This is a genomic window from Streptomyces sp. NPDC047049, assembly GCF_040643995.1.
Classification (GTDB): domain Bacteria; phylum Actinomycetota; class Actinomycetes; order Streptomycetales; family Streptomycetaceae; genus Streptomyces; species Streptomyces mooreae.
The window spans coordinates 1-57,319 of sequence record NZ_JBEYVM010000022.1; the positions used below are offsets into that span (position 1 = coordinate 1).

Sequence of the window (57,319 nt, forward strand, 5' to 3'; positions counted from 1 at the left end):
ATCCTGCTCACCATGTACGACGGCCGCACCCGGCTGGCCTCCCAGGTCGCCGACACCCGCGCAGGCCCGTCACCGCAACCCAACAGCCCCGCGCAGCGGACCCCGCCCGCCGCCAGGCGAAACGGCGGGAAAGACAAAAACGGTGCAGAGACAAAGCGCAGCGGAACGGCGAGAAAGCCGAAACCGTGCGGCTCACCCCGCGGGAACCCCCGCCTCCAGGTGAAGCGGACACCCCCGCTCCCGGGCGCGCAGCGCCCACCGCAGGCGGTTCCACCGCACCGGCGGCAGCATCTTCTCGGCCTCGGCTTCGGTGGCGAAACGCCAGTCGCGCAATTCCGCGCCGGGCAGCAGCAGTTTGCTGATCCGGTCGTCGGTCAGGGTGCCGCCGTCGTAGAGCAGCCGCAGACCGCCGAAGCCGGGTGGTTTGGGAGCTTCCCAGTCCAGCACCAGCAGCCGGAGTGCGCGGGGCAGTTCGATGCCCAGTTCCTCGGCGACCTCCCGTACGCCGGCACGGGCGGGTGCCTCGCCGCGTTCCACGACGCCGCCGGGGAATTCCCAGCCGGCCTTGTAGGTCGGGTCGACGAGCAGCACCCGGTCCTGGTCGTCGAAGAGCAGTACGCCCGCGGCGAGCGTTTCGGCGGTCGGTTCGGGGGTCTGCACGATGTCGCAGGCGCCGGCGCCGGTGCGGACGGCCTCGGCGACCCGCTCGGCGGTCTGCCGGGGGGTGAGCCGGCTGGTGTCGACGACATGGGCGTCGCCTTGGAGCCAGGGCAGTGCGTCGGCGTACGGGCCCAGGTGTTCCAGGCTCCACCGGCGCGTCGACGCGGCGGCTCCGGAGTCCCCGGGGGTGTCCTGCCGCTCCGCTATCCGGGCTCGCAGGATCGTTTCGTCGGCGTGCAGCAGGACATGCCGTACGGGTATCCGGCGGGCGGCGAGGGCGCCGAAGATCTCGTCGCGGTACTCCTGGCGCAGCAGCGTCATCGGTGTCACCAGCGGGCCCGGCACCTCGGTGAGCAGTGCCGCGGCGGTGTCGACGACCATCCGCCGCCAGGCCGGAAGGTCCTGGTAGTCGTCGATCTCCTCGAACCGCTTGGCCGGCAGCATCATGCGCAGTCCGCTGCCGAGGAGTTCGGGGTCGTAGAGCGTGCTTCCGGGAAGCAGGTCGAGCAATTCATGAGCCGTAGTGGTCTTGCCCGCACCGAACGTGCCGTTCAGCCAGACGATCACGGTTTCCCCTCTTCCCTAGACCCAGGTGAGTTGCCCGCCACACCCTGCCACGGAAACGCTCGGGGTCACGGGCCGCGCGCACGAACCGGGAACGTTGCGCATTCGACCATCGGCGTGGCCAGGGAGGTTTCCGCCCCCGTGGACACGCCGGTCGCGAAATGCCTCGCGCGAAGGATGCCGGTCACTGCATCCGCCGCCGCGAGTCCCCGGCAAACAAGCGCTCCCCCGCCCCTCCAGTACCGAAACCCTCACCCGCATACCGAGTTTCCGGGCCGCCACCGGCCCGGGGACACCGCATATGACGGCGGCCCACCATGCGGCGGCCTGCGGCGTGTTCCACGCGGCCGGCCCGTTCCCCCTTGCCCGCGCGCCAAGAGTCAGTCCGGCATGGAAGTGATGGCGAAGTGACGGGGAATGTCTCGCCGTCGGAGAGAAAGACGGGCCCCGCAGGAAGTCGTCGTACCGCCCGATGAATTGCCCAGTTCCCGGGCGGCGGGCGCGGGCCGGCGGGGCCAGGAAAGGGGTGAGCAGGCCGCCGAGGACGGTGACGAGGAGCGATGAACAAGTGGAGAATGTGGGGAAAGTTGAGAAAGTTGCGAGAGCCGATAAGACAGCTGCTCCTCCCGGATTCGATAAAGGCCTGGTGGCAGGAGGCGAAGGAGAGGGGCGCGGGAGGGGAAGCAGCCGTATACCGCGGTCTCTTCGTCAGGGCTGTTGCGGTCGTGGACGAGGCCTTGAAGGCCTGGGCGAAGGCATTCTTCGATACGGCGTCCGAAGTATTCGGCCCCTCCGTGACGCCGTTCGGGCCGCTGCCGCACTCGGCCGGCAGGGACGGGAAGGCCACGTCCCCGCGCCGAGCGCCGCGCTCGCGCTCATCGGAACACCGCCCGGCGGGACATCCGACGTCCTGCCGCTCCCCGTTCGTACCCGAGCCGCTGCCCGTGGACCGGAAGCATGTCCCACCTCCTCAGGGCCGGAAACAAACAGAACCGAACGCACTTGGCGGAATCTCGCTCCGAACCGTAGGGCCGGTCCTGGGTCTTGGCGGGCGATACCGGAACCGCTACCGCTCCTCTTCCAACAGACTCCAACAAGCCCTACCGTAAACACTCGCATGCGACCGGTGCACGACCCCACCAACGCCTCTCGCGAAGACGGAGGACGCGAACCATGCGCGTTCAGATCCGCACCACCCACCGGCGAGGTCACCGAAGAATCGTCGGAGCGCTGTCCGCGGCGCTGCTGTGTACGGCAGGGGTGACCGCCCTGCCGGCCGCGGCCCGTACACCCGACGCCCCGGCAGCCGGCCCTTCCCGCACCGCCCCCGGTCCCCGGCTCCCCGGCGGGCTCGCCATGACGCCGCCGATGGGTTTCAACAACTGGAACTCCACCCACTGCCGGGCCGAGTTCAACGAAGAGATGGTCAAGGGCATCGCCGATCTCTTCGTCTCCAAGGGCCTCAAGGACGCCGGTTATCAGTACGTCAATCTCGACGACTGCTGGGCGCTGCCCACCCGCGACGGGAACGGCAAGCTCGTGCCGGATCCGCAGCGCTTCCCCCACGGCATCAAGGCGGTGGCCGACTACGTCCACGCCAAAGGCCTGAAATTCGGCATCTACACGAGTGCCGGTATCAAAACCTGCAACCCGGCCGGATTCCCCGGCGGCCTGGGCCATGAGAAGTCCGACGCCCAGCAGTTCGCCGACTGGGGCGTGGACTACCTCAAGTACGACAACTGCAATAACCTCGGTGTGGACGCCCAACAGCGGTACCGCACGATGCGGGACGCGCTCAAGGCCACCGGGCGGCCCATCGTCTACAGCATCTGCGAATGGGGCGAGAACAAGCCCTGGGAGTGGGCGTCGGACGTAGGGCATCTGTGGCGCACCACCGGCGACATCAGTGACTCGTGGTCCAGCATGCTCGACATCGTGAAGCAGAATCTGCCGCTCGCCCCGCACGCCGGGCCGGGCCACTGGAACGACCCGGACATGCTGGAGGTCGGCAACGGCGGCATGACCGACACCGAGTACCGCAGCCACTTCTCCCTGTGGTCGATGATGGCCGCCCCGCTGCTGATCGGCTCCGATCTGCGCAAGGCCGGCCCTGAGACGTTCGAGATCCTGGCCAACAAGGACCTCATCGCCGTCGACCAGGACCGGCTGGGCAAGCAGGCCACGGTGGTGAAGTCGGAGTCCGGCCGCTGGACGCTGGTGCGGCAACTGGCCGACGGCTCCCGTGCGGTGGCACTGTTCAACGAGACCGGTGGGCCGCAGCGGATCACCACCACGGCCAGGGAACTGGGCCTCCCGCGGGCCGACGGCTACCGGCTGCGCGACCTGTGGCGGCACCAGGACACCCACACCACGGGCACCCTCTCGGCGACCGTCCCGGCGCACGGCACCACCGTCTACCGCATATCCGCCGACAAGCGCTGGGCCACCTACCCACCGGCCGTCGAGACCGGCACCGACCGTACGCCGCTGGCCGAGGCCGGCTCCCCCGCCGCGCTCCGCTCCACCGTCCGCAACCTGGGCGGCACCCCCGCCCGGTACGTCTCCGTCACGCTGAAGGCCCCGCAGGGGTGGCGGGTGCGGGCCACCTCCCCGGCCACGGCCCGCGCGCTGCCCGGCGGCCGGACGCTCACCACCGGCTGGCAGATCACCGCACCGGCCGGCACCGCACCCGGTGCCTACGATCTGCCGCTCGCCGCCGACTACCGCTCCCCCCGCGGCGACCGGATCACCGCCACCCTGCCCGGCACCGCCCATGTCGTGGTGCCACCGCCGTCCGGGACCGCGTACGCCGCCGAACTTCCCTGGCTCACCGCCGCCAACGGCTGGGGACCGGTCGAGAAGAACACCAGCGTCGGGGAACGCGACGCCGGGGACGGCCGGCCGATCAGCATCGGTGGCACCGGCTTTGCGAAGGGCCTCGGGGTGCATGCGCCCAGCGAGGTGAGTTTCTACACCGGCGGGCGGTGCTCGGCGTTCACCGCCCAGGTCGGCATCGACGACGAGTCCGGTGACCGGGGGTCGGTGGGCTTCGAGGTGTGGGCCGACGGCAAACAGGTCGCCGCGAGCCCCACGGTGACCGGGGCGGATGCCGCCAAGACCGTCAGCGCCCCGGTCACCGGAGCGCAGACCGTCCGGCTCGTCGTGACCGATGGCGGGGACGGTATCGACTACGACCACGCCGACTGGGCGGACGCCAAGTTCCGGTGCTGAGGGTCATCCTCCGCTCATGCGGGCGGAGTTGATGCCGCCGGGCGGGCCCTCGGTCCGCCCGGTCCGGCCGGGCGCGGGGGCCCGTCGCGGGTGTCAGGGCGTGGGGACGAAGGCATCGGGACGGGCCCGTTGCCCGGCGGCTGCGGCCGCGCCCACCACCCCGGCGTCCGTCCCCATTTGGGCCGGCACGACCGCCAGGTCCGACACGAACGACAGCGTCGCGTACTCCCGCAGGGCCGCGCGCAAGGGGGCGAAGAGCACGTCACCCGCGCCCGCGACGCCCCCGCCGATCACCGCGATGTCTATCTCCACGAGCGTGGCGGTGGCGGCGATCCCGGCGGCCAGCGCACGGGCGGCCCGCTCGAAGGAGCGCAGGGCGACCGGGTCACCGGCGTGCGCCGCGGCGGCCACCGCCGCCGCGCTGGTGTCACCGTCGGGGCCGGGCTGCCAGCCGTTGGCCAGCGCCCGGCGGGCGATGTTGGGGCCGCTGGCGATCCGTTCGACACAGCCGCGGGACCCGCACGGGCAGGGGTCCCCGTCGACCTCGACGCTGATGTGACCGATGTGTCCGGCGTTCCCCGTGGGGCCCGGGTGGAGACGCCCGTTGAGGACGAGTCCGCCGCCGACGCCGGTGGAGACCACCATGCACAGCGCATTGGCGTGCCCGCGCGCGGCCCCCTGCCAGTGTTCGGCCGCGGTCATCGCGACACCGTCGCCGACCAGCACGACCGGGCGCTCCCCGACGAGCGCCCGGACCCCGGCGACCAGCGGGAAGTCGCGCCAGCCGGGGATGTTGACCGGGCTGACGGTGCCGGACGAGGCGTCGACCGGGCCCGCGCTGCCGATGCCGACGGCCGCCACCCGCACCCAGTCGGGCCCCGCGGCCAGCTCGGCGACCACCTCGGCCACCGCACGCATCACCGTGGCCCCGTCCTTGTCGGCGGGAGTGGGCCGGGCGGCCCGTTCGACGAGTCTGCCGCGGGCATCCACCAGAGCGCCGGCGATCTTGGTGCCGCCAATGTCCAACGCTGCGCTGAGGTCGGTCTGCATCGGTGTGGATTCTCCTGGTGGGCCCGGGGGCCGAGCGTACCGGCCCGGCGTGAGAACGCCAGTCTCGCCTCGATTGACAACGTTGTCTAGAGGCTATGCTCGACGCCACACCTGACGCCGACAGAATCAGGACCGCACACCGTGACCGACACCGCGCGGGGCACCTCCCGCCGCTATGGCACCCGGCCCACGATGAAGGATGTCGCGGCGCGCGCCGGGGTCGGCCTCAAAACGGTCTCCCGCGTGGTCAACGGCGAACCGGGTGTCACCCCGGACACCGAACGACGCGTCCAGGAAGCGATCACGGCCCTGGGGTTCCGCCGCAACGACTCGGCCCGGATCCTGCGCAAGGGGCGTACCGCCAGCATCGGCCTGGTGCTGGAGGATCTGGCGGACCCGTTCTACGGCCCGCTCAACCGCACCGTCGAGGAGGTCGCCCGCGGTCACGGCGCACTGCTGATCAACGGCTCCAGCGCCGAGGACCCGGCGCGCGAACAGGAGTTGGTGCTGGCGCTGTGCGCACGGCGGGTCGACGGACTGGTCATCATCCCGGCCGCCGACGACCACCGCTATCTGGAACCCGAGATCGCGGCCGGGATAGCCACCGTGTTCGTGGACCGCCCGCCCGGCCGGATCGATGCCGATGTGGTGGTCTCCGACAACTTCGGCGGCGCCCAGGAGGCGGTGGCCCATCTCATCGCGCACGGCCACCGCAGGATCGGCTTCATCGGTGACCAGCCGCGGATTCACACCGCGCGGGAACGCCTGCGTGGCTACCGCACCGCAATGGCCGCGGCAGGTCTGCCCGTTGACGACTCCTGGGTGTCGCTGGGCTCCACCGCGCCCGAGTCCGTACGCGCCGCCGCGACCACGATGCTGGACGCCCCCGAGCCGGTCACCGCCCTCTTCGCGGGCAACAACCGGGTCACCGTCACCGCCGTACGCGTCCTCGGCGAACGCCCGCGCCCCGTCGCGCTGGTGGGCTTCGACGACTTCGAACTGGCCGATCTCGTCCGGCCCGCGATCACGGTCGTCGCCCAGGACCCCGCACGTATGGGCCGCACGGCCGCCGGTCTGCTCTTCCGGCGCCTGGAGGGCATCGAGGACCCGCCGCAGCGCAGGGAGATCCCCACCCGCCTGATCGCCCGCGGCTCGGGCGAGATCCCGCCTTCGGAGAGCTGAACTCCCGGGCAGCCGCGGGCCGGACGCCCCGCGTCGCGCCATGAGAGAGGGCGGCTCCGAGACGCCCCCACCGTCGCCCCCGGGCGGCCGATCACCGCTCGTCGCGGTGCGACCGCTCGTCATGGTGCGACCGCTCGTCGCGGTGCGGCCCCCCTCCACGCCCCACCCGCCTCCAGATCAGCACCATCCCCAGCCCGAGCACGATCAGCGCGACGAGCACGATAACGCCCTTCATCGCGGCGTCGGCCACCAGGTGAGCGAGGAGACCGGAGCCTTCGTCACCCCCGTCCCGGGCGAGGGCGGGTGACGCGAGGCCGTCACCGGCCACCCCGCCGACGCCGGTCATCGGACCTCATCCCGTCCCGGCTCCCGCTGCCCGCGCCCGTCCTCGTCCAGGCGCCGGGCCGCCGCCCGCACCACCGCGCCGGCCACCGACCCGCCGCCGCGGGACGTCCCGCCCCGGCCCCGGACGGCGCCCCGGTCGTCCAGATAGCGACTGACGGCATGCGCGGCGGGTGCCGCGTACCGCCGCGCGGCACCGAGTTTCCCCCGGCGTTTCAGGACGAGCGCCACGGCGAAGACGAGCAGGCCCAGCGCCACCAGGCCGCCCGCGATCAGGCCGAACCGGATGAGAAGAAGGTTCAGAATCCGCTCCACGGCCATCCCTCCATTCTTTGTATCACAGGTGTGATAGAAAACAATTTATCACAGCCGTGATACAAAGGGCCCATGCCCAAGCAGGTGGACCGAGAAGCCCGGCGCCGCGACGTCGTCGACGCCCTCTTCCGCGTCGTCGTACGCGACGGCATCCAACGCGCCTCACTGCGCACGGTCGCCGACGAGGCGCAGCTCAACATCGGTTCGGTGCGGCACTACTTCGCCGGCCAGGAGGAGCTGATGCGCTTCGCGATGCGGTCGATGCTCGACCGGGTCGGCGCCCGGCTCCAGCGCCGCGTCGACGCGTTGGGCGATCTGAGCGGGCTGCCCGCGGCGCGGATCCGCGACTGCGCGGTGGAGCTGCTGTCCGAACTGCTGCCGCTGGACGACAGCCGGCGCGCCGAGGTCACCGTCCTCGTCGACTTCTCCACCGCCGCCCGGAACCGTCCCGCCCTCGACGACCTCGCCCGGGAGACCGCCACCGGCACCCGGTCCCTCGTCCGCCGCATCCTCACCCGCCTCGACACGGCAGGCGGCCTGCGCGCGGGGCTCGCCCTCGACACCGAGACCGAGCGGCTGACGTCCCTCCTGGACGGCCTCGCCTTCACCGCCGTCCTGCGGCCCGACGTGCTGGACGCGGCGACCTGCGCCAGGGTCCTGCGCGCCCATGTCGACGACCTCGGACGGGCCACGGCCTGAACGCGGACGGCCCCCGCCGTGAGGGCGGGGGCCTCGTGGTGTCTGCCGGACGGCGGGGCGCCGTCGCGTCGTCAGGCGGTGGCGGCCGGGCGGCCCGCGAGGGCGTCCAGGTCGGCGCGGGTCAGTCCGGTCAGCCGGGCCACCTCGGCGGTGTCCACGGCGCCGCAGTCCAGACCGCGCAGCAGATAGCCGCTGAGCGCCTTGGCGGTGGCGGGCTCGTCCATGACATCGCCGCCGGCCTTGGCGACGTAGGCCGCGAGCCGGGCCGCGGCCTGCTCCAGGCCCTCGCGGTAGAAGGCGTAGACCGCCGCGTAACGGGTGGGCAGATGGGCCGGGTGCATGTCCCAGCCCTGGTAGTACGCACGGGCCAGCGAGCGGCGCACCAGACCGTGGTGCAGGCGCCAGGCGGCGTGCACCTGCTCCGTCGGGCCGACCGGCAGGACGTTGGTGGATCCGTCGGAGAGACGGACGCCGGTGCCCGCGGCGGCGACCTGCATCACGGCCTTGGCGTGGTCGGCCACCGGGTGGTCGAGGGACTGGTGGGCAGCGCTGACGCCGCAGGAGGCGCTGTAGTCGAAGGTGCCGTAGTGCAGGGAGGTGGCACGGCCCTCGGCGGCCTCGATCATGCGGGCGACGGTGGCGCGGCCGTCGGCACCCAGGATGGACTGGGTGGTCTCGATCTGGATCTCGAAACCGATCCGGCCGGCCTCCAGCCCGTGCGCCCTCTCGAAGGCCTCCAGCAGCCGGACCATGGCGGTGACCTGCTCGGCGTAGGTCACCTTCGGGAGCGTCAGCACCAGGCCGTCGGGCAGGCCGCCGGCCGCCATGAGACCGGTGAGGAAGATGTCGAGGGTGCGGATGCCGCGGTCGCGGACGGCGGCCTCCATGCACTTCATCCGGATGCCCATGTAGGGGGCGGCGGTGCCCTCCCGGCAGGCGGCGGCCACCAGGGCGGCGGCGCGGGCCGCGGCCTCGTCCTCCTCGGCGTCCGGGCGGGGGCCATAGCCGTCCTCGAAGTCGATGCGCAGGTCCTCGATCGGCTCACGGGTCAGCTTGGCGCGGACGCGGTCGTGGACGTCCATGGCGAGTGCGTCGGGGATGCCGAGGACGGCGGCGAGCGCACCGGCGTCGGGGGCGTGCGCGTCGAGAGCGGCGAGCGCCTGGTCTCCCCAGGAGCGCAGGGTGCCGGCGGCGAAGACGTCGCCGGGGACGTAGACCGTGTGGACCGGCTGGCGGGTGCCGGGGTCGCCCGGGTAGCGCCGCGCCAGATCCGCGTCCACCTGGGCGAGGGCGGCTCCGATGCCCTCGCGTACGGTGTCCGCGAGGCTCGTCGCCACGGTCTCCTGCTGCCCCATTCGATACCCTCCCGGTGCGCACGCCCGCCGATCGAGCGATTTCCGCTGAACGGAATCAACAATCCGTATAGCGAAGTTAACTGGGTCGGTTTGCCGAGGTCAACACCCTCCCGTGGGGCGGCGCAGGTCATGGGCGTACGACCGAGCCCGGAAACTCCCTGGCGGGCTCGCCGCCCCGCCGCCAGAATCGCCGTCATGACGTGGATCGCACCCCCCATCGAACGCAGGGAACTCCCCACCACGGCCGGTGAACGGGAGATGCTGCAAGGCTGGCTCGACCACCACCGCGACACCCTGCTCACCAAGTGCGCGGGCCTGACGTCCGACCAGCTCGTCGAGGCGAGCGCCGCACCCTCCGCCCTCACGCTGCTCGGCCTGGTGCGCCATATGGCATATGTCGAACGCACCTGGTTCCGGGTGCGCTTCCTCGGCCGGCGGATCGCCGATCTCTACTGCACCGAGGATGATCCGGACGCCGACTTCCACGCCGCGGACCCGGCCGCCGCCGAGCGTGATATCGCCGTCTTCCGCGCCGAGATCGAGGCCTGCGACACGGCGGTGGCGGACCGCGGGCTGGACGAGACCTTCTCCCCGCGCCCGGGGCGCACCCTGAACCTGCGCTGGATCTACGTCCACATGATCGAGGAGTACGCCCGGCACAACGGCCACGCGGACCTGCTGCGCGAGCGGATCGACGGGGTCACGGGCAGCTGACGGCGCGCCACCCGGCCGACGGCGCGGCCCGGCTGACGGCACCATCACAGCACGAGGCCCCGTACGCACCGCGCGTACGGGGCCTCGTGCGAGGTCCGAAGCCGGGCTCCGGCCAGACGGTGATCAGCCCTTGCGGGTCTTGACCTCGTCGGTGAGGGCCGGGACGACGTCGAAGAGGTCGCCGACCACGCCGTAGTCGACCAGCTCGAAGATCGGCGCCTCTTCGTCCTTGTTGATGGCGACGATCGTCTTCGAGGTCTGCATACCGGCGCGGTGCTGGATCGCGCCGGAGATGCCCGCCGCGATGTACAGCTGCGGCGAGACCGACTTACCGGTCTGGCCGACCTGGTTGGTGTGCGGGTACCAGCCGGCGTCCACCGCGGCGCGCGAGGCGCCGACGGCCGCACCGAGCGAGTCGGCAAGCGCCTCGATGACCGGGAAGTTCTCGGCGCCGTTGACGCCGCGGCCACCGGAGACCACGATCGCGGCCTCGGTCAGGTCCGGGCGGCCGGTCGACTCGCGCGGGGTGCGCGAGACGATCTTGGTGCCCTTGGAGGAGTCGGCGACGGTCACCGCAAGCTGCTCGACGGTGCCGGCGGCCGGAGCGGCCTCCGGGGCGGCGGAGTTGGGCTTGACGGTGATGACCGGGGTGCCCTTGGTGATGCGGGACTTGGTGGTGTACGAGGCCGCGAAGACGGACTGCGTGGCCACCGGGCCCTCGTCGCCGGCCTCGACGTCGACGGCGTCGGTGATGATGCCGGAGCCGATGCGCAGCGCGAGGCGGGCCGCGATCTCCTTGCCCTCGGCGGAGGAAGGCAGCAGCACGGCCGCCGGCGAGACCGCGTCATAGGCGGCCTGCAGCGCGTCGACCTTGGGGGCGACGAGGTAGTCGGCGAACTCGGGCGCGTCGGCGGCCAGCACCTTCACGGCGCCGTGCTCACCGAGGATCTTCGCGGCGTCCTCGGCCTTCGCACCGAGGTGCACGGCTACCGGCTCGCCGATGCGGCGGGCGAGGGTGAGCAGTTCGAGGGTGGGCTTGCGGACGGCGCCGTCCACGTGGTCGACGTAGACAAGGACTTCAGCCATGGGATTGCTCTCCTGCGGGAAGAATGAGGGCGGTGGGAAGGACTGCGGCTCAGATGAACTTCTGGCCCGCGAGGAACTCGGCGAGCTGCTTGCCGCCCTCGCCCTCGTCCTTGACGATCGTGCCCGCGGTGCGGGCCGGACGCTCGGTGGCGCCGTCGACCTTGGTCCAGGCGCCCTCGAGGCCGACCTCGTCCGCCTCGATCTCCAGGTCCTCCAGGTCCAGGGACTCCACCGGCTTCTTCTTGGCGGCCATGATGCCCTTGAAGGAGGGGTAACGCGCCTCGCCCGACTGGTCGGTGACGGACACGACGGCCGGCAGCGCGGCCTCCAGCTGCTCGGTGGCGGTGTCGCCGTCACGGCGGCCGGTGACCTTGCCACCGTCGACGGACACCTCGGAGAGCTGGGTGACCTGAGGAACGTTCAGACGCTCGGCGAGCAGCGCGGGCAGCACACCCATCGTGCCGTCGGTGGACGCCATACCGCAGACGACCAGGTCGTAACCGGTCTTCTCGATGGCCTTGGCCAGCACCAGCGAGGTACCGAGGGCGTCGGTGCCGTGCAGGTCGTCGTCCTCGACGTGGACGGCCTTGTCGGCACCCATCGACAGTGCCTTGCGCAGCGCGTCGTTGGCGTCCTCGGGGCCGACCGTGAGAACCGTGATCTCCGCGTCGTCGGCGGCTTCCTTGATCTGCAGGGCCTGCTCGACGGCGTACTCGTCGAGCTCCGAGAGCAGACCGTCCACATCGTCACGGTCGACGGTCAGGTCCTCGGCGAAGTGCCGGTCGCCGGTGGCGTCGGGCACGTACTTCACACAGACAACGATCCTCAGGCTCACGCCGGCTCTCCTACCTGCTTCGTCTCTTCAGAACTGCCTTGTGCTGGCAGCATAGGCGCCTGTCGGGGCGGCTCCCGGTCGGTTGCGGTTCCCCACGCCGACCGTCATATTACTCGTCAGTACATCGACTCTCGTGCCCCGAAGCAAGGCCGTCGAAATGTGACCTTGCCAACGGACCCGGCCGGCGGACGAAGCAGCGGAACGGGAACCCGTCAGTCCCGCAGCGCGTTGAAGCGTCCCTGGTGATAGAGCAGGGGACGGCCGGGCCCCGCGGGGTCGCCGACGACGGGCCGGGCGAGCACGATGCGGTGGTCACCGGCGGGCACCCGCGCCACGACCTGGCACACCATCCAGGCCAGTACGCCGTCCAGGAGGGGCACTCCCTCGGGGCCGGTGCGCCAGGAGGTGGCGGGACCGAAGCGGTCGGCGCCGCTGCGCGCGAAGGTGGCGGCCAGTTCCTGCTGGTGCTCGCCGAGTATGTGAACGCCGATGTGCTCGGCCTCCGAGACGGCCGGCCAGCTGGAGGCGCCGGTGCCGATGCCGAACGAGAGCAGCGGCGGGTCGGCGGCGACGGAAGTGAGGGACGTGGCGGTGAAGCCGACCGGGCGGGAGCCGTACGCGGTGATCACCGCGACGCCGGCGGCGTGCTGCCGGAAGACCGAGCGCAGCAGCTCGGGGGAGGCGGTGCGAGGCGTACCGAGGCCGGGCGAGGCCGTCATGGAATTGTCCTTCTGCTGTGGTGTACGAGCCCGGGAGGAGCCGCCGACGGCTGAGCAGCGGTCGGCGGCAGTGGTGTCGTCGCTGCTCACACGCCCGGACAGCGGGCGCTGGCGGTCCGCAGAAGATCGACGTGGGCGCGTCCGTACAGAAGAGTTCCTGGCCGCATCACGTCAGAGTGACGATGTGTGACCCACAGCGTCAAGGGGCGCCCGCCATCTGGGAGATCAATCACGGACGGCCGCGCCCAGTGCCGCGATGACATCGGCCTTCCGGGGCTGCCCGGAGGCACGGCGCACGATCGCGCCGTCCGCGTCGAGCACCAGCACCGTGGGGGTGCGCAGCACGTTCAGGTGGCGTACGAGGTCCAGATGGTCCTCCGCGTCGATCTCGACATGGGCCACCCCCTCGACCATGCCGGCGACCTCGGCCAGGGTGCGCCGGGTGGCCCGGCAGGGCTGGCAGAAGGCGCTGGAGAACTGCAGCAGGGTGGCCCGCTCCCCCAGCTCCGCGCCGATCCCGGCGGCATCGAGCCGCGCCCCGTCGTCCCGCTTGTGCACCATCGGCCTCCCCTTACGGCGTTGGTGCCACATGCCGAAGGCGCTCGCCGCCGCGAGCACCGCGATGCACACACCATGAGTCCAGTCATCGACGGGTGCAGCGTTCACGGGACCGCAAAGATTCCCCGGCCCCGTGCGGCCCGGTCTGCAGGAGGGTGGGGAACCGGCTGTGCGCTCGCGGCGGCCTTCCTCCACCCCGCCTTCGGGTACTGCCCGGGGTGCGAGATGTATCTTCTGCTGCGGAGAGCGGCCGGCTGAGCGGGTCTCCACGTGACAAGAATCTCCCGGCCCTGGCGGCCGACGCGCTGGCCGCCACGGCCGACATCGGGCACGATCTCCCGAAAGTCGCAGTTACGGCTGCGTAGGTTTCCGCCGGGAGAACCCTCCCCAGGCGTGGAAAAGGGGTCCTCCGGACAATGGCAGAGCTCGTCTATCCGCCGGTGATCGGCGCCGCCCGCACTCTCTTCAAGGCGCTCGATCTGAAATTCGACATCGCCGGGACGGACCACATTCCGCGCCGGGGCGGGGCGGTTCTGGTGAGCAATCACATCGGGTACCTGGACTTCGTCTTCGCCGGACTGACGGCGCGGCCCGCCAAGCGGCTGGTGCGCTTCATGGCGAAGGAGTCGGTGTTCCGGCACAAGGTGTCCGGCCCGCTGATGCGCGCGATGAAGCACATCCCCGTGGACCGTGCGCAGGGGATGCACGCCTACAAGCACGCGCTGTCCGCCCTGCGTTCGGGCGAAATCATCGGGGTGTTCCCCGAGGCGACGATCTCCGAGTCCTTCACCCTGAAGACCTTCAAGTCGGGCGCGGTGCGGCTGGCCCAGGAGGCCGGGGTGCCGCTGCTGCCGGTGGCGCTGTGGGGCACCCAGCGGCTGTGGACCAAGGGCCACAAGCGCGATCTGGGCCGGAACCACCTGCCGATAACGATCCGGGTGGGCGAGCCGATGGAGGCCGATCCGGCCGAGCAGGCCGAGAAGATCACCGACCGGCTGCGGGCCCGGGTGCAGGACCTGCTGGAGGCGGCGCAGCGCGCCTACCCCGTACGTCCCAAGGACGCCGAGGACACCTGGTGGATGCCGGCCCACCTCGGCGGCACGGCACCCGCCGCGCCCGGGACCGCCGGATAGCGGACCCGCTCAGGGGGTCCAGATCTCGCCGATCTCGATGCGGGCGCCGGGGCAGGCCTTCTGCAGCCTCTCGGCCAGTTCGGCGCCCGCGGCGCTGAGCGCGTCAAGGGTCATGGGGGCCATCCGCTCCAGCAGGAAGAGGGCGCTGACCGAGTCCTCGGTCAGGCGGGTGCGTACCCCCTGCCGCCAGTTCCAGCGGCGGCAGGTGACGCCCTCGTCGTCACACCAGACCACCTCGCCCGCATCGGGGTGCTCGACGGCCTCGGCGCCGCCGGCCGCGGTCACGAAGGGCTCGTCGCCGGTGGCCCGCACGAGCCGCATACCGCCCTGGATGCGGTCCAGGTCCTCGCCGCCCACGGGGATGAGGTGGGCGACGCTGAGGGCGTTGTAGAGGTCGACGAGGCGGTTGATGCGGGGCAGACCACCGTCCGCGAGCGCCCGTCTGGCCAGCGCCTCGGCGGAGTTGCGGGTGCGCGACGGCTTGCTGCCGAAGGCGGTGTACGCGGCGCGCCAGGCGGCCAGGTGCGGATCGTCCTGCGGGGCGCGGCCGTCCAGACGCCCGGCGAGGCGGCGGGTGGCCTCGTCCAGGAGCGCCGCGCCGGCCTCGTCACTGGGCCCGTTGGTCAGACCGTGGGCCTCGACGGCGAGGTAGCCGAAACCGGGTGCCAGGTCCCGCACCTCGTCGGAAACATGCAGGCGACGGGTCGTGCCGGAGACGTGCGAAGAGCTGGGCATCGGGGCCGTTCCTCAGAGATCGGTGGGGAGCATCTGCCAGAGGTGAGGCCGGTCGACGGCCTCCTGGAGGCATTGCAGCACGGCCGGGCGTGGTTCAGCAAATAGCACTGGGTAGTCCACTTCGTTGCACTCCGGGCGCACGGGGAAGGCCAGCTGCTCACGGTCGAGGCGGAACTGCGCGTCGACGCCCGGCTTGTTGCCCCGTGGATCCTGGGCGTTCTGGATCAGCTCCATACCCGGGGAACGTAGCGATGGGGAACGTAGCGATGCGCCCGGCCGAGAGTCAATGACTTTTCGACCGGGCGCATAGCTATGCGAAGTAAAACGACCCGGAGCTAGCGGCCCATCTCCTCGCGGAGTGCGGCGAGGAAGCCGTCGACGTCCTCCTCGGCGGTGTCGAACGCGCACATCCAGCGCACCACACCAGCCGCTTCGTTCCAGAAGTAGAAGCGGTAGCGCTTCTGCAGCCGCTCGCTCACATCGTGCGGCAGCCGGGCGAATACGCCGTTGGACTGCACGGGGTAAAGGATCTCCACCCCGTCGATCCCCCGCACCCCGGCCGCCAGCCGCTGCGCCATGGTGTTGGCGTGCCGCGCGTTGCGCAGCCACAGGTCCTTGGCGAGCAGCGCCTCCAACTGGACGGAGACGAAGCGCATCTTGGAGGCCAGCTGCATGGACAGCTTGCGCAGGTGCTTCATGGCGCGCACCCGGTCGGGGTTGAGCACGACCACGGCCTCACCGAAGACGGCGCCGTTCTTCGTGCCGCCGAAGGAGAGGATGTCGACGCCGACGGCGTTGGTGAACGCCCGCATCGGGACATCCAGCGTCGCCGCGGCATTGGCGATCCGCGAGCCGTCGAGGTGCACCACCATGTTGCGCTCATGCGCGTGTTCACAGATCGCCCGGATCTCGTCGGGCGTGTAGACCGTGCCGAGCTCCGTGCTCTGGGTGATCGAGACGACCTGCGGCATGGCGCGGTGCTCGTCGTCCCAGCCGTACGCCTCGCGGTCGATCAGCTCGGGGGTGAGCTTGCCGTCCTCGGTGGGCACGGTCAGCAGCTTGAGCCCGCCGATCCGCTCGGGTGCGCCGCACTCGTCGACATGGATGTGCGCGGACTCGGCGGCGATCACCGCACCCCAGCGGTCGGTCACGGCCTGCAGGGCGACGACATTGGCGCCGGTGCCGTTGAACACCGGGAACGCCTCGGCGCGCTGCCCGAAGTGGCTGCGGAAGACGCGCTGCAGGTGCTCGGTGTACTCGTCCTCGCCGTAGGCGACCTGATGGCCGCCGTTGGCAAGGGCGAGCGCGGCCAGCACCTCGGGGTGCGCGCCGGCGTAGTTGTCGCTGGCGAAGCCACGTATCTCGGGGTCGTGATGCCGCCGGGCGTCGGTCTTCGCTCCGGTCACCGCTCGGGGGTCAGCCACAGACGCTGTCCATTCACTTCCTGGGCGGGCCGGCTCCAGACGCCGGCGATGGCCTCGGCCAGCTCCGTGACATCCGTGAAGCCCGCGAACTTGGCGTTCGGTCGCTCGGCGCGCATCTGGTCGTTGACGAGCGCCTTCACGATCAGGATCGCAGCCGCGGCGCGCGGTCCCGTCTCGCCCCCCGACTTGCGGAAGCCGTCCGCCATGGCGAGCGTCCAGGCCTCGGCGGCGGCCTTGGAGGCGGCGTAGGCGGCGTTGCCCCCGGTGGGCTTGCTGGCGCCGGCCGCGCTGGTGAGGAGGAAGCGGCCGTTGCCGCTGCGTTCGAGGGCCTCGTGGAAGGCGAGCGAGGTGTGCTGGACGGTACGGATCAGCAGCTTGTGCAGCATGTCCCAGTCCGCGAGGTCGGTCTCCGCGAAGGTGGCGGAGCCGCGCCAGCCGCCGACGAGGTGCACCAGGCCGTCGATCCGGCCGAATTCCTTCTCCGTACGAGCCGCCCATTCGCGGGTCTGGTCGAGGTCGAGGAGGTCCACGGTGTCTCCGATCACCGTGGCGCCGCCGTGGGCGTAGCGGGCCGCGTCCACGGCCTCCGCCAGCCGCTCGGGGTTCGAGTCCGAGCCGACCACCACCGCACCCGCTTCGGCCAGTCGCAGCAGGGTCGCCCGGCCGGCCGGTCCGGCCGCTCCCGCCACCGCGATGACCGCACCCTCCAGCGGCCCCTGGCCGCCCGTCGAAGTAACCATCTCCGTCGCCTCCTCGTCCTGCTCCTGGACGGCCTTCGGCCGGGTGTTCCGGTCGTTCGTCATGCCGCCGCCAATTCATCGCTGTGGGCCGTGATGCCCTTGGTGGATGCGATCACAGCGCGCAGCTTCTTGGCGAGCGCCTCGTAGAACATGCTCAGCGGGAACTCGTCGGGGAGCACGTCGTCCACGAGTTTGCGCGGCGGCTGGTCGAGGTCGAGGGCATCGGGGCCCTTGGCCCAGACCGAGCCCGGGTGCGGGGCGAGGTAGGTCGAGACGAGGTCGTACGCGGCGAACCAGTGGACCAGCTTGGGCCGGTCGATGCCGTCGCGGTAGAGCTTTTCGATCTCGCCGCACAGCTGGTTGGTGACCTTGGGCGCCCGCTCCCAGTCGATGTGCAGTGTGTTGTCCGTCCAGCGTACGACGTCGTGCTTGTGCAGGTACGCGAAGAGCAGCTGGCCGCCGAGGCCGTCGTAGTTGCGGACCCGGTCGCCGGTGACGGGGAACCGGAACATCCGGTCGAAGATCACGGCGAACTGCACATCGCGGGCCTGGGGGTACCCCTCGGCCTCCAGCTTCACGGCCTCCTTGAAGGCGGTGAGGTCGCAGCGCAGCTCCTCCAGGCCGTACATCCAGAACGGCTGGCGCTGCTTGATCATGAAGGGGTCGAACGGCAGGTCACCGTGGCTGTGGGTGCGGTCGTGCACCATGTCCCACAGGACGAAGGCCTCCTGGCAGCGCTCCTGGTCGGCCAGCATTTCGCGGATGTCCGCGGGGAGTTCGACGCCCAGCGTCTCGATGGCGGCCTCGCTGACCCGGCGGAAGCGGGCGGCCTCGCGGTCGCAGAAGATCCCGCCCCAGCTGAACCGCTCGGGGGCCTCGCGCACGGCGATGGTCTCCGGGAAGAGCACCGCGGAGTTGGTGTCGTAGCCGGCCGTGAAGTCCTCGAAGGTGATGCCGCAGAAGAGGGCGTTGTCGTAGCGGGTGCGCTCCAGCTCGGCCAGCCAGTCCGGCCAGACCATGCGCAGGACGACGGCCTCGAAGTTGCGGTCCGGATTGCCGTTCTGGGTGTACATGGGGAACAGCACGAGGTGCTGGAGGCCGTCGGCGCGCTGCCGGGCGGGCTGGAAGGCGAGGAGGGAGTCCAGGAAGTCCGGCACTCCGAAGCCGCCGTCGGCCCAGCGGCGCAGGTCGGCGGTGAGGGCCTGGTGGTAGGCGGCGTTGTGCGGCAGCAGCGGGGCGAGCTCCCCGACGGCCGCGGCCATCTTGTCGACCTCCGCGCGGACGGCCTCGGCGGTGGGCGCGCCCTCCGCCTCCAGGTCTATGGAGCCGTCCTTGGACTGCCAGGGACGGATGGTCTCGACCGCGTCCTTGAGCACGGGCCACGCCGGGTGCGCGACCACGCTCTCCGCGGTCGTGGTGGCCTCCCGGACACCCACAGGCGAAAGAATTTCCGTCATGACTGCCCTCCGGCGATAGATCGTGTTGTCAGAACACGGTAACCAGCCGAGGATGACCCGCTCAAGGGGAGTCGTTGAAAATTATTCTGTCGACACCCCGCACTCGCGCACCTTTTTCCTGTCGGCGAGGGCTTGGGCGCCACTTCCTCCCAGTAGTGCCAAGGGTTTCGGCGGTTCCTCCGGCCGTGCGACGCGCGGAAACCCCTCGGCCGTGTGGCATATGCCATACCGCCCGGGGCCGCTGCTGTACGGCCGGGACCTGCCGTACGCCGGGGGCGCCACCTGCGCCCCGGGGGCTGCCCGCGGACCGGCCCGGTCCGCGGCACGCCGTCAGCGCGGCAAGGACTCGCCCACGCGAGGGTGAGGCGGTCTGAAGCCGGATATGGCGGGTACCCGTACTGGACACACCGCGGTCCGGTCCGGCAGCCCGTTTTCCGCCGGTCGGTCCCGTTAGGCTGTGCGCCATTTCGTAGCGCCGTTGCCGACACCCGACGGTCGGCACGGGTACGGAGCCGACACCAGCACCGAGCCGACAGAAGCGAGGCAGCCTTGTCCTTTCTCACCATCGGACACCGCGGGATGATGGGCGTGGAGCCGGAGAACACCCTGCGGTCCTTCGTGCGCGCCGAGCACGAAGGCCTCGATGTCATCGAACTCGATCTGCATCTGAGCAAGGACGGCGCGCTCGTGGTGATGCACGACGCGGACGTGGACCGGACCACCGACGGCGCCGGCCCGATCGCCGAGCGCACCCTCGCCGAACTCCGCGAGCTCGATGCCGGCCGGGGCGAGCGGATCCCCGTCTTCGAGGAGGTCGTCGAGGCGGTCAAGGCGCCGTTGCAGGCCGAGATCAAGGACGTGGCGGCCGCGCAGGCGCTGGCCGAGGTGATGCGGTCGCGCGATCTGGTCGGCCGGGTCGATGTGATCTCCTTCCACGACGAGGCGCTGGCCGCGATCCGGACCCTGCTGCCCGGCGTGCGGACCGCGCTGGTCGGCAGCCGGTACGGCGCGGACGTGGTCGACCGCGCACAGGCCGTCGGCGCGACGATGCTCTCGCTGAACATCCGCCGGCTCACCCTGGAACTGGTCGAGCGGGCGCATGCCGCGCATCTGAAGGTCGTGGGCTGGACGGTCAATACGCATGATCAGCTGCGTCTCGCGCGCGGGCTCGGCCTGGACGGTGTGGTGACCGACCAGCCGGAGATCCGGCGGGCGGTCCGCTTCACGGCGTGAGGCGGCGCGGGTTCACGGCGTGAGGCGGCGCGGGGCGTCGTGAGCCGGGTGGGGCGTCGTGAGCCGGGTGGGGCGTCGTGAGCCGGGTGGGGCGTACCGACTCGTCGGGCTCCGCGAGCTCGTCCGGCGCGTCGGGCTCGTCCGGCTCTTCGGGCCCCACCCCGGCAACCGGGAAATGTGCAGTTCACAGCGCCGCAATGCACTTCCACCATGCGGACGTTTTCCCCGGTGATCTCGACAGATGGCCTTGCGCCCTGCCACTCTCCCGCCATGCGCCTCGCCAACCGCCCTCTCCGCCTTGCCGCTTGCGCCACCGTCGCGCTGCTCGCCGCGGCCGTCGGCTGTGCCCCGCAGGACGAGTCCCCCGGTGGCCCACGGGCCGCCGGCCAGGGCAAACAGAGCTGTGACCGCGGCAAACTGGCCACCGTGGCGAACGGCAAGCTCACGGTCGGCACCGACAAGCCCGCCTACGCCCCCTGGTTCCAGGACGACGAACCGGCCGGCGGCAAGGGCTTCGAATCCGCCGTCGCCTATGCCGTCGCCCGCCAACTGGGCTACGGCAAGGGCGCGGTGAGCTGGCAGACCGTGCCGTTCGCCAACGCCTTCGCGCCCGGCCAGAAGAAGTTCGACTTCGACATCAACCAGGTCTCCATCAGCGCCGCACGCAAACGGGCCGTCGCCTTCTCCTCGGGGTACTACGACGTGCGCCAGGCGGTCATCGCGCTCAAGGGCTCCCGGGCCGCGCATGCCAAGAGCATCGCCGCCCTCCGTCATCTCAAGCTCGGCGCGCAGGTCGGCAGCACCAGCCTGGACGTCGTCAATGACACCGTCCGGCCGGATCAGCCGCCCGCCGTCTTCCAGAAGAACGACCTGGCCAAGTCCGCGCTGAAGAACGGTCAGGTGGACGCGATCCTCACCGATCTGCCGACGGCCTTCTACATCACCTCGGCGGAGGTGAAGGACGCCGAGGTGGTCGGGCAGTTCGCGGCAACCGGCGCCGGCAAGGAGCAGTTCGGCCTGGTCCTGGACAAGGAGAGCCGGATCACCGGCTGTGTGACGGCCGCGGTCGACGCGCTGCGCAAGAACGGCACCCTCGCCGCGCTGGAGAAGAAATGGCTGACCGACGCCGTATCCGTCCCGGTGCTCAAGTGACGTACGGAGAAGGCGTGTCGAAACTCCTGACGGCGCGGGACGGGGCCGACGACGGTTACGTGCCCTCGCAGCGGCGGATCGAGCGGGAGCGCTTCCGGCGGGCCAGGACCCGGCGCGCCACCGCCGTCGCCGCGCTGAGCACCCTGGTCACCGCCGCCGTCCTCTACCTCGTCATCACCCGCTCCCCCGGCTGGCCGCGGACCCGGGAGACGTTCTTCAGCCCCGAGTACGCCGCCAAGGCGCTGCCGAAGGTGCTGGAGGGGCTGCTGCTGAATCTGCGGCTGCTGGTGGTGTGCGGGGCAGCGGTGCTGGTGCTCGGGCTGCTGCTGGCGGTGGCCCGGACGCTGCGCGGACCGGTGTTCTTCCCCCTGCGCGCCCTGGCCGCCGCGTACACCGACTTCTTCCGCGGCCTGCCGCTGATCATCTGTCTGCTGATGGTGGTCTTCGGGGTGCCGGCGCTGCGGCTGCAGGGCGTGACCACCGATCCCGTGCTGCTCGGCGGCTCCGCGCTGGTGCTGACGTACTCGGCCTATGTCGCCGAGGTCTTCCGGGCGGGCATCGAATCGGTGCACCCCTCCCAGCGGGCCGCGGCCCGGTCGCTGGGCCTGTCCAGCGGCCAGGCGCTGCGCTTCGTGGTGCTGCCGCAGGCCGTACGGCGGGTGGTGCCGCCGCTGTTGAACGATCTGGTCTCGCTGCAGAAGGACACCGGTCTGGTGTCCATCGCGGGTGCGGTGGATGCCGTCTACGCGGCACAGATCATCGCCGGCAAGGACTTCAACTTCACGCCGTATGTCGTGGCGGGGCTGGTTTTCGTGGCGCTGACGATCCCCATGACGCGGTGCACGGACTGGGTCACGGCCCGCATGGACCGCAGGCGCGCCCAGGGAGGACTCGTATGAGCACGACGGACGACGCCCCGCGGCCGACCGACAAGACGGCCGACAAGACGGCCGGTGAGAGGACCGGTGAGACGGCCGGGAAGGCGGTGCCCGGCGGCGGTCCGGTGCTGCGGCTGGAGTCCGTGCGCAAGACGTACGGACGCGGCACGGTCGTACTGCGGGATGTGGATCTGGCGGTCCCACCGCACACCGTGACGACGCTGATCGGCGCCTCGGGGTCGGGCAAGTCCACGCTGCTGCGCTGCGCGAACCTGCTGGAGGAGATCGACGACGGTGCGATCTTCCTGGACGGCGCGGAGATCACCGATCCGCGGGCGGACGTGGACGCGGTGCGCCGCCGGATCGGCGTGGTCTTCCAGGCCTACAACCTCTTCCCGCACATGACCGTGCTGGACAACATCACGCTGGCGCCCCGCCGGGTGCACGGCGTACCGCGCACCGAGGCGGAGGCGCGGGCCCGCGAACTGCTGGACCGGCTCGGGCTCGGCGGACGCGCCGGGGAGTACCCGGACCGGCTCAGCGGCGGTCAGCAGCAGCGGGTCGCGATCGTCCGGGCGCTGGCCGGGCGGCCCCGGCTGCTGCTGCTCGACGAGATCACCGCGGCGCTCGACCCCGAGCTGGTCGGGGAAGTGCTCGGCGTGGTCCGCGATCTCAAGGAGGAGGGCATGACCATGGTCATCGCCACCCATGAGATGGGCTTCGCGCGGGAGGTCGCCGACCAGGTGTGCTTCCTGGACGGCGGGGTGGTGGTGGAACGCGGGACACCGGAGCAGGTCTTCGGGGACCCGCAGCAGGACCGCACCCGGCAGTTCCTGCGGCGGATCATCCAGGCGGGACGGCTGTGAGCGGCGCCGGCCGGCCCGCCCGGCGCCGTCCGGGGCCTCCCGGCCGGACCGCTCTCAGCCGAGCGGCTTGACCAGCAGCTCGAACTCCAGGTCGGCGCGCTGCGGAATGCCGAAACGCTCATCGCCGTACGGGAACGGGGTGAGCAGTCCGGTGCGCCGGTAGCCGCGGCGCTCGTACCAGGCGATCAGCTCGTCGCGCTGCCGGATGACGGTCATCCGCATCTCGCCGGTGCCCCAGAGGTCCCGGGCGGTCCGTTCGGCCTCCGCGAGAATCACCTTGCCGAGGCCGCCGCCCTGGAGTTCCGGGCGCACCGCGAACATCCCGAAGTACACATGGTCCCCGCGGTGTTCGAGCTGGCAGCAGGCGATCAGCGCGTCGTCCCGCTCGGCGATGAGCAGCCGGCCGCTCTCGCCCCGCACCACGGCAGCGACGCCCTCCGGGTCGGTGCGCTGCCCCTCCAGCAGGTCCGCCTCCGTCGTCCAGCCGGCCCGGCTCGCGTCCCCTCGGTACGCCGACTCGATGAGGTCGACGAGCCCGGGGATATCGGCGTCGTGGGCGGTACGGAAGGTCAGCTCGCTGGTGGGCATGGCGTACGCAGTCCTCTCGGGGCCGGACGAAGGGCTGAGCGGAGGCTAACAAGCGGCATGGGCGTCATGTCAGGGCCATTCGTCACGACGTTGCGGCCGCAGCGGCCCGGTGGCGCGGCTCCGGCGGCGTAGGGTCCCTGCCATGGTGCACGTATTGAGCAGCAGGGTGCTGTTGCGGCCGTCCGACCCCGAGCGGTCGCGGGCGTTCTACGGCACGGCGCTGGGGCTGGAGATCTACCGGGAGTTCGGTACGGGACCCGAGCGCGGCACGGTCTACTTCCTCGGCGGTGGCTTCCTGGAAGTCTCCGGCCGCGCCACGGCTCCGGCCACCGGCACCCTCCAGCTGTGGCTCCAGGTGGCGGACGCGGCAGCGGCGCACCAGGAGCTCCTGGCGCACGGGGCGGAGGTGCTGCGGCCGCCCGTGAAGGAGCCGTGGGGGCTCGTCGAGATGTGGATCGCCGACCCGGACGGCCACCGGATCGTGCTGACGGAGGTTCCGGCGGACCATCCGCTGCGCTACCGGCCCTGAGCCCGGGAGGCCGCGCGCTCCCCCTCGGTGCGTCCGTGCGCTCCCGTGTGCCGGGGCCCGGCCGGGCATTCTGCACCCGATCCGCACGACAGGCGGCACTCGGGGAGGTGGGCCGTGCACGCACCGCCGTTGGTCGGCTGGCTGCTGGTGCTGCTGTGTGCCGCGGCCGCTGCGTACTGCCTCGTCCGGGCGGCGCGTACCGGGCCGGACGCTTACCGGGGGGATGCCCGCGGCGAGGGCCTGATGGCTCTGGGCATGGCGGCGATGGCGCTGCCCGCGTCGGCGGTGCCACCGCCCCGGTGGTCGCCCTGGATGTTCACCGCGGTCTTCGCGGTGGCCGGGGTGTGGGCGCTGGTACGGCGGCATCCGCATCATGCGGTGGGCACGTTGGCCATGGTGTACATGGCACTCGCGATGGCCGTGCCGCCGGACCGGATGAACGCGGCGGGGCCGGTTGGCCAGGCGGGCTCGATGGGCTCCATGGGGTCGATGGGCTCGACGGGGCGGGTGGAGTCGATGGGTGCGATGGGTGCGATGGCGCATGCCGGGCCGGGTGGAGTGCCGCTGCTGACAGGCCTGTTGCTCGTCTACTACACGGTGTACGTGATCGCTGCCGGGGTCCGGCTGGTGCCGGCGGACGCCGGGCCGCCCGGGGTGCTGCGGGCCTGCCGGGTGGCGATGGGCATCGGAATGCTGGCGATGCTGCTGGCGCTGTGAGGGCGGGGCAGTGGCAGCGCTTCCGTATACGACTGCTGTGTACGACTGCTGTGTACGACTGCCGCGTACCGCTGCCCCGTACGGCTGTCGCGGGTACGGTCCGCGCGGCACCGGGTGCGCGAGGGGGCGCGGGGCGCGTGGTTCACACCTGTGACGCGGGTGGCATGGGTCACATCCCAGGCCTGGCTGTACCTACGAGTAGCCGCACACTCATAGGCTGACGCCATGATGGTCCCTCTCGCGCTGATGATTCTCGGCGTGCTGGCCGCGGCAACGGCGCCGCGCCTGATGGCCCGCTCCGACTGGCCCGACCGTGAACCGGTGCTCGCCCTGTGGGTGTGGCAGTGCGTGGTGGCCGGGGTCCTGCTGTGCTGTGTGCTCGCGATGTCGCTGAGCGCGGCCGCCGCCTGGGAAGCCGTCCGCGGCCCGGTGTTCGGCTTCGCCCCCCGGGTGGTCGTCGAGGCGTATGCGCTCCAGGCGCACGGGCCCTGGGCCGGGGTCCTGGCCCTGCTCCTGGCGGGCGGCGGCGCCTGGACGGCCGTCACCCTGACCCGCGAGGTCCGCGCGGCGCGCGCCCGTCGCCGGCAGCGCCGGACCGGACTCCTGCGCCGCGCACCGCTGCTGCCCGGCGAGGAACCCCGCCAGGAGCGTCTGGTCGTCCTGGAGGGTGACCGCCCGGAGGCCTGGTGGCTGCAGCACTCCTCGCCCCAACTGGTCATCACCACCTCGGCCTTGCGACGGCTGAAAGGGCGTCAGCTCGACGCGCTGATCGCCCATGAGCAGGGCCATGCGCGGGCCCGGCACGATCTCCTCCTGTACAGCGCCTCCGCGCTCGCCGTCGGCTTTCCGCAGATCCCGGTCTTCGCCGCGTTCCGCGATCAGGTGCACCGGCTGGTCGAACTGGCCGCCGACGATGTGGCCTCGCGCCGCTTCGGACGGCTGACGATCGCCCTGGCCCTGGTCGAACTCAACGAGGATCGCGGTGTGTTCGGCCCCTGTCCGACGCAACTCGCGCAGGTGCCCCAGCGGGTGGACCGGCTGCTGTCCCCCGCGCCCCGCTTCTCCCCCGGCCGCCGGCTCCGGATGACGGCGGTGGCGACGCTGCTGCCGGCCGTGCCGCTGCTGGTCACCTTCGTCCCCGGCCTGCGGGCGCTGACGTAGGGCGCGGTTCCTCGCCCGGGGCGCGGGTCATGGGCGAGGATCGCCCCATGCCGTCGACGCCGCTCCCCGCCGCCCGTACGTCCGCCGTGGACGACGACAGTCCCCGGGCCTTGGCCCCGCTCCTCCCCCGCCTCTCCTGTGCCGTGCTGTGCACGCTCCTCTTCGGCCTGCTGCTCGTCCTCGTCGTGGCGCACTGGGGCCCGTTGATGTCCCTGGACACGGCCCTCGCCGGCACCCTGCACCGGACGGCCGTGACCGCGCCCGGTTGGACCCGGGTCATCCGGGTGTTCAGCGACTGGGTCTGGGACCCGTGGACGATGCGCGCGGTGCTCGCGGTGGCGGTCTGGCTGCTCGTACGGCGCGGCGAACGCCGGCTCGCCCTCTGGGTGGCGGCCACCGCGCTTGCCGGTACGGGGCTGCAGCAGGTGACGAAGGCGCTGGTCGGCAGGGACCGCCCCGCCTGGCCGGACCCGGTGGCCTCCGCGCACTACGCGGCGTTCCCCTCCGGGCATGCGCTGTCCGCGCTGGTCGCGGGCGCCCTCGTGCTGTGGCTGCTGCGGCTGACGGGGGCGCGATGGCTGTGGCGCCGGCTGGCGCGGGCGGTGGTCGCGGTCTCGGTCGCCGGTGTCGCCTTCACCCGGCTGTATCTGGGCGTGCACTGGCTGTCGGACGTCGTCGGGGGCTGGCTGCTGGGCGGGGCCCTGGTGGCCGGATCCGCGGCACTGTACGGCGTCCACACGTCCCGGACAACGGAGCCCGGCACCGCCCCGCGGGCAGAATGACGGTCATGACGACAACCAAGGGTGTGCTCTTCGACTTCTCCGGGACCCTGCTGCGTATCGAGTCCACCGAGTCATGGCTGCGGGCGGCGCTCACCGCTTGCGGCACGGCCATGGACGAGGACGGGATCGCCCGCTCGGCGGCCGCACTGGAACGGGCCGGCGCGCTCCCCGGCGGCTCCTCGCCCGTCGAGGTCCCCGCCGAACTGGCCGGTCTGTGGGAGATCCGCGACTGCGAGGCCCGCCACCACCGGGCGTTGTACACCGGCCTGGCCCGTCAAGTTCCGCTCCCCGAACCGGAGTTGTACGACGCGCTCTACGACCGCTCCAGGGCCGCGGAGGCCTGGCAGCCGTACCCCGACGCCGTCGAGGTGCTGGCGGAGCTGCACCGGCGCGGTATCCGTATCGGCGTAGTGAGCAACATCGGCTGGGATCTGCGGCCGGTGCTGCGCGCTCACGGCCTGGACCGCCATGTCGACGTCTGTGTGCTGTCCTACGAGCACGGCTTCCAGAAGCCGGACCCCCGGCTCTTCGCCCTCGGCTGCCGGGAGCTGGGGCTCGACCCGACCGCCGTTTTGATGGTCGGGGACGACCGCACGGCCGACGGCGCCGCCACGGCGCTGGGCTGTTCGTTCCTGCCGGTGGAGCATCTGCCGGTGGACCGGCGCCCGGACGGGCTGCGGCCCGTGCTGGACCTCGTGGGCTGAGGCCCGCGCCGGAGCCGGTCGCGCACGCCCTCCGGATCCTGGTGCGGGGCTCCACCACGGCCTCGCCGCCGTCCGCGGAAAAGGAACCGCCCCGGCCGGCAGGGCGCCGGCCGGGGCGGAAGGGCCTTCCGCGGTTACCGCATCAGCTGAGGGTCGCGAGGGCCTGGTTGAAGGTCGCCGACGGGCGCATGACCGCCGAGGCCTTCGCCACGGACGGCTGGAAGTAGCCGCCGATGTCGGCCGGCGAACCCTGCACCGCGACCAGCTCGTCGACGATGGTCTGCTCCTGCTCGGTCAGCGTCTTGGCGAGTGCCGCGAACGCCTCCGCGAGCTGCGGGTCGTCGGTCTGCTTCGCCAGCTCCTGCGCCCAGTAGAGCGCCAGGTAGAAGTGGCTGCCGCGGTTGTCGATGCCACCCAGCTTGCGGCTGGGCGACTTGTTCTCGCTGAGGAAGGTGCCGGTGGCCCGGTCGAGGGTGTCGGCGAGCACCTGGGCGCGCGCGTTGCCCGTGGTCTGCGCCAGGTGCTCGAAGCTGACCGCGAGCGCCAGGAACTCGCCCAGGCTGTCCCAGCGCAGGTAGTTCTCCTTGACCAGCTGCTGGACGTGCTTGGGCGCGGAGCCGCCGGCACCGGTCTCGAACAGCCCGCCGCCGTTCATGAGCGGGACGACCGAGAGCATCTTCGCGCTGGTGCCCAGCTCGAGGATCGGGAAGAGGTCGGTCAGGTAGTCACGCAGCACATTGCCGGTGACCGAGATCGTGTCCTCGCCGCGGCGGATGCGGTCGAGGGAGAACGTGATCGCGTCGACCGGCGACATGATCTCGATCCGCAGGCCCTCGGTGTCGTGCTCGGGGAGGTAGGCCTTGACCTTGGCGATCAGCTGGGCGTCGTGCGCACGGCTCTCGTCCAGCCAGAACACCGCCGGGTCGCCGGTGGCGCGGGCGCGGGTGACGGCGAGCTTGACCCAGTCACGGATCGGCGCGTCCTTGGTCTGGCACATCCGGAAGATGTCGCCGGCGCCGACGACCTGCTCCAGGACCGCGTTGCCGTTCTCGTCGAGGACCCGGACGGTACCGGTGACCGGGATCTCGAAGGTCTTGTCGTGGCTGCCGTACTCCTCGGCCTTCTGCGCCATCAGGCCGACGTTCGGCACCGAGCCCATCGTCGACGGGTCGTAGGCGCCGTTCGCCCGGCAGTCGTCGATGACGGCCTGGTAGATGCCGGCGTAGCTGCTGTCGGGGAGGACCGCGAGGGTGTCGGCCTCCGCGCCGTCCGGGCCCCACATGTGGCCGGAGGTGCGGATCATGGCCGGCATGGAGGCGTCGACGATGACATCGCTCGGCACGTGCAGGTTGGAGATGCCGCGGTCGGAGTCGACCATGGCGAGCTGCGGGCCCTCGGCGAGCTCGGCGTCGAAGGACGCCTTGATCTCCGCGCCGTCGGCCAGCGACTCCAGGCCCTTGTAGATGCCGCCGAGGCCGTCGTTCGGGGTCAGGCCGGCGGCCGCGAGCGACTCGCCGTACTGGGCGAACGTCTTCGGGAAGAAGGCGCGGACCACGTGGCCGAAGATGATCGGGTCGGAGACCTTCATCATCGTGGCCTTCAGGTGCACCGAGAACAGCACGCCCTCGGCCTTGGCGCGGGCGACCTGCGCCGTGAGGAACTCGCGCAGCGCGGCCACCCGCATCACGGAGGCGTCGACGACCTCGCCCGCGAGGACCGGTACCGACTCACGCAGGACGGTGGTGGAGCCGTCGTCGCCCGACAGCTCGATGCGCAGCGAGCCGTCGCGGTCGATGACCGCGGACTTCTCGGTGGAGCGGAAGTCGTCGACGCCCATGGTGGCGACGTTCGTCTTCGAATCGCCCGTCCAGGCGCCCATGCGGTGCGGGTTGGCCTTGGCGTAGTTCTTGACCGATGCGGGCGCCCGGCGGTCCGAGTTGCCCTCGCGCAGGACGGGGTTGACGGCGCTGCCCTTGATCTTGTCGTAGCGGGCGCGGATGTCCCGCTCCTCGTCGGTCTTCGGGTCGTCCGGGTAGTCGGGCAGCGCGTAGCCCTGCTCCTGCAGCTCGGCGACCGCGGCCTTGAGCTGCGGGATCGAGGCCGAGATGTTCGGCAGCTTGATGATGTTCGCGCCGGGAGTCTTGGCCAGCCGGCCGAGCTCGGCGAGGGCGTCCTCGATGCGCTGGCCCTCCTCCAGGCGCTCGGGGAAGCTCGCGATGATGCGCCCGGCCAGGGAGATGTCACGGGTCTCCACGCTGACGCCGGCCGTCGACGCGTATGCCTGGATCACAGGCAAGAACGAATACGTCGCCAGGGCCGGGGCCTCGTCAGTGTGGGTGTAGAAGATGGTCGAGTCAGTCACCGGGTGCTCCACTCCACGTCTGCAACATTGCTCGACATCAAGATATCTCGTGACCGGCCCCCTCTCGACAGGACCCCGCCCCGGACAGGAGCGGAGGAAGGGGGTCCGATCGGAGCCGGAGGGGGAAATCACTGCCGGGTGGGGTGGAGTGGGCACTGTGTTCCGGGGGCGGCCCGGCGTGTTACCGGGAGCGGCCCCGGTCGTTCGGGGGCCGGGCCGGCCTGCTTCCGGGGCCGGCCCGGTCCCTTCCCGGCGCTCCGGGGAGGTGGCGGGCCGGGCCGTTCGGCTCCGTGCCGGTGCATTGTCGACCGGTATCGGCCGGTCTCACGGCGAGATCTCGCCCCCGGCCGCGCACGGGCCGTATCCGCTGGGTGACAGGAGGCGAGCGGCTAACGGTTTCGCGGGCGCGGCGGTGTTTCCGGCCGGGCAGGGGGCGGCGTATGCGGGAGCCGCGCCCCGGGCAGCGGCGGCCGGTCACCGGACCGGTGTCCACTCCCTGCAGCCATGGGTCTCGAACGTCTCCCCCTTGTGGACGGTGACGCGGGCCGGGCCCCGGGAGGCGCCCCGGGCGATGACGCTGTCGGGCTGCCCGCCGCCAACGCCCCTGGACCGGGCCCAGGAACACCACGGGGCATCGGACGGGAGCGGGCCGGCGGTGCGGTAGGCGCCGGCGGCGATGCCCTTCCCCACGAGGTAGCGGCCCTGGCCGAGCGTGCTCGTGAGGGTGGGGGCGGGCTTCGTCCTGGCCTTCTTGGTGCCGTTGCCGCCGTTTCCGACCACGACGGCGAGCCCGAGGACGAGGAGCGCACAGGCCAGGCCCACGGCGATCCGGAGTGCGGAGTGCGGGCTCTTCGGCGGCCGCGGGGACGATGACGGCGCGGACGACCGCGACGCGGACGGCTGCGGCGCGGACGGCTGCGGCGCGTATGGGAGGGCGTACAGGAGGGGCTGCTGACCGAACGGCGCGGGCTGCTGCGAGTGCGACATGCACAATCCCCCATTCCTCTGCGATGGTGTCGTGAAGACCGCCCATTGCCGTCGAAGGTTGTACGGCCGGGTGTCCGCGCGCGCCGCACACCTCTCACCCGCCATCGGCCCAGGTCCGGGCCGCCCCCCGCCCGGACCGCCCGCGGTCCTGCGCCCCTGGCCCCGGCCGCCGTCAGGCCGGGAGGCTCCTCAGCCAGACGGCGACCCCGTGGTGGTGACTGCAGGTACCTCGCCGGTGCGCGCTGTAGCTGTACGTCCCGTCGTTGCACTGCGCGGAGGCGCCTGCCGGAGCCTGCTCCTGCCCTCCGCCGCCACTCGTGGAGCTGCCGCCACTCCCGGAACCCGTCCCTCCGGAGGAGCCGGCACCGCCGGCGGAGCCACCCCCGTCCGTGCCGGAACCGCCGGAGGACGTGGAACCGCCGGAAGTGGACCCACTGGACGCCGAACCGCCGGAGGATGCCGAACCGTCAGTCGTGGCGGAGCCATCGGCGGTGGCGGTTTCCTCGGCGGCGGTCGGTTCCTTGGTGGGTTCGGAGGAACCGGTGCCGCTCGTGGACCCCGTGGCGTCGGGATCGTCGCAGCTCTCATCGGCCTTGACGACGGCGAACGTCAGCGTGTCGGTGTCGTGCATGACCGACCCGGCAGCCGGCTCCTGATCGCAGACCTGCCAGTTGCGGTCCCACACCTGCAGACGCTTGCGCGTGGACAGATCCCGGCTCTTGAGCAGGGAGATGCCCTTACGCTGCGCCGCGTCCTGCGCTTCCTGCAGATTACGGCCGGTGTAGTCCGGCACCGTGAGGGCGTCACCCTCGCCGTCGGATGCGTCGGACCGGCTGCCGGACGCGTCGGAGACGGACGTGGCGGCGGACGACTTCGTCCCGCCGTCGCCGTCGCCGTCCATCAGATTGACGCAACCGCCGACGAGCAGCACGAAGACCGCGATGACCGCACAGCCGAGCCGGGCGTTCTTCTTGTCCTCCGGCGACATCGGCCCCTGGTTTCCCGTCATATAGCCCCCCGCCTTGCGACTGCACACTCTCCTGTGTGCATGGCCCTGCCCACGGTCGCGAGCCGCCGCCCGGCTGAAACCGGAGAGGCAAGTGGTGTAGCGAGTGAGGCAGCTGGTGCAGCGAGCGTGAAGTGAGGTACACGCGAAGCCGGCCTCACGCCGGACGGCGAGGCCCCGTCACTCTTCGGACGCGACGAGGCCTCCTGCCGCTTCGGGCCGGTCAGAAGTTGCCGTTGGCGAACATCTCGTCCTTGGGGTCGTAGATGGTGACGAGGCTGTTCTTGGACGTCTTCCGGTCGGCGAAGGCGGAGGCGATCAGCTTGCGGGGTGGCGGCGGCGCGTACATGCCGGCCGGCATCGGCGGCTGCTGCCCGGGCTGTTCCGGGCACTGCTGATTCATCACGATCCCCCCAAGGTGTCTGGAACCGGGAGAGTAGCGAGTGGTTGAACAGCGAAATAGACGAAGTGAAGAACCTGTGATGATGCCGTGACCGAAACGGGTCGACCGCTCCGTAGCCCTCCTGCCCGGCACGTCGATCGGCCGATGCCACGGGGGCCCGTTCGCCGCAGGACGACCCCATCGGCGGAGCGCCCGAGGCGCCACAGGGCGCGTACCGCCCCACTACGCCTCCCCGGACGCCTTCGCATGAGCTTTATCACCAAAGGAATGTGCGCGGCCGCGCCTCAGTGAATAGTCTTCTTTCTCAAGTCAGCACTTCATGACAGAAGTTGACAGCCGGCTTGCACAGGCCCATGTACCCCCACGTACAGGAGAATCCGGTGATTCCGGTGATGGCCCCTCAAGCTCACCGCGGGCTTTCGCCTCCGGACGAGACAGCAGCGCGGCACGCGCCGGTACGACGTCGCCCCGGCCCGCACCGTCGCCGGTCCGCCCCGCGCCCTTGCCGCCGCCCCGGCCGTTCGCTCAGCACGACGCTCTCCCCCCTACGTCGGCGTCCGCCGCGGCGGACGCCCACCCGGAGGCCTCAACAGTGCCTGTTCACACCGCCCCTGCGCACGGTGAGGAACTGCCTCCCTCACCCGAGAAGACCGTGACGGGGCAGCCGTGAGACGCCGGCCGGCCTTCGACCGGCATCCGGCCCGGGACGACTCCCGGTTGCGCGCGGTAGTGGAGGACTCCGCCATGGGCAGATGGGAGAGCGCAGGCGAACTGCTGGCCGCGACCGGTGCCGACTGGGACCGCCGTATCTTCCGCCTCCAGGTACTCGCCCGCACGGGAGCCCGGCTCACCTTCGCCGACACCTGGGCACAGGCCGAACCGCGTTCACCGCATGCCCTGGCCCTCCTCGCCACCGTCCAGGCACTGCGCTCGATGGCCGGCCCACGGGGGCAGGGCAGCGGCGCGGAGATGGAAGAGGCCTGGGAGAACTGCCATGCCGCCGCTGACACCCTGCCCGCCGATCCCACGCCCTACGTCGTCATGCTCGCCCTGCTGCGCTACCACTCCCCCGACCGCGACCGGCAGTGGCGGGAGACGGTGCAGAGCGTGTGGCAGGAGGTCGAGGCGCGCGACCCGTGGAACCGGGAGGCGCACCACGAAATCCTCACCTATATGTTCCCCGACTGGCACGGCGTGGCGGGCGAGATGTTCCACTGGGCGCAGGAACGGTGCGCCCATGTCCCCCGCGGGATGCCGCTGCACGTCCTGCCGCTGGTCGCGCTCGCCGAGTCGCACCGTACGCGGATGAAGAAGGAAGGCCACCGGTACGGCCTGACCGTCCATCCGTGGACGGACAACCCGTCGACCCAGCAGGCGTGGACGAACTGGTGGACCTACCGGGCCCCTGCGCTGCCGCACGCCGCCTTCCACGACGACGCCAACTACCTGGCCCACGCGCTGTCCTTCGCGAATCAGCACCGGGCGGCGGCCGAGGTCTTCGATGCCATCGGCCCGTACGCCACGGATGTGCCGTGGAGCTACTGCGGGGACCCCCAGCAGCTCTTCACCCGTCACCGGAAGTGGGCGGTGAAGGGGGCCGCGCCCTAGCAACCGAGGCCGAGCAGACCGTTGTTGTCCGTTGTCCCGCCATGCACCGTGCCATCACCAGGAGAGGCCCAGCCATGCCATTGGACATGCCAAGCGTCACGCAGACGGAGGAGGAGCGCCTCGCCGAACTCGGCATCACCCAGACCTTGGACCGCTCGATGTCCGGACGGCAGAACTTCGCCGTCTCCTTCACCATCATCAGCATCCTGTCCGGCTGCCTGACCATGTACGGGTTCGGCATGAACACCGGCGGGCCGGCCCTGATCATGTGGGGCTGGGTTCTCGTCGGCCTGATGACCCTGTTCGTCGGCCTGGCCATGGCCGAGGTCTGCTCCTCCTATCCGACCTCCGCCGGCCTCTACTTCTGGGCGCACAAGCTCGCCCCGCAGAGGTCCGCTCCGGCCTGGGCCTGGTTCACCGGCTGGTTCAACACACTGGGCCAGGTGGCCGTCACCGCGGGCATCGACTTCGGTGCCGCGTCCTTCCTCAACGCCTACCTGAACCTTCAGTTCAGCTACGCCGCCACCCCCGCCCACACGGTCACGCTCTTCGGTGTGATCCTTCTGCTGCACGCCCTCGTGAACACCTTCCGGGTGCGCGTCGTCGGCTTCTTCAACACCGTCTCGGTGTGGTGGCATCTGATCGGCGTCGTGGTGATCGTCGGCGCCCTGCTGGTGATCCCCGACAAGCACCGGTCCCCCGGCTTCGTCTTCACCGAGTTCGTCAACAACACCGGCTGGGGCTCCGCGGTCTACGTCGCGCTCATCGGTCTCCTGATGGCGCAGTACACCTTCACCGGCTATGACGCGTCCGCCCATATGACGGAGGAGACGAAGAACGCCTCGGTCGAGGGGCCGAAGGGGATCGTCCGCTCCATCGTCGTGTCCTGGGCGGCCGGATTCGTGCTGCTCTTCGGTCTGACCTTCGCCATCCAGTCCTACACCGGCGCCCTGAAGTCGGAAACCGGTGTGCCGCCGGCGCAGATCTTCATGGACGCCCTCGGCGCGAGCACCGGCAAGCTGATGCTGCTCGTCATCATCGGCGCCCAGCTGTTCTGCGGTATGGCGTCCGTGACGGCCAACTCCCGCATGATCTATGCCTTCTCCCGCGACGGGGCGCTGCCGTTCTCCGCCGTCTGGCACAAGCTCCACCCGGGGACCCGCACCCCCACCAACGCCGTGTGGCTCGCCGCCGGCGGTGCCTTCCTCCTCGGCCTGCCGTACCTGTTCAACACGACCGCGTACGCCGCCGTCACCTCCATCGCGACGATCGGCCTCTACATCGCGTACGTGGTGCCCACCCTGCTGCGTCTGCGTCAGGGAGAGCACTTCAAGCGCGGCCCCTGGCACCTGGGGCGCTGGTCGAAGCCCGTGGGCCTGATCGCGGTCGGCTGGGTCGTGGTCATCACGGTGCTGTTCATGCTGCCCCAGCAGAGCCCGGTGACCCTCGAGACGTTCAACTACGCGCCCGTCACCGTGGGTGTGGTGCTGGTCTTCGCCGGCACCTGGTGGTTCGTCTCCGCCCGCAAGTGGTTCCTCAATCCCCGCCACCCACGCAACAACCCGTCGCAGACACCGGCCCCGGAACGAGCGGCCTCCGCGCCGTAAGCGGCGCCTTCGCCCACCCCGCCGGCCAACGGCCCGCGGCCCCGTTCCAGGGCCTTGTTCCCCGCGCACGGGGCGGCGGGCCGTCCCGGCAGCCACGCACGCTGAAACGGCCCCGCCCGCTGGAAGGAGGTCTTCGACGGACTCGTGACTCCCGCTCCCCTCAGCCGGCCGCGCGCAGCGAAGCGTCCAAGGCGGTCATCAGTTCCGCGACGCGGTTCTTGCCGGCCGGTGCGACGGGATAGCGGTGAAGAACGTCGACCAGGACCGGTGTGGCGCGCCGTCGGGCCTGCTCGATCATTCCGTCGCCGGCTGCGGGATCGTCGCCTGCGGTGATTTCGGCTATGCGGGCGGCACATGCCGCGGCGCGCAGGATGTGGCCTACCTGGTGAGCCTTCGCGATCGGGTGGAGGTACGCGGCGGACGCGGCATCGCCGGCCGCGCGTGCGGCGAGACTTGCGGCTTCGGTGGCAGCTTCCTTCGCGGCTCGGTGTGCTTCCAACGAGGTGACACGCTGCAGCTTGGTCCGTTTCGCGCCGTTGGCGAACTCCCAGGCGGCATCAAGAGCGGCGCGAGGCCGGGAATCGCCGGGGTGGGCCTCCTCGAACACGGGGAGGACTTCCTGGGCGGTCTCCGCCGCGTAGCGTGCCACGGCTCGCAACTCGTCCATGGTCAGCTCGAAGTCACCGGACACGGTCGCCGTCATGACATCAAGTATCTCACCGGGCGTCCCGTCCCCTCGCCCGTCGCGCCGCTCGGCGCGGGCGGCGCGAGGCCATGCCGCCAGGCAGGCGTGGCGGTAAGCATCCTCCCGTTCCCACGCCGCCTCACCGATGTCCGCACGCCGGTCCGGTGACCGGCCGACCGGGCCCAGGAGAGCCGCAGCCGGGGGAGCACATCATCCGCCCCAGATCTTGCGGTAGGCCTGACGGTAGCCCTCGGAGTCCCAGGACACGGCGCCGCCGGTGTTGGCGGTGGTGGCGATGTGGACGGGGGCGACGTACCCGCTGTCGGGGGCGTCGGTGAACGCGCGGTTGAACTCGTCGATGATCTGCCAGCCCTGTTCGGAGAGGGGTTCGGGCACGGTGGCAGCCTGGAAATCCTTGCCGTTGACGCGCTCGAAGGCCGACGGGTCGCCGTCGCCGGCGCCGATGTTGAAGGGGGCGCCGGCGCCGTCCTTGCCCGCGGCACGCAGGGCGGGGGCGGCGTGCTGGAAGTACAGGTCGTTGATGGCGGCGGAGTAGGTCCACTTGCTGCCGAAACGGGACATCAGGGAGCGGACTTCCCCGATGGAGCGCCTGTTGACCTGGGGAATGGGCATGTTGGTGTAGCTCAGCAGCTCGGTGCCCGAGCAGGTGGCGAGTTCCTTCTTGATCAGATCGGACTTGTGCTTGGCGAAGGGCACCGTGGCATCGGTGAACAGGACGACACCCGCGCGGCCGTGGGAGCGGGCGATGATCCAGTCGGCGCTGATCTTCGCGACGTCCTCGACCCGTGAGGTGATGTTGGTGAAGAGCTGCGGGTCCTTGCTGGGGCCGGGGGCCGGGGCGGCGTGCCAGCCGATCAGCGGGATGCCCTCCGCATGGGCCTTTTTGACCTCCGCCGCGGCCGTCCCGGGGTCGAATCCGCTGATGACGATGCCGTCCGGCTTGAGGCGGAGGGCCTGCTTGAAGGCGGACCGGAGACCGCTGGGCGTGCCCTGGCCGTTGAGGGTACGGGCGTGCCAACCGACGATCCCGGCGGCTTCCTGGACGCCTTGGGCGACCCCGGTGACGCCGGGGTTGGTCAGGGTCTGGGCGATGTAGACGACGGTCTTGTCGTGGACGGCCCGGGGTCCGGTGGTGGGGCCCTTCCAGGGGGCGTTGACCTCCTCGGCCTTCTTGACGGCTTGCTTGGCCCTGGAGAGGGCGGCGGGGCAGCCGGGCTTGGCGGAGCTCCCGTGGGATGCGGTGGTGCCGCCGCCGGATTCGCAGCCGGCGGTGGCCATGACCAGGAGTGCGGCGGCTGTCACGACCGCCGTGCGGGTGGGCTGCACGGGTCTCCTCGCAGGACAGGATGAGGATACGGGTTGGGTGGGGGGAGACAGGTTACGGGTGGCGGTGGACCGGGAGGCAGCCGCCTGCGGAGGTACGGAGGCGTCTCCGGAGCCGGGGCCCGGTCCCGCCCGGAGCCGGGACCGGGCCCGGCCCGGGACGTGGACCGGTGGGAAACGATCCGGTCACGTTCTCCTCCCCTTCCAGGCGTCGCTCCGCCGGCCGGCATGGCGCTCCACAAGGGGGTAACCGGCCAAATGTGACAAAGAGTTGAATTCCGCTTGGCCATTGGTGGTCCTGTGTTGCATGCGCGTGCACAAGCGGTAATGTTCGCGGCCGGTTGGGCATGTGGCGCAATCTTTTCGCTCACCTGGGGCGAAAGCTCGCAAGCGTCACGCTCTCCCGCTGTCGGCGGTCGGCAACAACACCACCTCGGTCACCGCTCAGAAGCACGTCGTAAGGAGGCCCGGGTGTCTGTGGACACAGTGGACCCGCCACCCGAACGGGATCCGTCCCTGCGTTCACCGATGAGGCCAGGATTCCGCCGGCAGGCGGGCGCCTACCTGGACCGCTGGCCGTTCCGCCGGAAACTCAACGTTCTGGTGATCGCGCCCGTCGCCGTCGTCGGCGTGCTGCTGGCCATCGGCGTCAGCACGCAGATGGAGAAGGCCCAGGACGCCGGCCGGAGTGCCGAGCTCGTGCGCGACAGCGAGCAGGTCACCAAGCTCATCAACGACGTACAGGCCGAACACCGGCAGGCGCTCCTGCTGTCCGTGGAGCAGGAGTCGGCCCGGCCCGGCGCCACGCTGCCGTCCACCGCCGCCTACCGCCAGACCCAGCGCGCGACCGACGACCAGGTCACCGCCGTGCGTTCCGGATTCGGCACGGGCCTGCCGAAGGAAGAGGGGCGGGCCCTCGACTACATCCGGGGCCTTGCCGTGCTGCGCGACAAGGTCGAGCGGGGCTCGGTTCCGGCCGCCGGCATCGACCCCGCGTACGCTGCCGCGGTCGGCTACCTCATCGACGGGATCGGTCTCGACCGCTTCGCGGGCACCTCGTCGTCCTCGGTCACCTACCTCCTCGACACGGTGCTGCGCGCCGACGCCGCCCACGCGGCCTTCGAGAGCGGGGTGTTCTCTGCGCAGACCCGGGACGCCAACGCGCTCACCGAGTACACCCGCGCGGTCGGCGCGCACCAGCTCTACGAGGAGCAGACGGAGCGCTTCGGCAGGATCGCCGACCCGGAGCAGGTCCTGCGCCTGGACGGGATCGAGCGGGATGCCGAGGAGAACGGCATCGAGGCCCAGTTCGCGGAGCTCCAGATCGATCCGGGCTCCCTGCAGGGCCAGACCCCGCATCAGCTGCGTCAGGCGATCGCCGCCGGAACCCGGCAGGCCGAGGCCCGCCTCGACATCACCCGGTCGCTGATCGACCAGATCGCCGCCCGCGCCGACGGCCTCTCCCGCAGTGCCCTGTACAACGCGCTGGCGATGCTCGGCCTCGCCCTGCTCGGCTTCGCCTCCTGGCTGTCCTTCTCCGTCCTGGTCCGGCGCTCGGTCGTACGTCCCCTGTCGGCGCTGACCGGCGCCGCACAGCAGGTGGTCGACGTGGCCGGCGAAGAGCTCGCCAAGGTCGAGGACGACGAGTCGGCGGAGCGCACCCCGCTGCGGCCACGGCCGATACCCGTGCCGGTCCGCGACGAGATCGGCCACCTGGCCGAGGCGTTCAACCAGGTACAGGTCACCGCCGCGGCGCTGCTGGAGCGGCAGGTGCTCAGCCGCCACAACGTCGCCGAGATGTTCGGCAACGTCGGACGCCGCGTCAGCAACCTCACCAGCCGCCAGCTCATGCTGATCGACGCCGTGGAACGGGAGGAGACCGACCCCGGCGTCCTGGAGCGGATGTACCGCATCGACCACATCGCCGTACGTCTCCAGCGCAACGCGGACAGCCTGATGCTGCTCGCCGGAATCCGGGACCCGGAGATGGACGCCAGGCCGACCACCCTGGTCAACGTCATCCGGGCCGGACTCGGTCAGATCGAGGGGTACCAGCGGGTGTCCCTGCGGTCCGAGACGGAGGCCACCGTCGCGCCCGACATCGTCGACGATCTGACGCTGATGCTCGCCGAACTGCTGGAGAACGCCGTCTCGTTCTCCCCGTCCGACACCCCCGTCGAGGTCGTCGTCCGGCCCGGCACCGATGTGACCTCGGACGGCGGCGCCCTGATCGAGGTCATCGACCACGGCCTCGGGATGAGTGCGGAACGCCTCGACGAGGAGAACTCCCGGCTGGTCCGGCGGGAACGGCTCGACCTGGTCCCGACCAAGGTCCTCGGCCTGTTCGTGGTCGGAAACCTCGCCCGGCGCTCGGGCATCCGGGTCGCCCTGAGCCGTACGCCGGGCGGCGGGGTCACCGGCTCCGTCTGGCTCCCTGCCACGCTGCTGCTGACCGAGAGCCCGGCCGCCACGGCGTCCCCGGCGGCGGGCGGGGCAGAGCACCCGGCAGCGCCAGAGCCGGCGTCCACCGTGCCCGCCCCCGGGCCCGACCGGGTGCCCGGACCGGCCTCCGCCGCCGCTCCCCTGCCGGTGCGGACGCCCGTCGCCCCGCCCGAACGGCGGCCCGCCGCCCCCTCGCCGCGAGACGAGCTCCCCCGGCGCCTGCCGCGCCGCACGGACACGGAGCGGACCGCCCCCGCGGGTGAGACGCGCCCGTCATCGTCCGGCCGCCCGCTGCGACGGCGGGTACGGGGAGCGACGCTCGACATGACCGCCCCGGCGGCCGACCGCGGGGCCCAGGCCGCGCGCCGGCCCGTCGACGCCGAGGCGGTACGCAGTGAACTCGACGAATTCGAGGCCGCCGTACGCAAGGCGGAACAAGAAACAGCGCAACGAGCAGAAGATCAACCAGCAGAGCAGCAAGCAGAGCGAGCGGCGGAGCAGGAAGTTGCCGCTGCCCCGACCGATCCAGCGCCATCGCCACACCAGCACCCCCGGAAGGAGTCGGGCAGTGAGCACGCCGACAGGTAAGACCAGTTCCGAGCAGGAGGAAGCCACTGATCTGACCGCCGCCGCGGCCGACTTCACCTGGCTGCTCGACCGGTTCGCCACCCAGACCGCCGGCGTCGTCGACGCCATCGCGGTGTCCTCCGACGGCCTGTTGATCGCCGTGTCCCAACTGCGCGAGCAGGCGGACTCCGAACGGCTGGCCGCCATCGTCTCGGGCGTCACGAGCCTGGCCGCCGGCGCGTCCGGCAACTACGGACTCGGCGGCCTCAACAAGGTCATCATCGACCTGGAAGGCGGCCATGTGCTGGTGTCGGCCATCGGCTGCGGTGCCGTCCTCGGTGTGGTGACGTCGAAGGAGGCGAAGCTCGGCAACATCGCCTACGAGATGACCCTCTTCGCCAACCGGGCCGGCAGCGCGCTCACCCCCCAACTGGTGCTGGAGCTCAAGAAGAACGCCGGCGCCACACCGGCCCGCTGACCCTTCACTCCGCGGAGGCGGGACCCAGGTGCTGAGAAGAGAATCATGATGGCGGACGGCGAGCCAGAGCCGGACGAGGGTGGGGGTCCCCCGTCCTCATGGGGGTCTCCCCGCTCATGGGGATCCCCCCGCTCGGGAGAGGCCGAGAGCGGTGGAGGAGCCGAGAGCTTGGGGGAGGACAGCACCCCGGGCCCGTCGGAACCCGCCGGCCGCGCTCCCGCGATCCGGCCTTTCCTGCTGACCGCCGGCCGGGTGGCGGGGGGCGGCACCGGCCCCCCGCTCCCGGTCGAGGCCCAGGTCGTGGCGACCTCGTCCGGTCTCCGCGTCCTGGGTTCGCTCGCCTTCGAACAACACGACATCGTCGCCGCCTGCCGACGGCCGCAGTCGGTGGCGGAACTGGCCGCCCGGCTGCGCCTCCACCTCAATGTGGTCCGGGTACTGGCGGAGGACCTGTGCGCCGCCGGGCATCTGGCGGTCCACGTCCCGGACGCCAGGACAGCCCAGGACATCTCCGTACTGCGAAGGGTTATTGATGGTCTCCGCACCGTCCCCGACTCACGGGACGCACTCCGTGACAGCGGTTGAACAGCCGCCGGTACCGGTCAAGCTGGTCATCGCCGGCGGCTTCGGCGTCGGCAAGACCACGGCCGTGGGCGCGATCTCCGAGATCCGGCCGCTGACCACGGAGGCCGCCATCACGGAGGTCGCGGCGGGCGTGGACGACCTCTCCCACACCCCCGGCAAGACCACCACCACGGTCGCCATGGACTTCGGCTGCATCACCATCGACCCGACGCTGAAGCTTTACCTGTTCGGCACGCCGGGCCAGGACCGGTTCGGGTTCATGTGGGACGACGTGGTCGAGGGCGCTCTCGGCGGGCTGGTGATCGTGGACACCCGCCGGCTGGACGAGTGTTACGCCGCGGTGGACTACTTCGAGCACAAGGACATCCCGTTCGCCGTCGCCGTCAACGCGTTCGACGGTGAGGTCGAGCACGACCTCGACGAGGTGCGGTGGGCGCTGGACGTCTCCGACCACGTACCGCTGATCGTCTTCGACGCACGCCACACGGGCTCGGTCCGGGATGCGCTGCTGGTCGTCCTCGAAGTCGCCCTCTCGCGCGCACAGAGTACGCACCCGGGCTGACTCCCGGCCGCCTTCCGAGCTCTCCCGACCGAAGGGTTGGCTTCCGGTGTTGATCGCCCGGTAAGCGTTTGTTGATTGCTTTCGCCGACTCTGCGGCTGTCGGTAAACGGGGGCGAGGCAAGGAACTTAAGTGCTGGATACACGTGTCACGGTGACGGTGCACGCCTCCGACCCGCTCGGTCGGGCCGGAGTCGTCAGCCACTTGCAGCAGCAGCCCAGCGTCGAGATCGTCCAGGACCCGGGCGGTACGGCGGCCAGGGAGCGGGTCGATACGACAGGGAGACAGGGGGAAGGGGGTGGGGAAGCAGCCGGGACCGTGGCGATCTCGCTCATCGACCGGTTCGACGACATGGCCGCGGCAGAGCTGAGACGGCTGGCACGGGGCGGCGAACAGCGTGTGGTGCTGATCGCCGGGAATCTGCGCGAGCCGGACCTGATGACGATCGTGGAGTACGGCGTGCGGGCCATCCTCTGGCGTCATCAGGCCACCCCGCAGCGGCTGGTGCAGGCGGTGCAGAGTGCGGCGCGCGGCGAGGGCGACCTGCCGCCGGACCTGATCAGCAAGCTGCTCACACAGGTGGGACAGCTACGGCGGTCGGCGGTGACCTCCGCCGCCGTCGCATGGGCACCGACGGTCGGGATGGCGCCGCGCGAGGTGGATGTGCTGCGGCTGGTCGCGGACGGGCTGGACACCCGGCAGATCTCCGAGAAGCTCGCCTACTCCGAACGCACCGTCAAGAACGTCCTGCACGCCCTGATGACGCGCCTCCAACTGCACAACCGCGCGCACGCCGTCGCCTACGCGCTGCGTGAGGGATACATCTGATGGGGCCGGAAGCAGGCACGGAAGCAACTGGTCACAGGGCGGGGGAACAGCGGTGATTCACGAAGTCGACGAGGCGATGCGCAGGGTGCTGCGCGGCGGGGTGCTGCCGGACGGTTCCGGGGACATCGCATTCGAGGCGCCGACCCGCGACTGGGCGGCGCGGCGCAACGCGCCCACGCTCAATGCGTATCTCTACGACATACGCGAGGAGGTCGCCCGCCGCGAGCGCGGAGCGATCTCGGAGCGGGACGCCAGTGGTGTGGTCGTACGCCGGCATCAGCCGCCGCGCTGGTTCCGGCTGTCTTACCTGGTCACGGCGTGGACCACACGCCCGGAGGACGAACACCGGCTGCTGTCGGCCGCGCTGGGGTGCCTGCTCTCGCACGAGATGCTGCCGGTGGCCGCCCTGCCGGACGCGCTCCGCGCGCTCAAGGCGAGCATTCCGCTCACCGTCGCGGTGCCGCCCCCCGAGTCCCGCTCGATCGCCGATATCTGGTCTGCGCTCGGGGGCGAACTCAAGCCGTCCCTGGACGTGGTGATCACCGTGCCGTTCCCGGTCTCGCCCTCGTACGAGGTGGCGCCGCCGGTGACGGAGGGCGCGGTCGCGGTCGTCCGCGGACTCGACGGCGTCCCCGGCGACTCCCGGCCCCGGATGCTCCGGTCCGCTCCGGGCGCCTCGTCGTCCGCCACGGCCGGCGAGGAGGAAGGGTGAGCGGCAAGGAGGGGAACGGCACGGCGGCGAGCGAGCAAGCGAGCGGCGCGCTGCTCAGCCGGCTGGCGGGGCTGCGCGAGCGGGTGGCCGCGCTGGTCGAGCGGCGCAGCGCCGACGATCCGACGGCTGCGGACCCGCTGCGCGGGCTGTATGTGACCCCGGAGACGGCCCGACGGCTGGCCGCGCTGCCACCGGCGCACGGCATGGGCGGGGCGGCCGCCGCGGCGGGCGGGTACGCGGATCAGCCGTACGCAGGAGGACCGGATGGCGAGGTGCCGGACGCCTCGGAGGCATCGGGCAACCCGGGCGCCCCGGATGCCCCGGACACCTCGGACGCTTCGGTCACTTCGGACCGAACGGTCGCGCTCGCCGTGCGGTCCGGCCTGTCGGCCTTGGACCTGCATATCCTCCTGGCCGCGCTCGCGCCCGATGTGGATCGCGGCTTCGAGCCGCTGTACGGCTACCTCAACGACGATGTCGGGCGCCGTCGCGCCACGGTCGCGCTGGCGCTGGACCTCGCGGGTACCGGGCCGTACGAGCCCGCGGCCCGTGCCCGCTTCCATCCCGCCGCGCCGCTGCGGTCCGGTGGGCTGCTCGTCATCGAGGACGAGGACCGGCCCCTGCCGGGCCGGGCGCTGCGGGTGCCGGAGCGGGTGGTGGCCCATCTGCTGGGGGACGACGGCCTGGATCCCGAACTCAGCGGAGGTGAGGTGGAGTTGCTGTCGGCGGCGCCGCGAGCCGCCGGCCGTACGGGAAGCGGTGACCGTACCGGAGAACCATCGTTCGCCGGACGGCTCGCCGCGCTCGCCGGCGAAGGGCCGCTCGCCGTCCATCTGCGGGAGCGCCGGCCCGGTACCGCCGCCGCGCCGGTGACCGACGGGCTGCGGAGCGCCGGCCTGCCCGTGCTGCGGTATCGGCCGGACGGCCGGGACGGTGCGGGGGCGGGCCTCGCGGGCCCGCTGCTGCGGGAGGCGCGGCTGCGCCGGGCGGCGGTCGTCGTGGGTCCGCTGCCGGAGCGGCCCCAGGAGCTCGTCAGGGCGCTGGCGGGCGGGGACGTCCCGGTGGTCTTCTTCGGGAGCGAGCCGTACGACCCGGGCTGGGCACCCGATGCCGGGCTGTTCGCGATGGACGCGCCGGACGACGGGGCGGCGGCGGCTGAGGTCTGGCGCGCCGCACTCGGCTCCGTGGAGGTGGCCGGTGGCTTCGACCTCGCCGCGGCCGTGGCGCCGTACCGGCTGGGTGCCGCCCAGATCCGGCGGGCGGCCCGTGCCGCCACCGCCCTCGCCGCCTTCGACGGGACACCGCTGACCACCGCCCACATCCAGCACAGCGCACGTCAGCAGTCCGCGCCGCTGCTGGACCGGCACGCCCGGCGGGTACGGCCCGCCGTCGGCTTCGACGAGCTGGTCCTGCCGCCCGAGCCGCTGGCTCTGCTGCACGAACTGGTGCAGCGGGCGCGGCATCGGGAGCAGGTCCTGGGCCAGTGGCGGCTGCGCACCGGCGGAGGGCGCGGCAGGGGCGTGGTGGCGCTGTTCGCCGGGGAATCCGGTACCGGAAAGACGCTCTCCGCCGAGGTCGTGGCCGGTGAACTGGGCCTGGACCTCTATGTGGTGGAACTGTCGGCGGTGGTGGACAAATACATCGGGGAGACCGAGAAGAACCTGGAGCAGATCTTCTCCGAGGCCGACCGCACGGACGCCGTGCTGCTCTTCGACGAGGCCGATGCCGTCTTCGGCAAACGTTCGGAGGTCAAGAGCTCGCACGACCGGTACGCGAACCTGGAGAGCGCGTATCTGCTGCAGCGGCTGGAGGCGTTCGACGGCATCGCCGTCCTCACCACCAACCTGCGGGCCAACATCGACGATGCGTTCACCCGGCGGCTGGATCTGGTGGTGGACTTCCCGTTCCCGGACGCCGACCAGCGGACCGCGCTGTGGCGTTCCTGCCTGGCGGCCACCCCCTGCGCGGACGACCTCGCACTCGATGTCTGTGCCAAGGAGTTCGAGCTGTCCGGCGGGGCGATCCGGTCGGCCGCGGTGACCGCCGGATATCTCGCGGCCGGCCGCGGCGAGGCGGTGTCGGCCGAGGACGTACGGGCCGGGGCCAGGCGCGAGTACCGCAAGATGGGGCGGCTGGTGCCGGACGCGTCACCCCTGTGGGACTGAACCCCGGAGTGCGGCCGGGGCCGGGCGAGGTGTCGCCCGGCCCCGGCCGGTCTCACTGTCCGTCGGCGATCTTCCAGTCCTGCCGGTCCCAGGGCCCGTCGGCGCACCCCGTCGACAGCGCGCCCTTGTCGTTCTGCACGTCGGTCAGGCACTCCTGGTTGCGCATGTTGATGATGCGGGTGCGGCCGTCGGCCGCGTCCGCCAGCCGCCACTTCTGATGGGGCGGCAGCCTGCCCGACTTCAGCTGCTCCGGGTCGGCCGTCCAGAGCTCGACCTCGTTGGTGTCCGGCTTCAGCTGGGCAACGCTGCCCGGGGCGCTGGCCGACTCCAGGGCGACCGTGTTGTCCTCGGGGTAGTGGTGGATGATCCACCACTGGTTGCGGCCGAACTGGTCACCCGTCCACTCGGGGTTCTGACCGATCTGTGTGCCGTCCACCTGGCTGCCCCCGTTGGCCTGGAGGTACCAGCCGCCGTTGATGTTGGACCGGATGGTCTGCGCCTTCGGGCCCTCCTCCTCGGGCTTCTTCTCCTCGGGCGGCGGCGGGGGCGGAGGCGCGGGCGGCGGCTTTTCCGATGGCTTGTCGGACGGCGACGCGGCGGGATCGGGCTTCTTGCCCTCCTGCGGGAGCTTGCTCCCGGCCGGGGCCGGCTTCTCCTTCGCGCTCGTCAGCACCGTGGGCGCGGCCTTGAACCAGAGCGCCACGAAGGCCAGTGCCGCCACGAGCAGCAGCGAGCACACCGCCATCACCCAGCGCGGCAGCACGGACGGCTGGATGTAGGTGCCGCGCAGCTCGGTCGGCTCCGGCGCTCCGGCACGCTGCACGGAGAGGGTGAAGGGGTGCTTACTGGTGCCGCCTACCCAACTGACCGTTCCGGGGCGGATGCTGAGGTCCGCGAAGGCCGCGCGGCCCGGGGCGGCCTGGACCGAGGTCGGCTCGGGCTCGACGGTGAGGGCGTCGCCGTTCTCGCGACCGGAGAGGGAGACCGTCAGCGGCTGGTTGCCGAGGTTGTCGACGGCAACCGCCGCTTTGGCGCGCCAGCGGCCGCGTACGGCCAACGGCACCAGTTCGCAGCGGAGTTCGGTGAACGGCCCGACCGTGATCTGCCCTTCGACGACATCACGGATCTCGGGGTGTTCGGCCGGTTCGACGCGTATCCCGAAGGGCGTCGGACCGGCCGCGGAGTCGGACGTCCGCGGTGGCGAGAATTCGACCTGCGCCGTGCCCTCGGCCCCCGGGTACAGACGCAGCACGTCGGGCTCCACCCGTGTCCAGCCCGCCGCGGCGCCGGCCGGCCGCAGCCGGTACTCCTCGACGGTGTCGCCCGTGTTGCGTACCCGCAGCCTTACGCTCGCGACGGAACCGGGGTCGACGGTGATCGCGGCCGGTTCCAGGGAAGTCCACATGCTCACCAGGGCAGTCAACCGGCGAAGCCGGTCTCCGTCAGCGTCCGTAAGGGCAGAGCCGGGGGCAGAGACGGATGTCCTTACGGCTCCGCGGGGCGCCGCGGCACGCCGGGGCCACCGCACCGGGCCAGGCCGGATCGCACCGGGCCGCACCAGACCGGACCGGATCGTTCCGGATCTCAGGAAGAGAAGGCCGCGGTGCTGCTCCGTGCCGCTCAAGGCGGGACGCCCGCCGCGGCGGCCACAGCGGGACCGCCGCCGCCTGCCACGAATGTCCGGCCCGCGGCAGCACACCGCCGGCCGGGTGCCGGACTTGCGCGCGCATGCCCTCGCTCGCCGGCTTCCGTACCTCCTCGGAGAGCTTCGCCGACAACAACTTTGGCGACAGCCGCTTTGGCGACAGCAGCTTTGGTGACAGCCGCTTCGGTGACAGCCACTTCGTCGTCGGGGCCGGGGGCGGGGTCGGGGTCCGCATCCGCATCCGCATCCGCTGAGCGGTCCGGAGCCACGTACGTGTGCGTCAGACGGTCGAGGACACGGTTCACCTCGGCCCCGCGGCCCAGGGCGGCGAAGGGGTCCCGGGCCGCCTCCAGCAGAGGCAGCGCCGCCCGCTGCCGGCCCATCGTCACGAGCACGACGGCCAGTTCGTGTGCGGCCTCGGCGCTGGTCAGCGGATCGCCGGACGAGGTGGTCGGCCGCAGGCCCCGCCCCGCCGCGCGCTCCGTCCGGCCAAGAGAGTCAGTGCCGTGGCGCGGGGCACCGAGAAGGCGCAGGGCGCGCGTCGTGGCCGCGTCGCCGCCGTAGCGCCGGACGCTGTCCACGGCCCGGCGAACGAGCGGTTCGAGGTCGCGGTGACGCGCGGTGCCGCTGAGCGCATGCGACCACGCGGTGAGGAGGTCCACGGCGGCACCGAGCAGCCGGGGCGCCGCGTCCAAGGCCCGCTCCACGGCCGCGTACAGCCGGGTGTGCGCGATGCCGAGCCATTCGTGCGCGGCGTCGGCGTCGGCGAGCGCACGGCCCGGGGAGTCCGGGCGGCGCAGCAGATCGGGCAGGGCGCGCTGCGGCCTGGTCAGCCGTCCCGCCATCAGGACCGTGGCCAGCACGTAGTCGAAGAACCGGTGCTGCGCCGCCTCCCGCTCCCCCGGGCTGTCGTGCGCCTCGCCCAGCCGCCGCGCGAAGAGTCCGACCAGTTCGTGATAGCGGTAGCGGTCGTCACCGTGCAGTTCCACGAGCCCGGCGTCGACCAGCATCTCGACCGCCGCCTCCGCCTCGTCGTCGGTGGTGTCCAGCAGCGCGGCCGCGGCACCCCGGCAGAAGGTCGGCATGCCGCACAGGGCGAAGGCGCGGAAGGCGTGGGCGAGATCGGGGCCGAGCGCCTCGTAGCCGTCGCGGAAGGTCGCCTCCACGCCCAGGTCGCCCACCCGCAGCTCGTCCAGCCGTCGCCGCTCATCGCTCAGCCGGGCCACGAGGTCGGCCATGGACCGGCCCGGCCGGGACACCAGGCGGGCGGCGACGATACGCACGGCGAGCGGCAACCCGCCGCAGGCGGCGACCAGTTCGCGGGCTACCGCCGGCTCCGCGGCCACCCGCTCCGCCCCCACGATCGCGCCGAAGAGCCCCAGCGCCTCCGCTTCGTCCATCACCTCGACGTCGACACACCGGGCACCCGGCAGCGCGAGCGTCCGCACACGGCTGGTGACCAGCACCGCGCATCCCGGCGCCCCGGGCAGCAGCGGCCGCACCTGGGCGCTGTCGCGGGCGTTGTCGAGGACGACGAGGACCCCGCGGTCGGCGAGCAGCGAGCGGTACAGGGCGGCCTTCTGCTCCAGCCCGTCCGGAACGGCGCTCCTGGGGACGCCGAGGGCGCGCAGGAAGTGCGTCAGGACAGCGCTGCTGTCCGCCGGAGCCAGGTCGGTGCCCCGCAGATCCGCATACAGCTGTCCGTCGGGGAAGCGGTCCCGTACGGCGTGGGCGACATGCACGGCCAGCGCCGTCTTGCCGACCCCACCGAGCCCGCTGAGCGTGGCCACCACCGGCGCCCGTCCGCCGGCCGCCCCGCGCAGCGCCGAGGCCAGGAGTGCGACGGCCTCCGCACGCCCCGCGAAATCGGCGATGTCGGGCGGGAGCTGAGCCGGTACGGGCGGTGGGGGGCCGAGAGGTGAGGCATCCCGGGGAGGTCGGGGCGGGCCCGGCCGGCGGCCATGGCCGTCACAGCAGTCGTGGTGGCGGTCAGGGCAGTCCTGGCTGCCATTGCGGTCACGGTGGACACGGCTGCCATTGCGGTCACGGTGGTCATCGCTGCGGTCACGGGCAGGGCGGGGCCGTTCGCCAACAGGGAGGGAACCAGGGACGGCACCAGGGACGGCACGAGGGCCGGGCTTGGCACCGCGCCCGGGGCCGGACCCGGACCCGGACCCGAATCCGGCTCTGGCCCCGCCCGCTTCCCGGGCCGCCGACCCGGATCCGGCACCTGCCCCGCCCCCTTTGCCGCCCGCCCCTTCGCGTAACGCTTCGTACACCGCGCGGAGTTCGTTGCCCGGCTCGGTGCCGAGTTCGGCGACGAGGGTGCGGCGGGTGGCCGCGTACACCGCGAGGGCTTCGGCCCGGCGGCCATCGCCGTGCAGAGCCCGCATCAGCAGGGCCTGGGCGCGCTCGCGCAGCGGATGCTCGGCGGCGAAGGCGCGCAGTCCGGCGATCGAGTCGGCCATCGAATCGGTATACCGGCCCAACTCCACGACACAGTCGAAGAGTTCTTCCTGGGCGGTGACGCACAGTTCGGTGAACCGGTCACGCTGCCGCTGGGCGTACGGTCCGGGCAGTCCGGCCAGCGCCATACCTTCCGGGAGCGCCAGCGCGTCCCTCAGCTGCACGCACGCGCCGGCGGTGTCGCCCGCTCCCCGGAGCCGGCGCGCGGTGACCAGCCGCTCCTCGAACGCGGCCGCGTCCAGCGCCTCGCCGGCCACCCGTAGTGCGTAGCCGCCGCTCGACGACACGAGCAGGCGCGCGGGCCGGCGGGGCTGACGGTCCGGCTCCAGCAGTCCGCGCAGCCGGGAGACGTAGGTCCGCAGGGTTCCCACCGCCCGTGGCGGCGGGCGCTCGCCCCACAGCGCATCCACCAATTGTGTGAGGGAGACGGGCCGGCCCCCGTGCAGAAGCAGCACCGCCAGCAGGGCACGCTGCTGCGCCGGGCCGAGATCCAGCGGACGGTCTCCCCGCCAGGCGCGCACCGGGCCGAGCACCTGAAACCGCAGCCGGTCCCCCCGGTCCGGGCTGCTCGCCGCCGCCCGGCCCTTCAACTCGTCCACATCGTCCACGCCGCCGAGCACTGCCAGCTCGCTCCCCTGCCCACGTCGACCTGCAACGCCACCCCTTGGACCAGCACTGATGTACCGGCCTTACCAAACTAGCCCAGGACATCGACAGAACAGACCGGAGAATGTCTGATAGTGACCCAACGGTAAATCCTCCCAATTTCTCCGGCCCGCAGGGCTTCTCACCGGCCCCCGCCGGTGCTTCGCCAGTACCCGCCGACAGTCACCGGTGTTCGGCAGGGCAACCGCTCTGCCCGTTCACCCTCCCTCCCGCCTCTGGATGCGAAAACCACTGCGTCCGAAAATCGCAGCAGGACCACCCCCGGACGGACCACGACCCCACGAACCGACGAGCCACCGGCCCGCCAGAACGGAGCCACCGTGCACGCACGCGAACGGCGGGCAGCGGGAGAGGAAGCGGCGCAACGCCCCGCCGTCCGCGGCCCCGAGCACCCCCGCACCCCCGCCTCAGCCCCCTCCCTCCAGCGGCCGGACGCCCTGCTCGCTCTCCAACGGACAGCGGGCAACGCGGCGGTCGCCCGCGCACTGACCCCGGTGCAGGAGAACGCAACGGATCCCCAGCACTCCCAGCGTCCCCAGCACTCCCAGCACCCCCAAATCTCACAGCACCCACCACACGTACAGCGCTCGCCACACACGGAACCCCTGCAGCGGTACGCGGAGGGGGCGGCCGCCCTCGGCTTCGACAAGGTCTCCACGAACGGCGGCATCGCGATCCGGGGCCGCTACGAGGCCTACGCCGACACGGACATGATCGCGGACGCCGCGCGCGCTCTCGACGCCCAGGAACGGGTGGCGATCACCCTGGAGCACGGGGCAGCGGTGCGGGTCGGCGAGCGCACCCTGTACCGGGTGCTGCCCGTCTACAAGGACGCGGCCAGGGCGGAGGCCGCCGTACGGGCCGCTGGCCGGAACCCGGAGAGCGCCGGTCACGAGCCGGTACGCGGGGACAGCACGGCACAGCGCGGCGAAAAGCACGCCGCCTACCAGCGGTCCCTGACCGACCCTCCGGAAGTCAGGCGGCTCGTCGCGCTCACCCAGCGCATCGTGACGGCACTCCGGGCACGGACCGAACCACCGGGCCCCACGGTCGACCGCCTGCGGGCCGAAGCCATGAGGCTGGCGATGGACACCATGGGCGGCGGCTGGATGGCCGCGCGGTTCCCCTACCCGGAACGTGCCGGCCGGGACGGGCTGACGGACCTCGCGGCCCTCATGCCGGGCCTGACCGCCGACTTCCTCTCCGGCCTCCCCGCGGCAGAGAACCAGGAGGCCGTCGTGCACGAACTGCTGATCACCCTCCCCAACGACTGCCAGGCAGCCGCGGCGCAGCTCATCGGCAGGCCTGCGGACGGCGGCCTCAGCGTGCGGCGCCCCGCACCCGCCGTGGGCGAGAACCACTTCGTCGACCTGACCGGAGCGGCCCAGGACGGCTGGGCGAACCACTTCGCCTCCGTGATCCTGCGCGACGGCGACGACACCCTCACGTACGAGGCCGCCGCCGACCGCACCAGTGCGCTGCAGCACGGCAAGTCCCTCGGCTACTTCGCGCTGTACGGCCGGGCCGGGACCGACCAGTCCTTCGACACGACCATCCGCGCCCAGAACCAGGCCTACGCGGAGCGGTCGGCGTCCGCCACATGACCTAACGGGCAGCGCGCTCTGCCCCCGACGGCGCCCGTTCGTCTCTACAGCCCGGCCCGCCCATGGGACAGGGTCGAGAGAGTAGAGCGCAGAAGTGCATCAGCGGTGAGGGGGAGGTACGTCATGCGGGCGAAGGACCGGCAGCCCGGCTCGGGGAGCGGCCGAGCACAGGCGCCGCGCGCCACGCCCTCCCCCGCTGGTGACGCGGCCTGCCTGGCTGCGGCCCGCGAGGCGGGGCGGCGCGCCCCCGAGGCGGCCGCCGCCCTCCAACGTGCCGTGGGCGATGTGGCGTTCCCGGCCGCCCCGGCCGCCCCGGCCGCCCGGAAGCAGCACCGGCACGGCCCGGCCCGCGGCCACACCGCGCGCCCGCCCGTACAGCGCTCTACTCCACCTTCGAGTACGCGGTGCCCTCACCCCCCTCGCCTTCGCACGGCACGCTCTCGCCTCGCCGAGCCACCACCGTAGAAAAGGCCACCAGGCCGAGTACCACTTCCAGGGAGTAACAGAACATGCCCACCTACCTGTCCCCCGGCGTCTACGTCGAGGAAGTCGCCAGCGGATCGCGGCCCATCGAAGGGGTCGGGACGTCGGTGGCGGCCTTCGTCGGCCTGGCGCCCACCGGCCCGCTCAACGAGCCGACACTGGTGACGAACTGGTCCCAGTACGTGGCCGCCTTCGGTGAGTTCACGGACGGGTACTACCTCGCGCACTCCGTGTACGGGTTCTTCAACAACGGCGGAACGGCCGCGTATGTGGTGCGGGTCGGCGGGTCCGACGACGGAGAGCCGCAGGCCACCGTGGCAAGCGAGGCGCCCAAGGCGCTGACGACCGGGGAGCCGACCACGCTCGGAACCTTCAAGGTCGCGGCGATCACGGCTGGTTCCGCGGGCGCCGGGGCGCTCACCGTCGAGGTGCAGGACGTCGAGGGCGAGGGCAGCGCCGACCGGTTCAAGCTGGTCGTCAAGGACGGCGACAAGGTCGTCGAGAGCTTCGACGCCAGCGCGAAGAAGAGCTCGCGGAACTACGTCGTCACGCAGGTGAAGCAGCGGTCCAAGGCGATCGTCGTCGAAGAGGCCGCTCCGGCCGCGCAGTTGGCCAAGCCGGACGCACAGAGCGTCACACTGGCCCCGCCCGCCCCGGCACCCGCCGTTCCCGCCACGCCCGCCGCGGGCGAGCGGCTGGCCTCCGGCCAGTTCATCGGCGACTCCGCCGACCGCACCGGCTTCGGCGGCCTGGAGGCGCTGGACGAGGTCAACATGGTGGCCGTCCCGGATCTGATGGCCGCCTACCAGCAGGGTCTGATCGACCTGGAGCAGGTCAAGGCCGTGCAGCTGGGTCTGATCGCGCACTGCGAGCTGATGGGCGACCGGATGGCGGTCCTGGACCCGCCGCCGGCGCTCAACGCGCGCGACATCCGCAAGTGGCGCCAGGAGGTCGCGGGCTACGACTCCCGCTACGCCGCGCTCTACTACCCGTGGATCAAGGCCTTCGACCCGGCGACGGGCCAGACCCGCACCATTCCGCCGTCCGGTCACATGGCCGGTGTGTGGGCCCGTAACGACTCCGAGCGTGGCGTCCACAAGGCCCCGGCCAACGAAATCGTCCGCGGAGCGGTCGACTTGGAGCTGCAGATCACCCGCGGCGAGCAGGACCTGCTCAACCCGGTCGGGGTGAACTGCATCCGGGCCTTCCCCGGACGCGGCATCCGGGTGTGGGGCGCGCGGACCCTGGCCTCCGACCCGGCCTGGCGCTACCTGAACGTACGGCGCTACTTCAACTACCTGGAGGAGTCGATTCTCATCGGCACCCAGTGGGTGGTGTTCGAGCCGAACGACGAGGCGCTGTGGGCCCGCATCCGGCGCAATATCTCGGCGTTCCTGGTGAACGAGTGGCGCTCGGGCGCCCTGTTCGGACAGCGGCCCGAGGACGCGTTCTACGTGAAGTGTGACGCGGAGACGAACCCTGTCGAGTCCGTCGATCTGGGCCGCGTGGTGTGCGAGATCGGCATCGCACCGGTCAAGCCCGCCGAGTTCGTAGTCTTCCGGCTGGCCCAGTTCTCGGGCGGTGGCGGGGAGCTGGAGGAGTAGTAGCGGCAAGCGGTAGCGGCACCGGTAGCGGCAGGCTTGCTCGCAGCCCCCGTTCTTTCTCCTTCTCCTTCTCTTTCCCCTTCCTTTTCCTCTCCTTCTCCCTTCCCCACCCGTACAGAGCTACTTCCACAGGAGTGAACCGCCTTGTCCCTTCAGCCCGGTGATGCCCTCACCTCACACAATTTCGGCCTGCAGATCGACGGCGTGATGGTCGAATATCTGCAGGAGGTCAGCGGTCTGACCATGGAGCAGGACGTCATCGAATACCAGCAGGTCTCGGCGGACGGAAAGCCCGTTGTCAAGAAGATGCCCGGCACGAAGAAGGCCGGCGAATGCACGGTGACGCGTGGTATGACGCAGAGCGGCGCATTCAGCGAGTGGATCAACAAGTCCATCGCGGGCGACATGGGTTCGGCCCGTAAGAACGCCACCATCATGATGATGGACTACCAGAACAACCCCGTGAAGCGTTACAACATGCGCAACGCCTGGTGCAGCAAGGTGGAGACCAGCGGGGTCAAGGCGGGCGACGCCGCCGCGCTGACCGAGCAGGTCACCATCGTCTTCGAAGAGCTGGTCATCGAGTAATGCGGCGCGACGGCCCGGCGGGGGCACCTCAGCAGCGCGAGACCTTGCGTACGGAATTCGAGTTCGAGTTGCCGCGCGGGTTCGTGGACGAGTCCGGGACCGTCCACCGCAACGGCGCGATGCGGCTCGCGACGGCACGGGACGAGCTGATCCCGCTGCGGGACGTGCGCGTGCGCGAGAACCCGGCATATCTGTCGGTCGTGCTGCTGGGCCGGGTCATCACCCGGCTCGGGACGCTCGCCTCCGTGCACGACGGGACGGTGGAGAACATGTTCGCCTCCGATCTTGCCTTTCTGCAGGACTTCTACCGGCAGATCAATGCGGAGGGACACACGCGCGCCGCGGTGTCCTGCCCGCACTGCGAGGAGCCCTTCGAAGTGGAACTGGCCGGGAGCCGCCTGGGGGAATCGTGACGTACGCGACCGGGCGTATCGAGGAGGAAGTCGCCTATCTCGCCTACCACTTCCACTGGGGCATCGACGACATCCTCGACCTCGAACACGCCGACCGGCGCGCGTACGTGTCACAGATCGCCGCCCTGGTGGAGCGGGCTGAAGGGAAGCAGTGACGGAGGATGGGGTTGTTCGGGTGGCGACGGGGGTCGCGGGGCGCGCAGGGTACGCAGCGACGTGCGCAGCGTGCGCGGGGGCCTGAGGGCGGGGCGGCCGCGGAGGCGTCCGCCGGGGGCACGGACGGTGGCAGCGGTGGCGGTGGCGGCTGGTCCGCCGTGCCCCCCATCCAGCGGGTCCTGGGGGCGCCCGGCACCGTCGCGGAGGCCGGCTTCGCCGCGTCGCTGAGCGCGCACCGCAACCCCTCCTTCGGCGGGGAGCTGGGACATGTCGTACGTGCCTCGGCTCCCGGTGGGGTGCTGCGCGATGCGTTGGTGCCCGTCGCGGGCCGTCCCGTCGACCTCGGGCTACCGGTCCAGCGGCTTCCGGTCGCGGGCCGGGTGGACGAGGGCGAGGACGGGAGCGCGGGGGCGGCCTCCTGGTTCGCTGCCGCGCCGGGGGCGGGTGAGGGGCGAGCTGCCGGCGCGGGCCAGGGTGTCGGCTCGGGGCAGGGTGTCGGCTCGGGGCAGGGTGTCGGGGTGCGGTCCGGGGCTCAGGCAGGGCAGTCCGGAGGTGCGGCGCGCCCCGGGGCCCGGGGGACGGTACGTCCCGAGACGCGGGACGCGGTACGTCCCGTGACCCGGGGTGCGGTACGTCCGGAAGGCAGGGGTGCGGCACCTACGGAAGCCCCGAGTGCGGCACCTGCTGAGTCACGGAGGGCAGTACCTACGGAAACCCGGGGTGCGGCACCTTCGGAGACCGGGGGCGTGGCACGTCCTGCGCCCCGGGGTGCCGGTGCCGTACAGCGGTCGGCCTCGCCGGGTGGCGTGCCGCGTACCCCGACGCCTGCCTCGCGCGCGCCTCGTCAACCGTCTTCGGGAGGCGAGGCGTCGGCCGCGCCCCCGCGGAACGGTGCGCCGGGCGCAGGATCGGTCATCCCGCCGGGCACGTCTCCGGTCGCTTCGGCGGCCGGGCCGTCGGCCGTCACGCCGCCTGCCCAGTCGTCTGCCCTGCCACCTGCTCTGCCGTCTGCCCGTTCATCGGCTCTGCCGTCCGTCACACCGTCCAGCACACCGTCTGTCACGCCATCTGGAGCGCCGTCGGGCCCCCTGCGGGGTGGGCGGCCCGGGGCGGCGGTGGCCGAGTCGGCATCCGGGGTTGCGGGCAAGGCGGGCGGAAGCGGGACGGGCGTGTCCGGTGCCGAGGTCGCGCCTGGTGCGCAGGCCGTGCCCGGTGGTAAGGCCGTGCCCAGGGGCGGAAGCGCTGCCAGTGGCGGAAGCGGTGCCAGTGGCGGGGATGAAGCTGCTAGCTCCGCTTCCCGTGGGGCGAGGGCGGCTGCCCTCCCCTCAGCGATGCCCGTCGCCATGCCCGTACGGAGGGCTGCCGGAGTGCGGTCCCCGCTCACCTCGGCGGGCAGGGTAGCCATGCCGCCGCGGAGGCTGCGGACAGCCACCTCGTCGCATGGGGGGAACAGCGGCACCGCCCCCTCCGCTTCCCCCGCCTCCTCGACAACCGACGCTCCTGTTCAACGCACCGAAGCAGCAGCACCGACACCGGCAGCAGCACCGGCAGCGACGCCCACCACGAGGTCCGAAGCGGCGCCGCCCCCTGTTTCATCCCCTTCTCCCCGCACCTCTGCCGCCGAGCCGACGGGCGAGGGTGCGGCGGGACCGGCCACCGCACCCGTACGACCCGATGTCCCCCAACGAGCCATACAGCGGCGAGCGGTTGGCCCGGCCCGGCCTGCCGCCTCGAACCAGGGCAGCGCACCGGAGGACGCCCCTCTGCGCAAGGGCTCGGCACCCCGCGTCGCCCCGGCGTCTGGCGGTGCCCCGGCCTCGCCGGCTCCCGGTACACCATCCAGCGCGAGCCCCGCCCGCACTCCACGGCCCCCGGTCTCACATACCTCCTCGCCCGAGACCACACGCCCACGTGCGGACGCCGACACCAGCGGCGGCCCGGCCCCG

General features: G+C 71.6%; 51 protein-coding genes and 1 pseudogene. 29 read left to right on the forward strand and 23 right to left on the reverse strand.

Translation table 11 applies throughout. From position 1 onward, the window contains the following. Nucleotides 1-192 precede the first annotated feature (192 nt). Nucleotides 193-1,227: an NUDIX domain-containing protein gene (locus tag ABZ851_RS32120; RefSeq protein ID WP_361135112.1), complete on the reverse strand. Its 1,035-nt coding sequence runs from the start codon at nt 1,225-1,227 to the stop codon at nt 193-195. Nucleotides 1,228-2,397: 1,170 nt separating this feature from the next. On the opposite strand from ABZ851_RS32120, the gene ABZ851_RS32125 reads away from it, so the two are divergent. Continuing rightward, on the forward strand, nt 2,398-4,455 hold the full coding sequence (locus tag ABZ851_RS32125; protein WP_361135115.1) for an NPCBM/NEW2 domain-containing protein: 2,058 nt from the start codon (nt 2,398-2,400) through the stop codon (nt 4,453-4,455). A gap of 93 nt (nt 4,456-4,548) precedes the next feature. Here ABZ851_RS32125 and ABZ851_RS32130 read toward each other — a convergent pair whose 3' ends face one another. Continuing rightward, nucleotides 4,549-5,505, reverse strand: a complete 957-nt coding sequence (locus ABZ851_RS32130) for an ROK family protein (RefSeq protein WP_361135118.1) — start codon at nt 5,503-5,505, stop codon at nt 4,549-4,551. A 141-nt stretch (nt 5,506-5,646) separates the two neighbouring features. Between ABZ851_RS32130 and ABZ851_RS32135 the strand changes: the two genes are divergently transcribed. Further along, complete coding sequence (locus tag ABZ851_RS32135; protein ID WP_361135121.1) at nt 5,647-6,687, forward strand: LacI family DNA-binding transcriptional regulator; 1,041 nt, start codon at nt 5,647-5,649, stop codon at nt 6,685-6,687. 91 nt (nt 6,688-6,778) lie between these two features. On the opposite strand, the gene ABZ851_RS32140 is transcribed toward ABZ851_RS32135, so the two are convergent. Together ABZ851_RS32140 and ABZ851_RS32145 are read right to left on the reverse strand one after the other, a co-directional pair. Further along, on the reverse strand, nt 6,779-7,033 hold the full coding sequence (locus ABZ851_RS32140; protein ID WP_361135124.1) for a hypothetical protein: 255 nt from the start codon (nt 7,031-7,033) through the stop codon (nt 6,779-6,781). Next, on the reverse strand, nt 7,030-7,344 hold the full coding sequence (locus ABZ851_RS32145) for a hypothetical protein (RefSeq protein WP_361135127.1): 315 nt from the start codon (nt 7,342-7,344) through the stop codon (nt 7,030-7,032). The genes ABZ851_RS32140 and ABZ851_RS32145 overlap by 4 nt, the downstream gene beginning before the upstream one ends. 72 nt (nt 7,345-7,416) lie before the next feature. On the opposite strand from ABZ851_RS32145, the gene ABZ851_RS32150 reads away from it, so the two are divergent. After that, nucleotides 7,417-8,043, forward strand: coding sequence for a TetR/AcrR family transcriptional regulator (locus tag ABZ851_RS32150; RefSeq protein WP_361135130.1), 627 nt, complete (start codon nt 7,417-7,419; stop codon nt 8,041-8,043). A gap of 71 nt (nt 8,044-8,114) precedes the next feature. Here ABZ851_RS32150 and ABZ851_RS32155 read toward each other — a convergent pair whose 3' ends face one another. Further along, nucleotides 8,115-9,398, reverse strand: a complete 1,284-nt coding sequence (locus tag ABZ851_RS32155) for an aldolase/citrate lyase family protein (protein WP_361135133.1) — start codon at nt 9,396-9,398, stop codon at nt 8,115-8,117. Between the two features lie 195 nt (nt 9,399-9,593). On the opposite strand from ABZ851_RS32155, the gene ABZ851_RS32160 reads away from it, so the two are divergent. Continuing rightward, nucleotides 9,594-10,112, forward strand: coding sequence for a DinB family protein (locus ABZ851_RS32160; RefSeq protein ID WP_361135136.1), 519 nt, complete (start codon nt 9,594-9,596; stop codon nt 10,110-10,112). A gap of 123 nt (nt 10,113-10,235) precedes the next feature. On the opposite strand, the gene ABZ851_RS32165 is transcribed toward ABZ851_RS32160, so the two are convergent. The 4 genes from ABZ851_RS32165 to ABZ851_RS32180 form a co-directional block, all read right to left on the reverse strand. Beyond that, complete coding sequence (locus tag ABZ851_RS32165; protein ID WP_088796631.1) at nt 10,236-11,198, reverse strand: electron transfer flavoprotein subunit alpha/FixB family protein; 963 nt, start codon at nt 11,196-11,198, stop codon at nt 10,236-10,238. A 49-nt stretch (nt 11,199-11,247) separates the two neighbouring features. Beyond that, complete coding sequence (locus tag ABZ851_RS32170) at nt 11,248-12,033, reverse strand: electron transfer flavoprotein subunit beta/FixA family protein (protein WP_336051523.1); 786 nt, start codon at nt 12,031-12,033, stop codon at nt 11,248-11,250. Between the two features lie 212 nt (nt 12,034-12,245). Then, nucleotides 12,246-12,752, reverse strand: coding sequence for a flavin reductase family protein (locus tag ABZ851_RS32175; protein ID WP_361135141.1), 507 nt, complete (start codon nt 12,750-12,752; stop codon nt 12,246-12,248). Between the two features lie 225 nt (nt 12,753-12,977). Next, nucleotides 12,978-13,343, reverse strand: coding sequence for a thioredoxin family protein (locus tag ABZ851_RS32180; protein WP_361135362.1), 366 nt, complete (start codon nt 13,341-13,343; stop codon nt 12,978-12,980). Nucleotides 13,344-13,385: 42 nt separating this feature from the next. Between ABZ851_RS32180 and ABZ851_RS32185 the strand changes: the two genes are divergently transcribed. Beyond that, the gene (locus tag ABZ851_RS32185) at nt 13,386-13,568 is read left to right on the forward strand and encodes a DUF4395 family protein (RefSeq protein ID WP_361135144.1); all 183 of its coding nucleotides are present in this window, start codon (nt 13,386-13,388) and stop codon (nt 13,566-13,568) included. Between the two features lie 158 nt (nt 13,569-13,726). Continuing rightward, nucleotides 13,727-14,443 carry a lysophospholipid acyltransferase family protein gene (locus ABZ851_RS32190; protein ID WP_088796633.1) on the forward strand — a complete coding sequence of 239 codons (717 nt, stop codon included), beginning with the start codon at nt 13,727-13,729 and terminating at the stop codon, nt 14,441-14,443. Between the two features lie 9 nt (nt 14,444-14,452). On the opposite strand, the gene ABZ851_RS32195 is transcribed toward ABZ851_RS32190, so the two are convergent. From ABZ851_RS32195 to ABZ851_RS32215, 5 genes and pseudogenes are all read right to left on the reverse strand, one after another. After that, nucleotides 14,453-15,178: a phenylalanine--tRNA ligase beta subunit-related protein gene (locus tag ABZ851_RS32195; RefSeq protein WP_361135147.1), complete on the reverse strand. Its 726-nt coding sequence runs from the start codon at nt 15,176-15,178 to the stop codon at nt 14,453-14,455. Between the two features lie 12 nt (nt 15,179-15,190). After that, nucleotides 15,191-15,397 (reverse strand): annotated as a pseudogene (locus tag ABZ851_RS32200) (transglutaminase); the annotation flags it as partial. A 116-nt stretch (nt 15,398-15,513) separates the two neighbouring features. Next, the gene (locus tag ABZ851_RS32205; protein WP_361135150.1) at nt 15,514-16,602 is read right to left on the reverse strand and encodes a low specificity L-threonine aldolase; all 1,089 of its coding nucleotides are present in this window, start codon (nt 16,600-16,602) and stop codon (nt 15,514-15,516) included. Then, complete coding sequence (locus tag ABZ851_RS32210; protein WP_361135365.1) at nt 16,581-17,342, reverse strand: SDR family NAD(P)-dependent oxidoreductase; 762 nt, start codon at nt 17,340-17,342, stop codon at nt 16,581-16,583. The genes ABZ851_RS32205 and ABZ851_RS32210 overlap by 22 nt, the downstream gene beginning before the upstream one ends. A 59-nt stretch (nt 17,343-17,401) precedes the next feature. Beyond that, the gene (locus ABZ851_RS32215) at nt 17,402-18,799 is read right to left on the reverse strand and encodes a DUF6421 family protein (RefSeq protein WP_361135153.1); all 1,398 of its coding nucleotides are present in this window, start codon (nt 18,797-18,799) and stop codon (nt 17,402-17,404) included. 549 nt (nt 18,800-19,348) lie between these two features. Here ABZ851_RS32215 and ABZ851_RS32220 point away from each other — a divergent pair. The 4 genes from ABZ851_RS32220 (at nt 19,349) to ABZ851_RS32235 (ending at nt 22,928) form a co-directional block, all read left to right on the forward strand. After that, a complete protein-coding gene (locus ABZ851_RS32220; RefSeq protein WP_311623889.1) occupies nt 19,349-20,032 on the forward strand; it encodes a glycerophosphodiester phosphodiesterase family protein in 684 nt (227 codons plus the stop codon). Between the two features lie 270 nt (nt 20,033-20,302). After that, nucleotides 20,303-21,184: an ABC transporter substrate-binding protein gene (locus ABZ851_RS32225; protein WP_361135157.1), complete on the forward strand. Its 882-nt coding sequence runs from the start codon at nt 20,303-20,305 to the stop codon at nt 21,182-21,184. Between the two features lie 14 nt (nt 21,185-21,198). Continuing rightward, nucleotides 21,199-22,083, forward strand: coding sequence for an amino acid ABC transporter permease (locus tag ABZ851_RS32230; protein ID WP_336051533.1), 885 nt, complete (start codon nt 21,199-21,201; stop codon nt 22,081-22,083). Then, nucleotides 22,080-22,928: an amino acid ABC transporter ATP-binding protein gene (locus ABZ851_RS32235; protein WP_361135161.1), complete on the forward strand. Its 849-nt coding sequence runs from the start codon at nt 22,080-22,082 to the stop codon at nt 22,926-22,928. Before ABZ851_RS32230 ends, ABZ851_RS32235 begins: the two co-directional genes overlap by 4 nt. Nucleotides 22,929-22,982: 54 nt before the next feature. Here ABZ851_RS32235 and ABZ851_RS32240 read toward each other — a convergent pair whose 3' ends face one another. Then, nucleotides 22,983-23,516, reverse strand: coding sequence for a GNAT family N-acetyltransferase (locus ABZ851_RS32240; protein ID WP_361135164.1), 534 nt, complete (start codon nt 23,514-23,516; stop codon nt 22,983-22,985). A gap of 142 nt (nt 23,517-23,658) precedes the next feature. Here ABZ851_RS32240 and ABZ851_RS32245 point away from each other — a divergent pair, with 142 nt between their 5' ends. The 5 genes from ABZ851_RS32245 (at nt 23,659) to ABZ851_RS32265 (ending at nt 27,409) form a co-directional block, all read left to right on the forward strand. Next, nucleotides 23,659-24,045 carry a VOC family protein gene (locus tag ABZ851_RS32245; RefSeq protein WP_361135167.1) on the forward strand — a complete coding sequence of 129 codons (387 nt, stop codon included), beginning with the start codon at nt 23,659-23,661 and terminating at the stop codon, nt 24,043-24,045. 114 nt (nt 24,046-24,159) lie between these two features. Beyond that, nucleotides 24,160-24,762 (forward strand): DUF5134 domain-containing protein, encoded by a 603-nt coding sequence (locus ABZ851_RS32250; protein ID WP_361135170.1) that lies wholly within the window; start codon nt 24,160-24,162, stop codon nt 24,760-24,762. A gap of 225 nt (nt 24,763-24,987) precedes the next feature. Next, a complete protein-coding gene (locus ABZ851_RS32255; protein ID WP_361135173.1) occupies nt 24,988-25,923 on the forward strand; it encodes a M56 family metallopeptidase in 936 nt (311 codons plus the stop codon). A gap of 47 nt (nt 25,924-25,970) precedes the next feature. Further along, nucleotides 25,971-26,705: a phosphatase PAP2 family protein gene (locus ABZ851_RS32260; RefSeq protein ID WP_361135176.1), complete on the forward strand. Its 735-nt coding sequence runs from the start codon at nt 25,971-25,973 to the stop codon at nt 26,703-26,705. 5 nt (nt 26,706-26,710) lie between these two features. Further along, the gene (locus ABZ851_RS32265; protein WP_361135178.1) at nt 26,711-27,409 is read left to right on the forward strand and encodes an HAD-IA family hydrolase; all 699 of its coding nucleotides are present in this window, start codon (nt 26,711-26,713) and stop codon (nt 27,407-27,409) included. A 142-nt stretch (nt 27,410-27,551) separates the two neighbouring features. On the opposite strand, the gene ABZ851_RS32270 is transcribed toward ABZ851_RS32265, so the two are convergent. From ABZ851_RS32270 to ABZ851_RS32285, 4 genes are all read right to left on the reverse strand, one after another. After that, a complete protein-coding gene (locus ABZ851_RS32270) occupies nt 27,552-29,771 on the reverse strand; it encodes an NADP-dependent isocitrate dehydrogenase (RefSeq protein WP_361135181.1) in 2,220 nt (739 codons plus the stop codon). Between the two features lie 474 nt (nt 29,772-30,245). Next, nucleotides 30,246-30,758, reverse strand: coding sequence for a hypothetical protein (locus ABZ851_RS32275; protein ID WP_361135184.1), 513 nt, complete (start codon nt 30,756-30,758; stop codon nt 30,246-30,248). Between the two features lie 172 nt (nt 30,759-30,930). Continuing rightward, complete coding sequence (locus ABZ851_RS32280; protein WP_361135187.1) at nt 30,931-31,767, reverse strand: DUF3761 domain-containing protein; 837 nt, start codon at nt 31,765-31,767, stop codon at nt 30,931-30,933. Between the two features lie 220 nt (nt 31,768-31,987). Beyond that, a complete protein-coding gene (locus ABZ851_RS32285; RefSeq protein ID WP_361135190.1) occupies nt 31,988-32,167 on the reverse strand; it encodes a hypothetical protein in 180 nt (59 codons plus the stop codon). A gap of 666 nt (nt 32,168-32,833) precedes the next feature. Between ABZ851_RS32285 and ABZ851_RS32290 the strand changes: the two genes are divergently transcribed. Continuing rightward, nucleotides 32,834-33,775: a hypothetical protein gene (locus tag ABZ851_RS32290; RefSeq protein ID WP_361135193.1), complete on the forward strand. Its 942-nt coding sequence runs from the start codon at nt 32,834-32,836 to the stop codon at nt 33,773-33,775. An 86-nt stretch (nt 33,776-33,861) separates the two neighbouring features. After that, nucleotides 33,862-35,382, forward strand: coding sequence for an amino acid permease (locus ABZ851_RS32295; protein WP_361135196.1), 1,521 nt, complete (start codon nt 33,862-33,864; stop codon nt 35,380-35,382). A 160-nt stretch (nt 35,383-35,542) separates the two neighbouring features. On the opposite strand, the gene ABZ851_RS32300 is transcribed toward ABZ851_RS32295, so the two are convergent. Both ABZ851_RS32300 and ABZ851_RS32305 read right to left on the reverse strand, forming a co-directional pair. Next, on the reverse strand, nt 35,543-36,085 hold the full coding sequence (locus ABZ851_RS32300) for a putative immunity protein (protein WP_361135199.1): 543 nt from the start codon (nt 36,083-36,085) through the stop codon (nt 35,543-35,545). Between the two features lie 192 nt (nt 36,086-36,277). Further along, nucleotides 36,278-37,414, reverse strand: coding sequence for a substrate-binding domain-containing protein (locus ABZ851_RS32305; protein WP_361135202.1), 1,137 nt, complete (start codon nt 37,412-37,414; stop codon nt 36,278-36,280). 600 nt (nt 37,415-38,014) lie between these two features. Here ABZ851_RS32305 and ABZ851_RS32310 point away from each other — a divergent pair. The 7 genes from ABZ851_RS32310 (at nt 38,015) to ABZ851_RS32340 (ending at nt 45,748) form a co-directional block, all read left to right on the forward strand. Further along, on the forward strand, nt 38,015-40,441 hold the full coding sequence (locus ABZ851_RS32310) for an ATP-binding protein (RefSeq protein ID WP_361135368.1): 2,427 nt from the start codon (nt 38,015-38,017) through the stop codon (nt 40,439-40,441). Further along, on the forward strand, nt 40,422-40,898 hold the full coding sequence (locus ABZ851_RS32315; RefSeq protein ID WP_336051551.1) for a roadblock/LC7 domain-containing protein: 477 nt from the start codon (nt 40,422-40,424) through the stop codon (nt 40,896-40,898). The genes ABZ851_RS32310 and ABZ851_RS32315 overlap by 20 nt, the downstream gene beginning before the upstream one ends. Before the next feature lie 168 nt (nt 40,899-41,066). Beyond that, nucleotides 41,067-41,483 carry a DUF742 domain-containing protein gene (locus ABZ851_RS32320; protein WP_336051552.1) on the forward strand — a complete coding sequence of 139 codons (417 nt, stop codon included), beginning with the start codon at nt 41,067-41,069 and terminating at the stop codon, nt 41,481-41,483. Then, nucleotides 41,431-42,045, forward strand: coding sequence for an ATP/GTP-binding protein (locus tag ABZ851_RS32325; protein WP_361135206.1), 615 nt, complete (start codon nt 41,431-41,433; stop codon nt 42,043-42,045). Before ABZ851_RS32320 ends, ABZ851_RS32325 begins: the two co-directional genes overlap by 53 nt. Before the next feature lie 130 nt (nt 42,046-42,175). After that, nucleotides 42,176-42,871 carry a response regulator transcription factor gene (locus tag ABZ851_RS32330; RefSeq protein WP_361135209.1) on the forward strand — a complete coding sequence of 232 codons (696 nt, stop codon included), beginning with the start codon at nt 42,176-42,178 and terminating at the stop codon, nt 42,869-42,871. 52 nt (nt 42,872-42,923) lie between these two features. Beyond that, complete coding sequence (locus ABZ851_RS32335; RefSeq protein WP_336051556.1) at nt 42,924-43,583, forward strand: DUF4255 domain-containing protein; 660 nt, start codon at nt 42,924-42,926, stop codon at nt 43,581-43,583. After that, nucleotides 43,580-45,748: an ATP-binding protein gene (locus ABZ851_RS32340; protein WP_361135212.1), complete on the forward strand. Its 2,169-nt coding sequence runs from the start codon at nt 43,580-43,582 to the stop codon at nt 45,746-45,748. The genes ABZ851_RS32335 and ABZ851_RS32340 overlap by 4 nt, the downstream gene beginning before the upstream one ends. Nucleotides 45,749-45,800: 52 nt before the next feature. Here the strand turns inward: ABZ851_RS32340 and ABZ851_RS32345 are convergent, their stop codons facing one another. Together ABZ851_RS32345 and ABZ851_RS32350 are read right to left on the reverse strand one after the other, a co-directional pair. Continuing rightward, nucleotides 45,801-47,159 carry a hypothetical protein gene (locus tag ABZ851_RS32345; RefSeq protein ID WP_336051558.1) on the reverse strand — a complete coding sequence of 453 codons (1,359 nt, stop codon included), beginning with the start codon at nt 47,157-47,159 and terminating at the stop codon, nt 45,801-45,803. A gap of 209 nt (nt 47,160-47,368) precedes the next feature. Beyond that, complete coding sequence (locus ABZ851_RS32350) at nt 47,369-50,479, reverse strand: BTAD domain-containing putative transcriptional regulator (RefSeq protein WP_361135216.1); 3,111 nt, start codon at nt 50,477-50,479, stop codon at nt 47,369-47,371. Nucleotides 50,480-50,845: 366 nt separating this feature from the next. Between ABZ851_RS32350 and ABZ851_RS32355 the strand changes: the two genes are divergently transcribed. The 5 genes from ABZ851_RS32355 to ABZ851_RS32375 all read left to right on the forward strand — a co-directional run bounded on the left by ABZ851_RS32355 (nt 50,846) and on the right by ABZ851_RS32375 (nt 55,372). After that, nucleotides 50,846-52,129, forward strand: coding sequence for a hypothetical protein (locus ABZ851_RS32355; protein WP_361135218.1), 1,284 nt, complete (start codon nt 50,846-50,848; stop codon nt 52,127-52,129). Between the two features lie 509 nt (nt 52,130-52,638). Next, a complete protein-coding gene (locus ABZ851_RS32360) occupies nt 52,639-54,216 on the forward strand; it encodes a phage tail sheath subtilisin-like domain-containing protein (RefSeq protein WP_361135221.1) in 1,578 nt (525 codons plus the stop codon). Nucleotides 54,217-54,360: 144 nt separating this feature from the next. Next, on the forward strand, nt 54,361-54,804 hold the full coding sequence (locus ABZ851_RS32365; RefSeq protein ID WP_018087540.1) for a phage tail protein: 444 nt from the start codon (nt 54,361-54,363) through the stop codon (nt 54,802-54,804). Beyond that, complete coding sequence (locus ABZ851_RS32370; RefSeq protein ID WP_088796663.1) at nt 54,804-55,217, forward strand: hypothetical protein; 414 nt, start codon at nt 54,804-54,806, stop codon at nt 55,215-55,217. The genes ABZ851_RS32365 and ABZ851_RS32370 overlap by 1 nt, the downstream gene beginning before the upstream one ends. After that, nucleotides 55,214-55,372, forward strand: a complete 159-nt coding sequence (locus ABZ851_RS32375) for a DUF6760 family protein (protein WP_085927347.1) — start codon at nt 55,214-55,216, stop codon at nt 55,370-55,372. Before ABZ851_RS32370 ends, ABZ851_RS32375 begins: the two co-directional genes overlap by 4 nt. Nucleotides 55,373-57,319 lie beyond the last annotated feature (1,947 nt).

Coding starts and splice junctions, on each gene's coding strand:
- ABZ851_RS32125 (WP_361135115.1), top strand. CDS start 2,398: ATGCGCGTTCAGATCCGCACCACCCACCGGCGAGGTCACCGAAGAATC.
- ABZ851_RS32130 (WP_361135118.1), bottom strand. CDS start 5,505: ATGCAGACCGACCTCAGCGCAGCGTTGGACATTGGCGGCACCAAGATC.
- ABZ851_RS32140 (WP_361135124.1), bottom strand. CDS start 7,033: ATGACCGGCGTCGGCGGGGTGGCCGGTGACGGCCTCGCGTCACCCGCC.
- ABZ851_RS32150 (WP_361135130.1), top strand. CDS start 7,417: ATGCCCAAGCAGGTGGACCGAGAAGCCCGGCGCCGCGACGTCGTCGAC.
- ABZ851_RS32155 (WP_361135133.1), bottom strand. CDS start 9,398: ATGGGGCAGCAGGAGACCGTGGCGACGAGCCTCGCGGACACCGTACGC.
- ABZ851_RS32160 (WP_361135136.1), top strand. CDS start 9,594: ATGACGTGGATCGCACCCCCCATCGAACGCAGGGAACTCCCCACCACG.
- ABZ851_RS32165 (WP_088796631.1), bottom strand. CDS start 11,198: ATGGCTGAAGTCCTTGTCTACGTCGACCACGTGGACGGCGCCGTCCGC.
- ABZ851_RS32175 (WP_361135141.1), bottom strand. CDS start 12,752: ATGACGGCCTCGCCCGGCCTCGGTACGCCTCGCACCGCCTCCCCCGAG.
- ABZ851_RS32180 (WP_361135362.1), bottom strand. CDS start 13,343: ATGTGGCACCAACGCCGTAAGGGGAGGCCGATGGTGCACAAGCGGGAC.
- ABZ851_RS32185 (WP_361135144.1), top strand. CDS start 13,386: ATGAGTCCAGTCATCGACGGGTGCAGCGTTCACGGGACCGCAAAGATT.
- ABZ851_RS32190 (WP_088796633.1), top strand. CDS start 13,727: ATGGCAGAGCTCGTCTATCCGCCGGTGATCGGCGCCGCCCGCACTCTC.
- ABZ851_RS32195 (WP_361135147.1), bottom strand. CDS start 15,178: ATGCCCAGCTCTTCGCACGTCTCCGGCACGACCCGTCGCCTGCATGTT.
- ABZ851_RS32210 (WP_361135365.1), bottom strand. CDS start 17,342: ATGGTTACTTCGACGGGCGGCCAGGGGCCGCTGGAGGGTGCGGTCATC.
- ABZ851_RS32215 (WP_361135153.1), bottom strand. CDS start 18,799: ATGACGGAAATTCTTTCGCCTGTGGGTGTCCGGGAGGCCACCACGACC.
- ABZ851_RS32225 (WP_361135157.1), top strand. CDS start 20,303: ATGCGCCTCGCCAACCGCCCTCTCCGCCTTGCCGCTTGCGCCACCGTC.
- ABZ851_RS32235 (WP_361135161.1), top strand. CDS start 22,080: ATGAGCACGACGGACGACGCCCCGCGGCCGACCGACAAGACGGCCGAC.
- ABZ851_RS32240 (WP_361135164.1), bottom strand. CDS start 23,516: ATGCCCACCAGCGAGCTGACCTTCCGTACCGCCCACGACGCCGATATC.
- ABZ851_RS32245 (WP_361135167.1), top strand. CDS start 23,659: ATGGTGCACGTATTGAGCAGCAGGGTGCTGTTGCGGCCGTCCGACCCC.
- ABZ851_RS32255 (WP_361135173.1), top strand. CDS start 24,988: ATGATGGTCCCTCTCGCGCTGATGATTCTCGGCGTGCTGGCCGCGGCA.
- ABZ851_RS32260 (WP_361135176.1), top strand. CDS start 25,971: ATGCCGTCGACGCCGCTCCCCGCCGCCCGTACGTCCGCCGTGGACGAC.
- ABZ851_RS32265 (WP_361135178.1), top strand. CDS start 26,711: ATGACGACAACCAAGGGTGTGCTCTTCGACTTCTCCGGGACCCTGCTG.
- ABZ851_RS32275 (WP_361135184.1), bottom strand. CDS start 30,758: ATGTCGCACTCGCAGCAGCCCGCGCCGTTCGGTCAGCAGCCCCTCCTG.
- ABZ851_RS32280 (WP_361135187.1), bottom strand. CDS start 31,767: ATGACGGGAAACCAGGGGCCGATGTCGCCGGAGGACAAGAAGAACGCC.
- ABZ851_RS32285 (WP_361135190.1), bottom strand. CDS start 32,167: ATGAATCAGCAGTGCCCGGAACAGCCCGGGCAGCAGCCGCCGATGCCG.
- ABZ851_RS32295 (WP_361135196.1), top strand. CDS start 33,862: ATGCCAAGCGTCACGCAGACGGAGGAGGAGCGCCTCGCCGAACTCGGC.
- ABZ851_RS32300 (WP_361135199.1), bottom strand. CDS start 36,085: ATGACGGCGACCGTGTCCGGTGACTTCGAGCTGACCATGGACGAGTTG.
- ABZ851_RS32325 (WP_361135206.1), top strand. CDS start 41,431: ATGGTCTCCGCACCGTCCCCGACTCACGGGACGCACTCCGTGACAGCG.
- ABZ851_RS32360 (WP_361135221.1), top strand. CDS start 52,639: ATGCCCACCTACCTGTCCCCCGGCGTCTACGTCGAGGAAGTCGCCAGC.
- ABZ851_RS32370 (WP_088796663.1), top strand. CDS start 54,804: ATGCGGCGCGACGGCCCGGCGGGGGCACCTCAGCAGCGCGAGACCTTG.